This is a genomic window from Gordonia heveisoli (assembly GCF_030315745.1).
GTDB lineage: Bacteria > Actinomycetota > Actinomycetes > Mycobacteriales > Mycobacteriaceae > Gordonia.
Window position 1 is genome coordinate 1 of the sequence record NZ_JASXSH010000009.1, and the last position, 57,671, is coordinate 57,671.

The 57,671-nt window shown below is 67.0% G+C and carries 49 protein-coding genes and 1 tRNA gene (1 of these 50 running past the window's edge); 9 read left to right on the forward strand and 41 right to left on the reverse strand.

Features of this window, described 5'->3' with window-relative positions; translation table 11 throughout:
* The first annotated feature begins 445 nt into the window (after positions 1-445).
* Positions 446-1,288, forward strand: coding sequence for a mycofactocin oligosaccharide methyltransferase MftM (mftM, locus tag QSJ18_RS09675; protein ID WP_286326188.1), 843 nt, complete (start codon positions 446-448; stop codon positions 1,286-1,288).
* On the opposite strand, the gene QSJ18_RS09680 is transcribed toward mftM, so the two are convergent.
* From QSJ18_RS09680 to murA, 12 genes are all read right to left on the reverse strand, one after another.
* Complete coding sequence (locus tag QSJ18_RS09680; protein ID WP_286326189.1) at positions 1,258-1,914, reverse strand: MadR family response regulator transcription factor; 657 nt, start codon at positions 1,912-1,914, stop codon at positions 1,258-1,260. The genes mftM and QSJ18_RS09680 overlap by 31 nt on opposite strands.
* The gene (locus tag QSJ18_RS09685) at positions 1,911-3,353 is read right to left on the reverse strand and encodes a MadS family sensor histidine kinase (protein WP_286326190.1); all 1,443 of its coding nucleotides are present in this window, start codon (positions 3,351-3,353) and stop codon (positions 1,911-1,913) included. Before QSJ18_RS09685 ends, QSJ18_RS09680 begins: the two co-directional genes overlap by 4 nt.
* Positions 3,350-4,510, reverse strand: coding sequence for an iron-containing alcohol dehydrogenase (locus QSJ18_RS09690; RefSeq protein WP_286326357.1), 1,161 nt, complete (start codon positions 4,508-4,510; stop codon positions 3,350-3,352). The genes QSJ18_RS09685 and QSJ18_RS09690 overlap by 4 nt, the downstream gene beginning before the upstream one ends.
* A gap of 155 nt (positions 4,511-4,665) precedes the next feature.
* Positions 4,666-6,189 carry a VWA domain-containing protein gene (locus QSJ18_RS09695; protein ID WP_286326191.1) on the reverse strand — a complete coding sequence of 508 codons (1,524 nt, stop codon included), beginning with the start codon at positions 6,187-6,189 and terminating at the stop codon, positions 4,666-4,668.
* A gap of 21 nt (positions 6,190-6,210) precedes the next feature.
* Positions 6,211-7,374 (reverse strand): AAA family ATPase, encoded by a 1,164-nt coding sequence (locus QSJ18_RS09700; protein WP_286326358.1) that lies wholly within the window; start codon positions 7,372-7,374, stop codon positions 6,211-6,213.
* A 249-nt stretch (positions 7,375-7,623) separates the two neighbouring features.
* A complete protein-coding gene (mdo, locus tag QSJ18_RS09705) occupies positions 7,624-8,916 on the reverse strand; it encodes an NDMA-dependent methanol dehydrogenase (RefSeq protein ID WP_286326192.1) in 1,293 nt (430 codons plus the stop codon).
* Between the two features lie 194 nt (positions 8,917-9,110).
* Positions 9,111-9,887: an energy-coupling factor ABC transporter ATP-binding protein gene (locus QSJ18_RS09710; protein WP_286326359.1), complete on the reverse strand. Its 777-nt coding sequence runs from the start codon at positions 9,885-9,887 to the stop codon at positions 9,111-9,113.
* A gap of 85 nt (positions 9,888-9,972) precedes the next feature.
* Positions 9,973-10,749, reverse strand: coding sequence for a cobalt ECF transporter T component CbiQ (gene cbiQ, locus QSJ18_RS09715; protein WP_286326193.1), 777 nt, complete (start codon positions 10,747-10,749; stop codon positions 9,973-9,975).
* A 6-nt stretch (positions 10,750-10,755) separates the two neighbouring features.
* Entirely contained in the window at positions 10,756-11,136 is a 381-nt protein-coding gene (locus QSJ18_RS09720) for a PDGLE domain-containing protein (RefSeq protein ID WP_286326194.1), read from the reverse strand.
* A complete protein-coding gene (locus tag QSJ18_RS09725) occupies positions 11,133-11,864 on the reverse strand; it encodes an energy-coupling factor ABC transporter permease (protein WP_286326195.1) in 732 nt (243 codons plus the stop codon). The genes QSJ18_RS09720 and QSJ18_RS09725 overlap by 4 nt, the downstream gene beginning before the upstream one ends.
* A gap of 113 nt (positions 11,865-11,977) precedes the next feature.
* Complete coding sequence (locus tag QSJ18_RS09730) at positions 11,978-12,325, reverse strand: ArsR/SmtB family transcription factor (protein ID WP_286326196.1); 348 nt, start codon at positions 12,323-12,325, stop codon at positions 11,978-11,980.
* 4 nt (positions 12,326-12,329) lie between these two features.
* Positions 12,330-13,586, reverse strand: coding sequence for a UDP-N-acetylglucosamine 1-carboxyvinyltransferase (gene murA / locus QSJ18_RS09735; protein WP_286326197.1), 1,257 nt, complete (start codon positions 13,584-13,586; stop codon positions 12,330-12,332).
* A gap of 98 nt (positions 13,587-13,684) precedes the next feature.
* On the opposite strand from murA, the gene QSJ18_RS09740 reads away from it, so the two are divergent.
* A complete protein-coding gene (locus QSJ18_RS09740; protein ID WP_286326198.1) occupies positions 13,685-14,281 on the forward strand; it encodes a cob(I)yrinic acid a,c-diamide adenosyltransferase in 597 nt (198 codons plus the stop codon).
* Between the two features lie 16 nt (positions 14,282-14,297).
* Here QSJ18_RS09740 and QSJ18_RS09745 read toward each other — a convergent pair whose 3' ends face one another.
* From QSJ18_RS09745 to rpmE, 16 genes are all read right to left on the reverse strand, one after another.
* The gene (locus tag QSJ18_RS09745) at positions 14,298-14,798 is read right to left on the reverse strand and encodes a DUF2550 domain-containing protein (RefSeq protein WP_462476038.1); all 501 of its coding nucleotides are present in this window, start codon (positions 14,796-14,798) and stop codon (positions 14,298-14,300) included.
* A gap of 205 nt (positions 14,799-15,003) precedes the next feature.
* A complete protein-coding gene (locus tag QSJ18_RS09750; protein WP_286326200.1) occupies positions 15,004-15,378 on the reverse strand; it encodes a F0F1 ATP synthase subunit epsilon in 375 nt (124 codons plus the stop codon).
* A gap of 9 nt (positions 15,379-15,387) precedes the next feature.
* A complete protein-coding gene (atpD, locus tag QSJ18_RS09755) occupies positions 15,388-16,836 on the reverse strand; it encodes a F0F1 ATP synthase subunit beta (protein WP_286326201.1) in 1,449 nt (482 codons plus the stop codon).
* 63 nt (positions 16,837-16,899) lie between these two features.
* Entirely contained in the window at positions 16,900-17,832 is a 933-nt protein-coding gene (locus QSJ18_RS09760) for a F0F1 ATP synthase subunit gamma (protein ID WP_286326202.1), read from the reverse strand.
* A gap of 45 nt (positions 17,833-17,877) precedes the next feature.
* A complete protein-coding gene (atpA, locus tag QSJ18_RS09765) occupies positions 17,878-19,506 on the reverse strand; it encodes a F0F1 ATP synthase subunit alpha (protein ID WP_286326203.1) in 1,629 nt (542 codons plus the stop codon).
* A gap of 72 nt (positions 19,507-19,578) precedes the next feature.
* Complete coding sequence (locus QSJ18_RS09770) at positions 19,579-20,925, reverse strand: F0F1 ATP synthase subunit B/delta (RefSeq protein ID WP_286326204.1); 1,347 nt, start codon at positions 20,923-20,925, stop codon at positions 19,579-19,581.
* A complete protein-coding gene (locus QSJ18_RS09775; RefSeq protein ID WP_286326360.1) occupies positions 20,926-21,411 on the reverse strand; it encodes a F0F1 ATP synthase subunit B in 486 nt (161 codons plus the stop codon).
* A 60-nt stretch (positions 21,412-21,471) separates the two neighbouring features.
* A complete protein-coding gene (locus QSJ18_RS09780; protein ID WP_286326205.1) occupies positions 21,472-21,735 on the reverse strand; it encodes a F0F1 ATP synthase subunit C in 264 nt (87 codons plus the stop codon).
* An 87-nt stretch (positions 21,736-21,822) separates the two neighbouring features.
* Positions 21,823-22,581 (reverse strand): F0F1 ATP synthase subunit A, encoded by a 759-nt coding sequence (gene atpB / locus QSJ18_RS09785; RefSeq protein ID WP_286326207.1) that lies wholly within the window; start codon positions 22,579-22,581, stop codon positions 21,823-21,825.
* Positions 22,578-22,991 (reverse strand): hypothetical protein, encoded by a 414-nt coding sequence (locus tag QSJ18_RS09790; RefSeq protein ID WP_286326208.1) that lies wholly within the window; start codon positions 22,989-22,991, stop codon positions 22,578-22,580. The genes atpB and QSJ18_RS09790 overlap by 4 nt, the downstream gene beginning before the upstream one ends.
* A gap of 323 nt (positions 22,992-23,314) precedes the next feature.
* Positions 23,315-24,490, reverse strand: coding sequence for an MraY family glycosyltransferase (locus tag QSJ18_RS09795; RefSeq protein WP_286326361.1), 1,176 nt, complete (start codon positions 24,488-24,490; stop codon positions 23,315-23,317).
* A 55-nt stretch (positions 24,491-24,545) separates the two neighbouring features.
* The gene (locus tag QSJ18_RS09800; protein WP_286326209.1) at positions 24,546-25,760 is read right to left on the reverse strand and encodes a serine hydroxymethyltransferase; all 1,215 of its coding nucleotides are present in this window, start codon (positions 25,758-25,760) and stop codon (positions 24,546-24,548) included.
* A complete protein-coding gene (locus QSJ18_RS09805; protein WP_286326210.1) occupies positions 25,757-26,416 on the reverse strand; it encodes an L-threonylcarbamoyladenylate synthase in 660 nt (219 codons plus the stop codon). Before QSJ18_RS09805 ends, QSJ18_RS09800 begins: the two co-directional genes overlap by 4 nt.
* Complete coding sequence (prmC, locus tag QSJ18_RS09810) at positions 26,413-27,372, reverse strand: peptide chain release factor N(5)-glutamine methyltransferase (protein ID WP_286326211.1); 960 nt, start codon at positions 27,370-27,372, stop codon at positions 26,413-26,415. Before prmC ends, QSJ18_RS09805 begins: the two co-directional genes overlap by 4 nt.
* Positions 27,369-28,445, reverse strand: a complete 1,077-nt coding sequence (gene prfA, locus QSJ18_RS09815; RefSeq protein ID WP_286326212.1) for a peptide chain release factor 1 — start codon at positions 28,443-28,445, stop codon at positions 27,369-27,371. Before prfA ends, prmC begins: the two co-directional genes overlap by 4 nt.
* 120 nt (positions 28,446-28,565) lie before the next feature.
* Positions 28,566-28,793 carry a 50S ribosomal protein L31 gene (gene rpmE, locus QSJ18_RS09820; RefSeq protein WP_286326213.1) on the reverse strand — a complete coding sequence of 76 codons (228 nt, stop codon included), beginning with the start codon at positions 28,791-28,793 and terminating at the stop codon, positions 28,566-28,568.
* Positions 28,794-29,172: 379 nt separating this feature from the next.
* On the opposite strand from rpmE, the gene QSJ18_RS09825 reads away from it, so the two are divergent.
* Entirely contained in the window at positions 29,173-30,867 is a 1,695-nt protein-coding gene (locus tag QSJ18_RS09825; RefSeq protein ID WP_286326214.1) for a sulfite reductase subunit alpha, read from the forward strand.
* A gap of 88 nt (positions 30,868-30,955) precedes the next feature.
* Here the strand turns inward: QSJ18_RS09825 and rho are convergent, their stop codons facing one another.
* The 6 genes from rho to argS form a co-directional block, all read right to left on the reverse strand.
* Positions 30,956-32,923 carry a transcription termination factor Rho gene (gene rho, locus QSJ18_RS09830; protein ID WP_286326215.1) on the reverse strand — a complete coding sequence of 656 codons (1,968 nt, stop codon included), beginning with the start codon at positions 32,921-32,923 and terminating at the stop codon, positions 30,956-30,958.
* Between the two features lie 382 nt (positions 32,924-33,305).
* Entirely contained in the window at positions 33,306-34,265 is a 960-nt protein-coding gene (gene thrB / locus QSJ18_RS09835; protein WP_286326216.1) for a homoserine kinase, read from the reverse strand.
* Between the two features lie 7 nt (positions 34,266-34,272).
* Positions 34,273-35,364 (reverse strand): threonine synthase, encoded by a 1,092-nt coding sequence (gene thrC / locus QSJ18_RS09840; protein WP_286326217.1) that lies wholly within the window; start codon positions 35,362-35,364, stop codon positions 34,273-34,275.
* Positions 35,357-36,694: a homoserine dehydrogenase gene (locus QSJ18_RS09845; protein ID WP_286326218.1), complete on the reverse strand. Its 1,338-nt coding sequence runs from the start codon at positions 36,692-36,694 to the stop codon at positions 35,357-35,359. The genes thrC and QSJ18_RS09845 overlap by 8 nt, the downstream gene beginning before the upstream one ends.
* Positions 36,691-38,115: a diaminopimelate decarboxylase gene (lysA, locus tag QSJ18_RS09850; RefSeq protein ID WP_286326219.1), complete on the reverse strand. Its 1,425-nt coding sequence runs from the start codon at positions 38,113-38,115 to the stop codon at positions 36,691-36,693. The genes QSJ18_RS09845 and lysA overlap by 4 nt, the downstream gene beginning before the upstream one ends.
* Positions 38,112-39,764: an arginine--tRNA ligase gene (gene argS / locus QSJ18_RS09855; protein WP_286326220.1), complete on the reverse strand. Its 1,653-nt coding sequence runs from the start codon at positions 39,762-39,764 to the stop codon at positions 38,112-38,114. The genes lysA and argS overlap by 4 nt, the downstream gene beginning before the upstream one ends.
* Before the next feature lie 255 nt (positions 39,765-40,019).
* Between argS and QSJ18_RS09860 the strand changes: the two genes are divergently transcribed.
* Together QSJ18_RS09860 and QSJ18_RS09865 are read left to right on the forward strand one after the other, a co-directional pair.
* Entirely contained in the window at positions 40,020-40,880 is an 861-nt protein-coding gene (locus QSJ18_RS09860) for a DUF3105 domain-containing protein (protein ID WP_286326221.1), read from the forward strand.
* A 73-nt stretch (positions 40,881-40,953) separates the two neighbouring features.
* Positions 40,954-41,817 carry a DUF305 domain-containing protein gene (locus tag QSJ18_RS09865; protein ID WP_286326222.1) on the forward strand — a complete coding sequence of 288 codons (864 nt, stop codon included), beginning with the start codon at positions 40,954-40,956 and terminating at the stop codon, positions 41,815-41,817.
* Between the two features lie 43 nt (positions 41,818-41,860).
* Here the strand turns inward: QSJ18_RS09865 and QSJ18_RS09870 are convergent, their stop codons facing one another.
* From QSJ18_RS09870 to QSJ18_RS09900, 7 genes are all read right to left on the reverse strand, one after another.
* Positions 41,861-42,463, reverse strand: coding sequence for a TetR/AcrR family transcriptional regulator (locus QSJ18_RS09870; protein ID WP_286326223.1), 603 nt, complete (start codon positions 42,461-42,463; stop codon positions 41,861-41,863).
* Between the two features lie 5 nt (positions 42,464-42,468).
* On the reverse strand, positions 42,469-43,905 hold the full coding sequence (locus QSJ18_RS09875) for an MFS transporter (RefSeq protein ID WP_286326224.1): 1,437 nt from the start codon (positions 43,903-43,905) through the stop codon (positions 42,469-42,471).
* Between the two features lie 323 nt (positions 43,906-44,228).
* Positions 44,229-44,304: transfer RNA gene (locus QSJ18_RS09880), tRNA-Arg, on the reverse strand.
* 56 nt (positions 44,305-44,360) lie between these two features.
* On the reverse strand, positions 44,361-47,330 hold the full coding sequence (locus QSJ18_RS09885) for an AAA family ATPase (protein ID WP_286326225.1): 2,970 nt from the start codon (positions 47,328-47,330) through the stop codon (positions 44,361-44,363).
* Positions 47,327-48,520, reverse strand: a complete 1,194-nt coding sequence (locus QSJ18_RS09890) for an exonuclease SbcCD subunit D (protein ID WP_286326362.1) — start codon at positions 48,518-48,520, stop codon at positions 47,327-47,329. The genes QSJ18_RS09885 and QSJ18_RS09890 overlap by 4 nt, the downstream gene beginning before the upstream one ends.
* Positions 48,521-48,608: 88 nt before the next feature.
* Positions 48,609-50,129 (reverse strand): MFS transporter, encoded by a 1,521-nt coding sequence (locus tag QSJ18_RS09895; RefSeq protein WP_286326226.1) that lies wholly within the window; start codon positions 50,127-50,129, stop codon positions 48,609-48,611.
* The gene (locus QSJ18_RS09900; RefSeq protein WP_286326227.1) at positions 50,126-50,842 is read right to left on the reverse strand and encodes a PadR family transcriptional regulator; all 717 of its coding nucleotides are present in this window, start codon (positions 50,840-50,842) and stop codon (positions 50,126-50,128) included. Before QSJ18_RS09900 ends, QSJ18_RS09895 begins: the two co-directional genes overlap by 4 nt.
* Before the next feature lie 185 nt (positions 50,843-51,027).
* On the opposite strand from QSJ18_RS09900, the gene QSJ18_RS09905 reads away from it, so the two are divergent.
* From QSJ18_RS09905 to QSJ18_RS09920, 4 genes are all read left to right on the forward strand, one after another.
* The gene (locus QSJ18_RS09905; RefSeq protein ID WP_286326228.1) at positions 51,028-52,119 is read left to right on the forward strand and encodes a glutathione S-transferase family protein; all 1,092 of its coding nucleotides are present in this window, start codon (positions 51,028-51,030) and stop codon (positions 52,117-52,119) included.
* A complete protein-coding gene (locus QSJ18_RS09910) occupies positions 52,116-52,892 on the forward strand; it encodes a hypothetical protein (RefSeq protein WP_286326229.1) in 777 nt (258 codons plus the stop codon). The genes QSJ18_RS09905 and QSJ18_RS09910 overlap by 4 nt, the downstream gene beginning before the upstream one ends.
* Positions 52,889-56,782, forward strand: a complete 3,894-nt coding sequence (locus QSJ18_RS09915; RefSeq protein WP_462476039.1) for an ABC transporter ATP-binding protein — start codon at positions 52,889-52,891, stop codon at positions 56,780-56,782. Before QSJ18_RS09910 ends, QSJ18_RS09915 begins: the two co-directional genes overlap by 4 nt.
* 190 nt (positions 56,783-56,972) lie before the next feature.
* A protein-coding gene (locus QSJ18_RS09920; RefSeq protein WP_286326230.1) for a multifunctional oxoglutarate decarboxylase/oxoglutarate dehydrogenase thiamine pyrophosphate-binding subunit/dihydrolipoyllysine-residue succinyltransferase subunit crosses the window boundary here: on the forward strand, positions 56,973-57,671 show its start. It continues 3,075 nt past the right edge of the window; 699 of the gene's 3,774 nt are visible here — the first part of the coding sequence; its start codon is at positions 56,973-56,975; its stop codon lies beyond the right edge, outside the window.

Here is a 57,671-nt window from a genome sequence, read left to right on the forward strand (position 1 = left end):
GGGCAACCATTCCAGCCTACCAGACCCGATTTCCGTTCGCAACTCGCTGGTGCGAGGTTCGAGCGGGGATCTGGTCACTCCCGAAGGTCGTCCTGGGCGCACAGAGGCACCCTGGTCGATTTCTCGGGGGCGGTCAGAGCAGAACCCGGTTTCCCTTCCCCGGTTATTCTCCCTGCTGGGAGGCCCTCCGGGGCGGCGCCGTGGCGCTCTGACTTGAAGAAAGTTACGCGGGCAGCGGTGCAGGGTCAAATCGGCTGGTCGGCCGCTCCTTGTCGTGGCATCGGTGCAGGTCAGTGCCATCGGGTGAATTCTTCGCGCCGTCGAGAACCGCGCCCGAACCACGAATCGCCGCGATGTGATCTGCGCCGCACACCGTCCGGACGGACAGGTGGGCCGGCCTCTTTGGGCAGTTATGCGCAGGTCAGCGGATTTCTAAGCTCGGATCATGAGTTCCTCGACCGGTGCGATGCGTATCCGTGTTCGCCGCAGTGCCTGCCTGCCGTCCGGCTTTCAGTCGTGCGGAGCGCTGGGGTGGCGACGGGCCGGCAATACGCTCGAAGTTGTCCACCCCTTCGAGCACCGGACCATCTCCGACGCCCGGATGGTCGAGAGCCTCAGCCGGCTGGTGGATACCGGCGTACTAACCGGCCAACAGCAGTTCGAATCGGCGGCGGTCGCGATGATCGAGAGCTCGGCGAGCACCGTGGCCCGCTCCTGGCAGGCCTTCTATGAGAACTCCATCACTGAATTGCGCTCCGGCGCTGCCGATTTCAGTCCCGTGCATCGTCGCGCCCGGTCGTTGATCGCCGGCCACAGCGTGCTCGAGGTCGGATGTTGCTTCGGGTTCTTCGCACTCCAGTGCGCCGACGACGGGCATCGGGTGGCCGCCTGCGACATCTCCGCTGGTGCTGTGGCGCATCTGCGCACCGCCGCCCGGCATCGCGGCGTCGACGTCGACGCGGTCGTCGGGGATGCACTCGCACTCCCCTTCGAGACGAACTCGGTGGATACCGTGACCCTCATCCACCTGCTCGAACACCTCCCGGCCGACGGCGTCGCCATCGCATTGGACGAGGCGGTACGCGTCGCGCGGCAGCGGGTCGTCGTGGCGGTTCCCTTCGAGGAATATCCGACCGAGCACTTCGGGCATCTACAACGGCTGAGTACCGCCGACCTTCATCGCTGGTCGGGGCAGATCGGCATGCCGAGGGCCGAAGTGTTCACCGACCACGGTGGTTGGCTGGTGCTTCCCGCCGATCAGATGAGTCCCCGTTTGCTCGCGGTATAGACCGCGTCGGTGCGCTTGGAGACACCGAGTTTGCGGATGATGTTGCGAATGTGGAATTTGACCGTGGACTCGGAGATGAACAGCGTCTGACCGATCACCTTGTTCGACATCCCGTCGGCCAGCAACCGCAGTACCTCGCGTTCGCGATCGGTGAGGGTGCCTGACGAGTCGGTGTCCCCGGAGACGGTGCGCAACACGATTGCCGTACTACGCGGATCGAACGCGCTGCCACCGGAGGACACGGCCGCGATCGCGCGCACGAGTTCGGTGGTATCGACATCCTTGACCACGTACCCGCGTGCACCCGCCTTCACCGCGCGCACCACCAGATCGTCATCGAGGAAAGTGGTCAGAACGAGCGCCGCGACGCCGGGATGCCTACTGGTGATCTCGGTGATCAGACGAAGCCCCTCGTACTCGGTGCCCGCGGTGAGCTTGAGGTCGACGACCAGGACATCCGGGCGACACCGCTCGACCTCGGCCAATGCGGCGTCGAACGAACCGGCCTCGCCGACCACCGAGATACCCGGTTCCCGGTCCAGCAGGGATCGGATGCCCTCGCGCAGCAGCGCGTGGTCATCGACGAGCATCGTGCGGATTCCGGGATCAGATCCGGGGGCGGTCATCGCTCTGCTCTCCTGACGTCATGCGGTGTGCGGCTCTCCCGCGGCGCCGACGATCCCGCGTTCGGATGTTCGGGCAGGTCGACGACCACCCGGATGCCGCCCAGCCGAGACCGGCGGATGCGTAGATCTCCGCCGAGGTCGCCGGCTCGAGCCGAAATGTTGGCGAGTCCACGGTGGCGCCCGGCCAGATCACCGGCAGCCGCGGCCCGCAGCACTCGGCGCAGATGTGCCGGGTCACCTACCCCGTCGTCGTCGACCGACAGCACCACGCGGTCGGCCTGATAGTCGAGCCGGACCTGCGCGCGGCCGGCGTCGGCATGGACCGCCGTGTTGAACAGCGCTTCCCCAGCGATCCGCAGCACCGCGTGCTGCAGATCGTCGGACAGATCGCGGGGTGTCCCGGTCACCCGCACTTCGGTCGCCAGATCGTCCGGGAGATGCATCGAGCACAGCTCGTCGAGGACTTCCTCGAGGCTCAACCCCTCGACCGAGGGCGCCTGGTTCAGTGCATAGATCACCGACCGCAACTGTTCGACGGCGTTCCGCGTGAGCCGACCCGCCGTCTCCAGTCGCTCGGCGGTCGCAGGATCGGATTCGCGACGGCACACCTCGATGTGGACCCCGGCCGACAACACCGACTGAGTCACCGAATCGTGGAGTTCGCGGGCGATCCGTTCACGTTCCTCGGTCACCAGACGTTGCCGCATCACCGCCGACAACTCACGCTGGGTGCGTTCCAGTTCGACGTTGCGCGCGGCCAGGTCGGCGGCGTGTTCGGTCGCCTTGGCGAAGGCCTGTTCGGCCCTGGTGAGTTGGTGCCGGCTCTCCTCCAGCAACGCCGCGTTCAGCAACGCCACCGCCGCCTGTCGGGCGAGGATCCGCAGCACGACGGTGTCAGCGGAGTCGATGAACTTGTGCGCGGGCGTCCACGCCGACAGACCCCCGACCACACGTCCATCCAGCTGCACGGGCACATGGACGTGGTGATCGTCGACCATCGGGCGGTTGAGGCCGGTGGTCTGATTGCGCAGGATGTCGTTGAGCCGGTTGAGGACCTCGTCGGGGAGATGACTCGGGGTTCGCGCCGCCTGCACCCCTTCGAAGGCATAGATCGTGCCGTCCCCCGACATCATCAGATGCCGCGGCCCGGTGCGTTCGAGTTCGCCGTCGCACAGCGCGAAGACAACCCATTGCGCCTCAAGGTGTTCGGCGACGGCACGCACCACCGACAGCACCAGGGTCTCCGGCCCCTCGCCGGTCTGCACCAGCGCACGCGAGATCCGGTCGAGTGCCTCGATGACGCGGGTCAATCGCTGTTCGACGCCGCGGAACTGAGCGTAGTGCGTGCCTTTCACCGAATGCAGCCCGAGCAGCGAGTCGAGGTCGGCGGCCGCCCTATCCGAGGACAGTCCCTCCGGCGCGCGACGGGCGGTACTCACAGTGCCTCCCGGTAGATCCGCGCCACGTCGTCGGGAGTGGGCCGCCGCGGGTTGGTGCGCATACAGGCGTCGCGGAGTGCGAGTTCGGTCAGCAGCGGCAGGTCATCGGCCCGCACACCCAGACTGCCCAGACCGGTCGGCAAGCCGACCGCCGCCGCCAGTCTGCCGACCGCGGTGGCGAATCGATCGGCGATCGCATGCGGTGACCCCGCCGCCGATAGCCCCACGGCGGCAGCCAGATCCACATAGGGCGATGGGTCGGCGGCCGCGTTGTAGCGGATGACGTGCGGCAGCAGCACCGCGTTGATCGCGCCGTGCGGGGCATCGCAACGCCCGCCCACCGGATGGCTCATCGCATGTGTCGCACCGAGAATCGCGTTGGTGAAGGCCATTCCGGCCTCCAGCGCGGCGTAGGCCATATCCGTCCCGGCCCGCTCGTCGGCCGGATTCCCGACGAACCTCTCGATGCTGTGCCACCCGGTGGCGATAGCGGCCAGTGCGGCCGAGTCGGTCAGTCTGCTGTGCGCGATCGACGCATACGCCTCGATGCAGTGTGTGATGGCGTCCATCCCGGACTGCGCAGCCACCTCGGGCGACAGCGTGCGTAAGGCCTGCGGATCGACGATTGCGACGTCGGGTACCAACGCCCGCCCGATGATCGTCACCTTCGTCATCCGGTCGACGTCGTTGACGATGCAGAACTGGGAGACGTCCGAGCCACTGCCGGCCGTCGTCGGGGCGGCGACCAACGGCGGCAACGGCACCTGCGCCCGGTCGATCCCCTCGTATTCGAGAATATGTCCGCCGTTGGACGCCAGGATCGCCACGCCCTTGGCCGCATCGATCACCGAACCACCGCCGACTGCGACGATGCCGTCGCAGCGGCGCATCTCATAATGCTCGAAAGCGGCCGAGATCTCCGGCGCACGCGGATTCGGGGAGATGTCGCTGAACGACGACACCACCAGACCTGCGGCGCGCAGCCGATCGGCCACCTCGGGATACCAGGGTGTGGCGACGATGCCACGGTCGGCGACGATCATCAGACGCTTCATGCCCAGCCCCAGCGCCGCAGCCGGCACTTCGGCCAATGCACCGGACCCGACGATGATCTCGGGGGTGTGGAACTTCGCGACCCGCAGGTCACCGCGCGCCATGGTGTTCGGCACCGTCGACTGCACGCTCTCTCACCATTCCGTTCCGGCGGCCACGCGTCGCGGGTTCGTCGGATACCACGGCCGAACACCGCGGATCGACCGACGGCGGTCCACCGGCGATCCTACGCGCGCGGCGCCAGCGACGCGGGCAACTCTCACGACACCGAGACGTCGATCGACACCTGCTCCAGCTCGGCAAGGTCATGCACGACGTGTACCCGGTCGCAGTAGGTCGCATAGGCGGGCAGATCGCAGGCACCCAGCCCCCAGGAATAGGTGGGTTCCGGCGTGATCCAGATGGTCTCGCGTGCACGCCGGGTGATCTCGGCGAAGGCCGACAGGTTCGGTTCCCGGCCGTTGTTGCGGCCGTCGCTCAGCACGATCACCGTCGTCCGGCGAGTCACGGCGCCGCCGAAGTCCGCCAGGAACGTACCCAGCGCCGTTCCGATGTCGGAGTCCGCATCGGTATCGAGTACGCCACCCGCCGCCAACCCGGACACCACCAGCGACAGCGCGTCCTCGGCCGGATGTTCGGCGAAGAGGTCGGTGATCTCGATGAGGTCGGCGACGAAGGCGAACGACCGCACATGCGCGACCATGCTCTGCAATCCGTGGACCAGTGCGAGGGTGAACCGGGCTGCGGCACGCACCGAGAGGGATACGTCGGCGAGGATGAGCAGACTCGGCCGGTCCTCGACCTTTGCCACCGTGACCGGCCGGAACGGCACGCCGTCATACCGCAGATTCGCCCGCATCGTCCGGGCCGCGTCGACGGTGCCTCGGGCGGCGATCTTCCGGCGTGAGCGCGGCGCGCCGTGCAGGCTGCGAATGAGCCTGCGGATGGAATCCTCCAGGCTGGCCCGCTCGGTTTCGTGGATGACGTCCCGGACCGCGGCCTTGACCTCGCGTTCCTCGATCTGATGGTCGCTGGCCATGAGCTGTTCGAGATGATCGCGCAGCTTCTCCGGCAGCCCGTCGAGGAGTCCGGCGAGTGCACTGCGCAGCGCGGCGAGTTCGGCGGCGTCGGGCTGGCTACCGCCACCTGCCTCGTCGTCGAGCCAGTCCAGCAGCATCATTTCCTGCGCCACCGACAGATCGACGTCGAGTTCCGGACGGTTCTCGGTGACCAGTTCCCCCGGACGGCCCGGATTGGCCAGCCGGGAGACCGTCAGCTGGACCCGGGCAGCGGCCTCGGAGTTGGGAACCTCGTCGGCGGAGAGCACTATCTCGTCGGTCAGCGACGCCATGTCCAGCCGATTGGCCTCCTGGTGCAGGTTGTACTGCTCGGCGAGATCCTCCGGATCGAAGAATTCGCGGAGATTCGACGGCGGACCATGGCTGTGGCCTTGCTGCGGAGTTTCGCTGATCTCCTCCGACAAGCTGTACTCGGTGAGTTCACCGGTGTCTGAGAGGTCGTCGTGAGCATGCGAATGACCATGCGCATCAGCCGATTCCAGCACCGGTTTGAGTGCGAAGAAGCGGTCGAAGACCTCGTCGAAGGTCGCCTCGTCGCGCCGGTCCTTGATCAGACAGACCGCCAGCGCGGACCGAAGCAGCTCCCGGTCGCCGAGAATCTCGGCGGTTGCGGTGGCCGCCATCGCGTCCACCGCCTCGGACACGCCGATGCGGATGCCGTGCAACCGGAGCAGCCGGACGAAGCGATGAATCCCGGCTTCCATGCCGTAGTCCTCTCGCCGGTCTCAGAACGGGCGCTTACGGGCACCCGAGCGCGGTGCGAACGAACGACTGCCCTGCCCGGGACTGATCGATCGCGTCCCGGCGTCGCTCTTGGCCCCCGGTGAACCGTAGTAGTCCTGCCCGTGCCTGCCCGGCTCGTCCATCGCCGCCCGACGAGCCTTGCCGCGGTCGCCGGCAGGCTGGGCCGGGCCCGGGTCGTCATGGGTGTGGCTGTGATCCCCATGAGAGTGCGAATGTCCGTGGTCGTGCCCGTGCGAATGCAACGAGTCGGGCACCTCTGCGTTCGGGTCGACCAGTTTGGGCAGCGCGTCGATCGCGCGCGCCAGGTCGCGGTCGTATTTGACCACCACGTTGGCGGTCTGCGCGAGAATCTGCGCGTCGAGTTCATCGGCACCGAGCACGGCCAGGGTGCGAGCCCAGTCGATCGCCTCGGAGATGCTGGGTGCCTTGCGGAGGTCCAGTTCCCGCAGTCCGCGCACGATCTCCACCAGTTTCATGGCCAGCGTGTCGGCCAGACCGGTGTCCTTGGAACGGATGATCTCCAGTTCCCGGGCCGCGTCCGGATAGTCGAGTGACAGGTGCAGGCAGCGGCGCTTGAGGGCGGCCGACAGATCGCGAGTGTTGTTGGAGGTCAGCACGATCATCGGCGGATGATTGGCCACGAAGGTCCCGATCTCGGGAACCGAGACCTGGTATTCGGCGAGCAATTCCAGCAGCACCGCCTCCAGAGCCTCGTCGGCCCGGTCGACCTCGTCGATCAGCAGAACGACCGGCTTCGGGGACCGCACCGCCTCCAACAGCGGCCGGGGCGCCAGAAACCGCTCCGAGAAGAACACACTCTCCTCGGCACCGATCCGATCCACGGCCTCGGACAGGGTCGGCGCGTCGGCGACCACCTGCGCGATCTTCTCGCGCAGCACCTGGGTATAGAGCAATTGCTTGCCGTAATCCCATTCGTAGAGGGCCGTCGTCTCATCCTGGCCCTCGTAGCACTGCAGACGCAGGAGTTCCCGACCGGTGACCTCGGCCAGCGTCTTGGCCAGCTGGGTCTTACCCACGCCGGCCGGCCCCTCCAGCAGGATCGGCTTACCGAGTCGATGCTGCAGGAACACCGTGGTCGCCAGTCTCTCGTCCGCCAGATAGCCGGCGTCGGCGAACCGCGCCATCACATCGGCGACGTCGGCGAATTCTGCACCGTCGGCGAATTCCGCATCGTCGTCGAACTCGCGGGCGGCCGAACCGGTCGACGAGTCGGAAACTATCTGCACGGACATCGATATCTCCTGCGTCAGGGGGTTTTCGTCGGTTGATTGCTTTCGAGAAACTGCCACGAGCCGGCCGACACCCGCGGGGTCGGTGTCGGCCGACTCGTCACGCACCGCTCTCGGACGGCACCGTGAACGGCAGCCTGCCGATTACGTCAGCAGATCGTCGAGGTCGCCATTGAAGGCGTGGTCGACGACGGGGCGCACGGTCTCGAAGGTGCACTCCTTGGGATTACCCGGCGTGCACGCATCCCCGAGGACGTGGTTGGTGATCGCGTCGATCGTCTCCGGAGCGCCCGAGATCTCCTTGCGGTTCTCGTAGAACTTGGTCGGTCCGGTGCCGAGCCGGTTCTTCACATGCGAATCCTGGTGGACGTCGGTGAACTTCTCCGGGATACCGACGTCGCGAAGCAGCCGGATCGCAGCGTTGAGCGCCTGATCGGCGGCCTGCACCTTGGTCATGCCGTGGGTGTCGACACCCATCGCCTCGGCCAGATCGGCGAAACGCTCGTACATCACCGGCATGTTGAAGGCCCACACACGCGGCAGAGCGATCGCGTTGTTGAGTCCGTGGTGGGTGTCGTAGAAGGCCGACACCGCGTGGCTGATCGAGTGAATGATGCCCAGACCACCGGAGTTGAAGGCCTGCGCCGCAATATACTGCGCATACATCATGCCTTCGCGACCGGCGAGTTCGGTCGGGTTCCACGTCGCCTGGCGCAGGTGCTCCGCCGTCATCTTCACCGCGTAGAGCGCATTGCCCAGCGACGGCGCGAAGTTCAGCCGCGACACGTAGGGCTCCGAGGCGTGCGCGAGCACGTCGAAACCGCACTGCGCGGTGAACGCCACCGGGCAGTCGTAATAGAGCACCGGGTCGTCGATAGCCAGGCTGGTGACCGCCGCGTCGTCGAAGGCGACGTACTTGTGCGGCTTGTCGGGATCGGTGGTGGTGTCGGTGATGACGTATGCCCAGGAAGTCTCCGAACCCGTACCGGCCGTGGTGGATACGGCGATATGCGGCGGATTCTTGGGGTTCTCGCTCTTGTTGAACCCTTCGAATTCGTTGACGTTGCGGCCGTCATGGGCCACCGAGACCCGAGCACCCTTGCAGGCGTCGTGGGCCGAACCGCCGCCGATCGAGATGAACGAGTCGCACTTCTCCGCGTTGTACATCGCGACGGCGTCCATCACGTTGTAGTCCTTGGGATTCGACTCGACCTGATCGAACAGCACGACCTCGAGACCGTGGTATTTGCAGGACTCCACGATCTTGTGCACGGTGTCGCTGCCGCGCAGACCCGTCGTCATCACCAGGGTCTTCTTGAATCCGAGTTTGAGGGCCTCCGGGCCGATCATCTCGTGGGCGCCGGGCCCCATCATGGCCCGCGGGAACGGGTGGAACTCTTTGATGGGGAACGGCTTCAGTAGCTCGTCAACCTGCATGATCACTGTCCTCCTGCGCGCCGGCGGGGGCGGGGCGCTCGTCGCTGTCTTGACTGTCCAACACCCGCGACGTTACGCAGATCACACCCCGCGGCGACAGGTCTGCGCGGCCAAACCATCCGATACGGCGGGGGTGTCGACCACAAGGTAGGTACCGGCCTGTCCGATCGGACAGGCCCGCATCACCCGTCGGCTCAGCCGCCGACGCCCAGCCGGGTCGCCCGGGCCCGCTCGAGCGAGCCCGGATCGAAGCCCCACGGCAGTTCAAGCCGATGTGCGGCAAGCAGATCCGGGTCGGCGAGGATGTCGACGATATCCCCGTCGGCGACCACACGGCCGCGGTCGACTACCACCGCACGGTCGGCGAGCTGGGCGGCATAGGGCAGATCATGGGTGACCACCAGCATCGTGGTCGGCAGGCCGAGCAGCGTCTGCGCCAGTTCCCGCCGAGCTACCGGGTCGAGGTTGGCCGATGGCTCATCGAGTACGAGAACATCTGGGCGACAGGCCAACACGCCGGCGAGCGCCGCACGCCGGCGCTGTCCGCCCGACAGATGATGGGGGCTGCGCTGCGCCTGGTCGGCCAACCCGACCACGTCGAGAGCAGCCTGCGCGCAGTGCGTCAGCTCGTCGCCGCCGACCCCGAAGTTGGCCGGCCCGAAGGCCACATCCTCGATCACCGTCGGCATGAACAACTGATCGTCGGGGTCTTGGAAGACCAGCCCGACGCGGCGCCGGATCTCCCGCAACGTCGACCGCTCCACCACCACACCACCGACGGTGACGGTGCCCGCGGTGGGCGTGAGAACACCGTTGAGGTGCTGCATCAGGGTTGTCTTACCCGCGCCGTTGGGCCCCAACAACGCCACCCGCTCCCCCACCCCGACCGTCAGATCGATGCCATCGAGGGCGACGTGTCCGTCCGGGTAGGCGAAGTGCAGTCCGCAGATCTCGATGGCCTGGTGTGTCATCGACATATCGACCGCCTCCCGTTCAGGAGGTGCCTGCCGATCATCCCCACGCCCACGCCGCTGCCACCTCATCCGATCCTCCCTCTCACCGCAGGATCCACGCCGCCATTGTCACCAGCACCGCCACCGCCGCGGGCACGCACACCGCAGCCCACTGCCGCCGCGTCGCACGCGCCGGTGCGCCGACCGGGGTGAGCTCCGGAATCACTCCGCCGAACCCGCGTGAAGCCATCGCGACATGCACCCGCTCCCCACGTTCATAGGACCGCAGGAACAGCGCACCAACACCTTTCGCGACTGCGCCGGCCTGGTGTGCCAGTCGTGGCGAGTCACCCCGGGCCAGCCGGGCCACCTGCATACGACGGACCTGCGCCGACAACAGATCGACGTACCGGAGCATCATCACGATCACCGGCGTGATCGTCGCCGGTACCCCGAGTCGCGTCAGCGCGGTGGGCAATTCGGCCGCATCGGTGGTCGCCGCGAAGGTCAGCGATGCCGCGACGCCGAGGCTGCCCTTGATCACGATGCCCCACGCCGCGTACAGGCCCGGAACCGACAACGACAGCCCGGCGACGTACACCTGCTCGCCGCCCTCGGCGAAGGGCAGCAGGACCGCAAGGACGACGAAGGGTGCCTCGATCAGCATGCGGGGCGCGATCCAGCGCAGCGGTATCTCACCGATCGACCAGACCACCAGCAGGATCATCGCGAAAAGCGCATAGGGCCAGAACATTTCACGCGGGGTGGCGACCACCGCGAAGACGAAGACGATCAGGCAGACCAGTTTGACCTCGGCCGGTGCGCGATGAACCGGCGAGGTCCCCGCCCGGTGAAGCGGATGGGCATGCCCGGCGCCCACGTCGGATCAGCTCCCCGATCCGGAGCCGGACCGGCGGCCACGTGCCAGCAGCCAGAACAGGCCGCCGGCCACCGCCAGGGTCACCAGCACCCCGACGATCCCGGCGACGCCGTTGGTGCCGGCGATCCCGCGGACGGAGTAGTCGGCCAGCGGAGAAGTGTTCAGCCTGTGGTCGTCGGCGTGCTGCGCGATGCAGGTGCCGACGAGTTGCTCCGCACCATTGACCTCGACGGTTTGGCAACCACGCGTGGTCGCGGCATCGAGGCCGTCCGGAGATGCGCTGGCCGCATAGGAGACGATGCCTGCGATCAGCAGTGCGACGATGCCGAAGCCGACCAGAAACCACCGTCGGGACATCCGCGAGTGGCCGGCACGTGTGGCGCTCATGCCGGCACCCCGACCTGCGCGGACCGATCGACGGGCGCCCGGTGCCGCAGCAGATAGACCAGGTCGGGCCGGGCTCTGGCGACCGCGACGACGGTGGCGGCGGTGATCAGACCCTCGCCGACACCGATCAGTGTGTGGGTGCCCCACATGTAGGCGGCCACCGCCGACGCCGACGTGCCACCGGCCCCACCGATCTGGTACTCGATGATGAATCCTGTTGCCGCGCACAGCGTTCCCACCAGTCCGGCTAGGAACGCAACCACCCCGAGCCGACGCGTCGACGGCGCGGTCTCCCGCCGCGGGAGCAGCAGCCGCGCCATGACCACCGCGACCAGGTACCCGGCGGCAGTCGCGATCAGCGCCATATTGGTGATGTTGGTGCCGAGTGCACTCACCCCACCGTCGGCGAACAGCAGCGCCTGCACGACGAGCACGATGGCCACGCAGAGCGCTCCGACGAAGGGACCCACCAGAATTGCCGCGAGTGCACCACCGAGCAGATGCCCGCTGACTCCGGGCAGGATCGGGAAGTTGATCATCTGCGCCGCGAAGATGAAGGCCGCGACAAGTCCCGCCATCGGCACCGTCTTGTCGTCGAGTTCGGCGCGCGAGCGCCAGATACAGACCGCGAGCCCGCCGAGGGCGAGCAGACCGAACAGCAGCGACGTGGGGGCATCCACGATGCCGTCACTCATATGCATGGCGACATTGGCGGTTTCGGAGGACATAGTCGGAACCGTATGACCACCCACAACATCTGTCCACTCATTCAGATGAAGAGCTGGAGAGACTGTCCGATCAGTCAGGCCGCACCCTGCCCAGGCGCGCACCGGACCCCGACTCAGGGGTGAGCGCTCATCCAGTGCAGCAGGGCGTGGACGGTGTCGTCGTCGAGGCGATAGCTGACCGAGCGGCCCACCCGGGTGGACGTCACCCACCCCTGGTGACGCAACACCCGCAGCGCCTGAGAGACGGCCGTTTCGGTCCGGCCGACCGCGATCGCGATATCCCCGACGATGATGCCGGGCTCCCGGTGCAGCAGGATCAAGATCTCCAGGCGATGCGGGTCGGACAGCAGATCGAATCGGCGCGCCCAGGCTCCCACGTCCAGCTGAGCGTCATGATGGGCATGGTCATCGCCGTGGTGCGCGGCCGGGGGCGCACCATCTGCGGGCAGGTCACCGGCCATCGTCTCAGTCGCCGACCCGCTCGATCTGGCCGCCGAGGTCGCGCAGGATCTCCACGAAGTGCGGATACCCCCGATCGATGTGTTCGACGTCGTGGACCTCGGTCACCCCGTCGGCCACCAAACCGGCCAGCACGAGACCCGCCCCGGCCCGGATGTCGGAGGACCACACCGGCGCACTCGACAACTGCTCGACACCGCGGATCACCGCATGATGTCCGTCCGTGCGGGCATCGGCACCCAACCGCACCATCTCCTCGACGAAGCGGAACCGCGCCTCGAAGACATTCTCGGTGATCACCGACATCCCGTCGGCGATCGACGCGAGGCCGATGGCCATCGGTTGTAGGTCCGTCGGGAAACCGGGAAACGGCAGCGTCGACACATTCACCGCGATCGGCCGCGTGTCCGCACGTACCCGAAAACCGTCGGCGAAGGAATCGACCTGCGCCCCGGCGTCGACGAGTTTGTTCAACACCAGCTGGAGGTGTTCCGGTTTCACACCCCGGACGGTGACATCTCCCCTGGTCATCGCCGCCGCGATACCCCACGTCGCGCCGACGATCCGGTCCCCGACGACCCGATGGGTGGTCGGGTGCAGACGTTCGACGCCGTAGACGGTCAGCGTCGAGGTACCAGCCCCCTCGATGCGGGCACCCATCTGCACGAGCATCTCGCAGAGGTCCACGATCTCCGGTTCGCGTGCCGCATTGTCGATGGTGGTCTCGCCGTCCGCGAGCACCGCCGCCATCAGGATGTTCTCGGTAGCACCCACCGACGGGAACTCCAACGCGATCGGCGCGCCGATCAGCCGGTCGGCTTCGGCGACCACACAGCCGTGCTCGATCGAGCTGTGTGCGCCCAACGCCCGCAGACCGGCCTGATGCATGTCCAGTGGCCGCGAACCGATCGCGTCACCGCCAGGCAGAGCGACGACCGCGCGCAGACAGCGGGCCATCAGCGGTCCCAGCACGCAGACCGACGCCCGAAACTGTTTCACCGCGTCGAAGTCGGCGTGGAATTTGGGTTCGGCGGGCGCGGTGATGCTGACCGTGTCACCGGACATCTCGACGACAGCACCCAGGCCGCGCAGCACGTCGGCCATCAACGGGACGTCGGCGATCTCCGGCGAGTTGGTCAGCACCGTGGTGCCCTCGGCCAGAAGTGCGGCCGCCATCAGCTTGAGGACGCTGTTCTTCGCCCCACCCACCGAGACCTCTCCGGACAGGCGCACGCCCCCGGTGACCAGAAACCGATCGCTCACGTGTGACACCTTATCCGTCGGCGACGGCACCGACCGCATCGCCTGCAATCCATCGGCACCGCTGCCATTCCACTGCACCGGCCAACTACATTCGAGTCATGGCTGTTCACCTCACCCGGATCTACACACGTACCGGCGACGACGGATCGACCGGACTCAGCGACTTCTCCCGCGTGGCCAAAACCGACGCCCGCGTCGTGGCCTATGCCGACTGTGACGAAGCCAATGCCGCCATCGGCGCGGCGCTGGCTCTCGGCGGCGATGTACCGAGCGAGATCCGCTCCGTGCTCTCGACCATTCAGAACGATCTGTTCGACGCCGGCGCCGACCTCTCCACCCCGGTCGTCGCGGATCCGCCGTATCCCCCGCTCCGTATCGAACAGGGCTATATCGACGCCCTGGAACGCTGGTGTGACAGTTTCGGCGAGGATCTGCCCGCACTCGACTCGTTCATCCTGCCCGGCGGCAGTCCACTCAGTGCGTTGCTACATCAGGCACGCACCGTCACCCGTCGGGCGGAACGGTCAGCCTGGGCCGCGGTCGACGCCTTCCCCGACAGCACCAACGTGCTACCGGCGAAATACCTCAACCGCTTGTCGGATCTGCTGTTCATCCTGAGCCGGGTGGCCAATCGTGCCCCTCTGGGCGACGGCGATGTGAAATGGGTGCCCGGCGGCAACCGCAGCCGCGACTGACCAGACCCGAGTGAATCTAGGCGCTCCGCCTGCGCTGCGACCGATCCGACTGACGCGATTCCAGCCAGGACTGGAATGCGGTGACCCCACCAGCGGGCATCGCCAGCTCGTAGGTCACCATCGCCGGTCCACCGGCGGCCAGGCGCTGCTCCGGACGAGACACGACCATGCCGGATGGCAATTCCGCGAACTCGTTGAGTCGCAGGATCACCATGCCGTCCATGATGTCGGCCTCGGTGCCTTCGGCCACCCGTCGCCCGACGATCTCAACACGCTGACGACAGAAGCTACGCGTAGGTCCAGGGCGCAGCGAGCTGAGCCGGTAATACCGCAACGCGTCGTCGCCATAGTGAATGGTGCCGTGGCGCCATCCGCGGTCGACCTCAGCCGGAAGGGTGCGGAACAGAACCGGGGTGCCTGCCTTGCGCAACTGACCGAGTCGATACGCCAGCAGTCCCACGACCACCACCGCGAGAACCACCAGCACCGACAACACAACGGTCAGCTCCTTGGCCACCGGCACCTCCTTGCAAGAACGAATCCGCGTCGATCTCCGCGTCGCCAGGGCCAGACAGTGCGGGGGCTGTGATCGCGCAGGATTCAGGCTGTTACTCCCCAGCATGCCAGGCCGACAAAGACATCGGCCAGTCGCCCGGAGCAAACCGGGCGACTGGCCGATGTCAGATGCGACTCGCGGGTGGCCCCGCTATCGCCTCATATCTTTAAAGGTGTTGTGCCGCAGCCAAACGCGCATGCGCCTGGGTGTACTCGTCGGAACCGGGCTCAGCCTGCTCGAGAGCAGCCTTCTCCGCCGTGACGTCGACGTCGTCGGCCCATTCGGCCGACTCCGCGAGAATCGTCACGGACTCACCGGTCACGGACAGGAAACCACCCGTGATAGCGGCGGCACGACGGGCGCCGTTCTCCTCGACGATGACCAGGAAGCCACCCGAGACGAGCTCGCCCAGCAACGGTTCGTGACCCGCCAGCACACCGAGCTCACCGACGGTGGTCTGGGCGATGACGAAGGTCGCCTCGCCGGAGTACAGCGAGCGGTCGGCAGAGACCACCTCCACGTGGAAGGACTTGTCAGCCATGTCGATTCGCTACTTTCCGGCGATCTTGGCGGCAGCGGCCTCCACGTCGTCGAGGCCACCACAGCTGTTGAACGCCTGCTCGGGCAGGTGATCGTATTCACCCTTGCACACACGGTCGAAGGCCTCGACGGTATCGGCGAGCGGCACGACCGAGCCCTTCTGGCCGGTGAACTTCTCGGCGACGAGGAAGTTCTGACCCAGGAACTTCTGGATACGACGCGCACGCTGCACGGTGACCTTGTCCTCTTCGGACAGCTCGTCCATACCGAGGATGGCGATGATGTCCTGCAGTTCCTTGTACTTCTGCAGGATGCGCTTGACCTCGTTGGCGACACGGAAGTGCTCGTCACCGACGATCGAGGCCTCCAGGATGCGCGAGGTCGAGGTCAGCGGGTCCACGGCCGGGTAGATACCCAGCTGCGAGATCGGACGCGAGAGCTCGGTGGTCGCATCGAGGTGGGCGAAGGTGGTCGCGGGCGCCGGGTCGGTGTAGTCGTCGGCGGGGACGTAGATCGCCTGCAGCGAGGTGATCGAACGACCCTTGGTCGAGGTGATGCGCTCCTGCAGCTCGCCCATCTCGTCGGCCAGGGTGGGCTGGTAGCCCACCGCGGACGGCATACGGCCGAGCAGCGTGGAGACCTCGGAACCGGCCTGCGTGAAGCGGAAGATGTTGTCGATGAACAGCAGCACGTCCTGGTGCTTCACATCGCGGAAGTACTCCGCCATGGTCAGCGCGGACAGAGCCACGCGCATACGCGTGCCCGGCGGCTCATCCATCTGACCGAACACCAAGGCGGTGTCCTGGAGAACGCCCATCTCCTCCATCTCGAGGTGGAGGTCGGTTCCCTCACGGGTGCGCTCACCGACGCCGGCGAAGACCGACGTACCGGAGAACTCACGCGCGATACGGGTGATCATCTCCTGGATCAGAACGGTCTTGCCCACACCGGCGCCACCGAACAGACCGATCTTGCCGCCCTTGACGTACGGGGTCAGCAGGTCGATGACCTTAATGCCGGTCTCGAGGATCTCGGTCTTGCCCTCAAGCTCGTCGAAGGCCGGGGGCTTGCGGTGGATGCCCCACTGCTCGCCGTCACGGCCCAGGCCGGGCGAATCAAGGCAGTCGCCCAGCGCGTTGAACACGTGGCCCTTGACGACGTCACCGACCGGCACGCGGATCGGGTAGCCGGTGTCGGAGACGGCCGCACCGCGCACCAGACCATCGGTCGGCTGCATCGAGATGGTGCGGACCAGGTTGTCACCGAGGTGCTGAGCCACCTCCAGCGTCAGGGTCTTGGCGACGGACGGGAGGGTGACCTCCGCGTGCAGCGCATTGAAGAGGTCTGGGATCGAGCCCCGCGGGAACTCGACATCGACGACGGGGCCGATGATCCGGACGATGCGTCCGGCAGTGGCGGAGGTCTGACCCTCTGCCGGGGTGGTTACTGCTGCAGTCATTGTGGTGTGATCGCTTCCTCTTCGTAGAAGTCGTAGTCGGCGTTCTCGTAGATCGAGCTGCGCCTAGTTCGCGAGGGCGCTCGAACCGCCGACGATCTCGCTGATTTCCTGGGTGATCTGGGCCTGGCGAAGCTGGTTGGCCTCGCGCGACAGTGACGTCGCCAACTCGTTGGCATTGTCGGTTGCCGCCTTCATCGCGGTACGGCGAGCCGCCGACTCCGATGCGGAGGAGTCGAGCAGTGCCGCGTAGACGCGCGTCGCCAGATACTTCGGCAACAGTGCTTCGAGGAGTGCCTCGGCACCCGGCTCGAAGGAGTAGTTGCGCGAGGGCTTCTGGATCTCCGCATCGAGGTCGACCTCGGCGTCCGAGACGACCAGCGGTGCGATCCGCCGAACCTCGGGTGCCTGGGTCAGCATCGACACGAACCGCGTGTAGACCAGGTGCAACTCGTCTACGCCTTCCAGCGATCCCTCGCCGGACGGGTAGGCGACCTGCTCGCCGGAACCGGCGACGAACAGATCCACCAGGAAGTTCGTCGCGGTCGAGGCATCGGTGTACTCCGGCGCCTGCGAGAAACCGGTCCACGAATCGGCGATCGCGGTGTCGCGGAAGGTGAAGTAGCCGACACCCTTCTGCCCCATCACGAACAGCACCGGCTCCTTGCCCTCTTCTTGAAGCAGGGCGATGAGCTCACGGGTCGCCCGCAGCACGTTGGAGTTGTAGCCACCGCACATACCGCGATCGCTGGTCACGACCAGGATGCCGGCCCGCTTGGGCTGCTCACGCTCGACGAGGAGCGGGTGATCGAGCGAGCCTGCGTTGCTGGCCAGCTCCGAGAGCACCTCGGTCATCTCGTGCGCGAACGGCTTGGCGGCGGCGACGCGCGCCTGTGCCTTGGTGATCCGCGAGGTGGCAATCAGCTCCTGCGCCTTGGTGATCTTCTTGGTCGACTGAACCGACCGGATGCGTGAGCGCAGCTCACGAATGCTCGCCACGAGTCCTCACCCCTTCCTTATCGATGCGTCCGAGAGAGTCGTTGATCACTTGCGGATCTTGATCTCTTCGTGCTCGACGTCCTCGGAGTCCATCGCAGCGGCAGCGGCCTCGTTCACGACGCGCTTGCCATCGTGGGTCAGGTAGCTGTTCTTGAACTTGTTGGTCTCGGCGACCAGCGACTCGGCCTGATCGTCGGACAGCGCCTTGCCACCCTCGATCGAGTCGTAGACACCCTTGGCGCTGTGACGCAGGTGGCTCAGCAGCTGGGTCTCGAAGTTACGGATGTCGTCGACCGGCACCGAGTCGTAGTGGCCTTCACCACAGAGGTAGATCGAGACGATCTGATCCTCGACCGCGAACGGGCTGTACTGGTCCTGCTTGAGCATCTCGACCCAGCGGGCACCGCGCTCGAGCTGGGCCTTCGAGGCGTCGTCCAGATCGGAGGCGAATGCCGAGAAGGCTTCCAGCTCACGGAACTGGGCGAGCTCCAGACGCAGCGAACCGGAGACCTTCTTGAGGCCCTTGGTCTGTGCAGCACCACCGACGCGCGACACCGAGGTACCGACGTTGATGGCGGGACGGACACCCTTGTTGAACAGGTCCGACTCCAGGAAGACCTGGCCGTCGGTGATCGAGATGACGTTGGTCGGGATGAACGCCGACACGTCGTTCGCCTTGGTCTCGATGATCGGCAGTGCGGTCATCGAGCCGCCGCCGAGTTCGTCGGACAGCTTCGCCGAGCGCTCCAGCAGACGGGAGTGCAAGTAGAAGACGTCGCCGGGGTATGCCTCGCGGCCCGGCGGGCGACGCAGCAGCAGCGAGATGGCGCGGTAGGCCTCGGCCTGCTTGGTCAGGTCGTCGAACACGATCAGGACGTGCTTGCCCTGATACATCCAGTGCTGACCGATGGCCGAGCCGGTGTAGGGCGCGAGCCACTTGAAGCCTGCGGAGTCCGACGCGGGAGCCGCGACGATGGTGGTGTACTCCATCGCGCCGGCCTCTTCGAGGGCGGTCTTGACGCCCGCGATGGTCGAACCCTTCTGACCGATGGCGACGTAGATGCAGCGAACCTGCTTGGTGGGGTCGCCCGAATCCCAGTTGGCCTTCTGGTTGAGGATGGCGTCGATGCAGACCGCGGTCTTGCCGGTCTTGCGGTCACCGATGACCAGCTGACGCTGTCCGCGGCCGATGGCGGTCATGGCGTCGATGGCCTTGATGCCGGTGGCCAGCGACTCCTCGACCGGCTGACGCTCGAGCACCGAGGCGGCCTGCAGCTCGAGAACGCGCTGCTCCTCTGCCTCGATGTCGCCGAGTCCGTCGATCGGGGCGCCCAGCGGATCGACGACGCGACCCAGGAACTTGTCACCGACCGGGACCGAGAGCACGTCGCCGGTGCGACTGACCTGCTGGCCCTCTTCCAGCGATGCGTACTCACCCAGGATGACGGCACCGATCTCGTCCTCATCGAGGTTCAGGGCGACGCCGAGCACACCTCCCGGGAACTCCAGGAGCTCGTTGGCCATTGCGCTGGGCAGGCCACTGACGTGGGCGATACCGTCCGCGGTATCGGTGATCGTGCCGACCTCGTCGCGCGACGCTTCGGCCTCGAACGACGAGACGTACTGCTCGATCGCTCCCTTAATCTCGTCTGGTGAGATCGTCAACTCCGCCATGGGTTCTCGTCTTTCCTTGAATCAGTCGGCTCTGGGGCTCGGGGTGATGCTTGCTTGGATGTGGTGTGTCGGTCAGCGCGGCAGCGACTCGGCCGCCTTGGCCAGCCGGGTCGCGATGTCGGCGTCGATGACTTCCTCACCGACGGCGATCCGCAGGCCGCCCAGCAGTTCGGTGCGCACCTCGGTCTGCACCGAGATGGTTCGGCCGTAGATCGTGCCCAGCACACCGGACAGTCGCTGGATCTGCGCCTCGGTCAACGGTGCCGCGGAGACCACATGGGCCACCGACTCACCACGACGTGCGGCGGCCAGCTCCGCGAGATGGCCCACGGCCAGCTCGGACGGCTGCCCGTGCAGCAGACGAACGGTGTTCGAGAGCAGGGACCACGTGTACTTACCAACCTGCTCGCCGACCAGCTTCTGCAGCAGGGCGACACGCTTATCGGCGTTGTGGGTGTGGTCCGACAGCAATGACGCCAGCTCCGGATAGCCGTCGAGAAGACGACTCACGCGGAACAGCTCGTCCTCGGTCTGCTCGATGACGCCCGCACGCTCGGCGGCGGTGAGCACGATGAGCGAGTTCTGACGACGCAGACCGACCAGGAAGTCGGCGCTGGTCGACCAGCGCTGCTTGGCCCCCGCAGCGACGACGTCGACCACGATCGGTGCGACCTTGCCGCCGAACAGGTTGCGGACCAGGGTTTCCTTGGCCGTCGGGTTGTCCTCATCCTCGGTGAGCCGCTTGCGCAGCACCGCGTTCTCGTTGAGGAACTCGATGACCTGGGTCAGTTCGTCGGCTGCGCTGGTGAGCGCGGCCTCGTCCAGACCGGTTGCGGCATTGTCGAATTCGCGGGCCACGGCGACCGCGGCATCGCGGCTACCGGCGCGCAGCGAATGCAGCCCCACCAGTTCGGAACTGCTGACACTGTCTGAACCGGTACTCGATGCCATCGACTGGAGTTCGTCGATGACTCGGTCGACACTGGCCGACTGTGCGGCGGGGTCGGCGAGGTGCTCGCGCACCAGCTTGCCCGCGCCGTCGACGGCGCTGAGACCGAGATCGGTACGCAGCGCACGAACAAGGCTGGTCCGGGTCAGGTCGACCTGATTCTTGCCGTGCTCGCTGATGCGCTTCACCTCGGCGTCGGCCGCGACCTTGAGATCGGACCGGATCGCCTCGGCGTCCGAGAGAGCCGACTCGTGCAGTTCGGCGGCCTCGGCCTTCGCGTTCGCGATGGCCTTCTCGTGTGCCGCCTTGGCGTCGATGAGGCGCGCGCCGGCCTCTTCACTCTCCACGACCTGACGATCGATGGTGTCCTGGGTGTTCTTTACTGCCTTGCTCAGCGGCGGCAGCAGGAACTTCCAGAACAGGAAGGCGATGACGGCGAAGCCGACCAGGTTTCCGATGAGGATATCCACCTAGTTCACCTTTTCCTTGTCGCTGATGTCGGTACCGAGCACGCGGCCGGCCAGGGTGGCGGCGAGACGTTCGACGTCGCCGCGTGCCGACTCGGCAGCGCGATCTCCTTCGGACTTCAGCGATTCGGTGGTGGCAGCGAGAGCGGCGTCGGCCTCTTCGGTCGCCCGCCGCTTCGCTGCCGCCAACTCCTCGTTGCCCTCGGCACGTGCCTGATCTCGGATACCCGTGGCATCGCCACGCGCATCCTTCATCGCCGCCCGATACTGGGTGTCCGCATCCTCGTAGCTCGCAGCAGCCGACTTGGTGTCCTCGGTGGTCTTGGCGACACGTGCGTCACGCTCATCGAGCACCTTGAGGATCGGTGGGACCACCAGGGTACGGATGACAACGAGCACGATCACGAAGATCAACAAGCACACGAAGAACGTGGCGTTGGGGATGAGGAAGTTGGGTGGCTTCTCCCCGTCCTCTGCGGCGAGATACATCATCATGGTGCGTTTCCCCTATCGGAACGACGTTAGCTAGCAGCTAGTGGAACTTGCTGATCACTCAGCGCCGTAGAGAGTGGTCGGGGTGGCGAAGACGAACAGCGCCATGAAGGCGAGGTTGATGAAGTACGCAGCCTCGACCAGACCCACGGTGATGAAGAACGGGGTGAACAGGCGGCCCTGAGCCTCGGGCTGACGTGCGATACCAGCGATCAGCTGAGCACCGGCCAGACCGTCACCGATACCGGCACCGATCGCGCCGCCACCCATGATGAGGCCGCCACCGATCAACGCACCCAGACCAACGAGATTGGGATCCATTGAGAACTTTCCTTTCGGGTGAAACTGGCAATCGTATTGCCAGGTCTTTGGGGTCCCGGCCGGATTCCCGGCCGGGGTCGAGCATGGTCAGTGATGGTCGTCTGCGGTTTCCATCGCCTGGCTGAAGTACAGAATGGTCAGCAGGGCGAAGATGAACGCCTGGATCAGGCCGACGAACAGGTCGAAGGACTTCCAGATAGCGTTCGGGAACCACAGGATGTAGGCCGGGAACAATGCGATCAGCGCGATCATGATGCCGCCGGCGAAGATGTTGCCGAAAAGACGGAGGGAGAGCGAGACCGGCTTGGCGATCTCCTCGATGATGTTGATCGGCGCGAGGAAGGCGACGTGACCCTTGACCAACTGCTTCGGGTGCCCCAGCGGGCCACGACGCTTGACGCCCGCGGCGTGGTACCAGACGAAGACGAACAGTGCGAGCGCGTAGACGAAGTTGACGTCGGAAGCGGCGGGCTTCAGCAGTTCGTGCACCGCGCCGTCGGACTTGGCGTACTGCACCGGGATAATCGACAGCCAGTTGGCCACCAGGATGTAGGTGAACAGTGTGACCGCGAGCGGCAGCACGAAACCGGCGATCCGCATACCGATCGCACTCTCGATCTGGCTGCGCATCTGGACGGTGATCAGCTCGAAGTAGATCTGCACCACGTTCGGCTTCTTCGAGGTCATCTTGGCGCGCACGAAGAAGGCCAGGGCCAGCACGATCACGGCGGCCAAGGCCGACGAGATGATGGTGTCGACGTTGAAGGTCAGGCCGAAGACCTCAACCGTGTCATGCACACCGACATGGATCTTCGCATCCGAGGCGAGGTAGGTCGTATCCGTCATAGCTGCTTGCGCAGTCCTTTCATCACCGGGATCACCACGTTGAGCACCAGAATGACCTGGCCGGCCGCGAGCCCGAACATGACGCCCAGCCCATCGGGCCGGACCAAGATAGCCGCCAGCAGCGCGATCGCCGTGATGGCGCCGAGCCGGGCGGCTGTATTGAGTGCCAAAGGCTTCTTGTGCGGTTTGACTTCTGCGGCAACGACTTCGACAACACCACGCAGCATCGCCGCGTTGATGAAGGCGAGGACGACGCCCAGCAGGAAGAACGCCCCGAGCCAGTAATGCTCGAGATAGATCGAGACGCCCACGACGATCGCGACGACGACGGCGGCCATGATGCCGGGCCGCACGAGTCCCGTCGGGGCTTGCGGATATACAGGTGCCGAGTCAGGTGCAGATGTCGTCATGCGCCTCTCCTCAGCTCGTTTGCCCTGCATCGTCAGACACAGAACATCGCGCGTGCGTCACGGCAGCAGGCAGCCGCCGGGCGTAAGCTCGCGTTTGATGTGACCCTACCAACACGCTTTCACCATCTCACCGGGGGGTATGCCCTGGCAGCAGGTCGGCGCGTGACCGGGTTGGTCGTTCGTATCGGATGGTTGCCTCGGGGACCACGATCCGTTTACTACTACGGTCGATAGTACACGACGGTTTACCCTGCCCTTACCATCGGTCCCGGCTGATCTTACGTCGCTCCTCAGCCCGCGCCAAGGCCTCGCTCAGCCGGAGCTCAGAAAGCCTTGGTCGCCGTTCGGAACTCGGCGTAGCGCCGATGCAGTCGGGGTGCCATGGTGACGAGCATGGCCAGCACCAATCCCCCACCGAAGACCGGTGCCACCACAGACAGGGGAAAGATCGTGCTCGCCGCGACGGAGAACGCGAGGACACCGACCCATAGATAGATGATGAGCGCTACGCGTCGCTGGGAATGGCCGAGTTCGAGCAGGCGGTGATGCAGGTGCATCTTGTCCGGTGTGTAGAAGCCGACACCGGCCCGCGTCCGACGGATCACCGCCATCAGCATGTCGAGCATCGGGATGAAGACCACGGCGGCGACCAGCAGGAGCGGTGACAGCAACGTGAAGACGTCGGCCGGTCCGTAGGCGTTGACCGCGATACGACCGGACGCACTGGTGGACGCTGCGGCCAGCATCAGGCCGATCAACATGGCACCCGAATCCCCCATGAAGATGCGGGCAGGCGAGAAATTGTGCGGCAAGAAGCCCAGGCAGGCGCCGGCCAGCACGACCGAGATCAGCGCGGGCGGGTAGTAGCTGACGTCGCCGCCCTGATCGCGCAAGAGACCGAGCGAGAACATGCAGATCGCCGACGCCGCGATCAGTCCCATACCCGCGGCCAGTCCGTCGAGACCGTCGATGAAATTCACCGCATTGATCGTCGCGACGGTGATGATGACCGTGAGCAGACCCGACTGCACCGGGTCGAGCACCAGTGTGCCGATATCCCCGAACGGCACCGGGATCTGGATCCAGCTGACATGCATCAACACCAAGACACCGGCCGCGGTGACCTGCCCGACGAATTTGGTCAACGCGTCCAGCCCCCACCGGTCGTCGACGACCCCGACCAGCACGATCACCGTGCCCGCCGCAATCACCGCACTCATGTCGGTGGTGTAGAGGAAGCCGCGGTTCAATGCGGGCAGGTTGGTGGCCAGTGCGATGGCTGCCACCACGCCGGCGAACATGCCGAGCCCGCCGAGTCGGGGTGTGGGGATCACGTGCACGTCGCGGACCCTGGGCACCGCCACGGCGCCCGCCTTGATCGCGAACACACGTACCGCCGAGGTGATCAGATAGGTGATCGCCGCCGCCGTCAGACCGACGAGCAGCAACTCACGAATAGGCACACCGGCCCCGCCGTCACCATCGGCCGCCCAGACCATGGCGGTCTGGGCGTCGGCGACAGTGGGCGTCGGGATGGTGAACACGGGCACAACGCTACCCGGCGAGCAGGTCGGCGACCTGCTCCCGGATCGCCCGATGGCGCGGCCCGATCGGCGTGCGCAGTGCCTCGTCGATCCAACCCGCCAGCGTCTCCATGTCCCCGGTATCCAGACCGGCGACCGTCGCCGACGGCGTGCCGATCCGGAAGCCGGAGCCCTGTGCCACCGGCCGGGTGTCGAACGGGATGACCGCCTTGTCGACGACCATCCCGGCGGCCTCGAGCCGATCCCGGGCATCTAGGCCGGTCAGATCCCGGGCACTCACATCGACGACGGCGAGGTGGGTGTCGGTGCCGCCCGAGACGATCCGCAGCCCGTGCGCGGTGAGCGCACCGGCTAGCGCAGCGGCGTTGGCGACCACCGCTCGCACGTGGTCGGCGAAGGCCGGGGTCGCCGATTCGGCGAAGGCGACGGCCTTGGCGGCAATGGTGTTGACCGCCGGTCCACCCTGCACGAACGGGTAGACCGCCTTGGACAGGGCCGCGGCATGACGTTGTTGCGCGAGCAGCAGCCCGCCGCGCGGACCGCGAATGATCTTGTTCGTCGACACCGTCACCACATCCGCGTACGGCACCGGTGAAGGTGCGACACCAGCGGCGACCAGTCCAGCCAGGTGCGCCGCATCCACCCAGAGCACACAGCCGGCCTCGTCGGCGATCTGCCGTAACAACGCGAAGTCGTAGTGCCGGGAGTAAGACGCGGCGCCGGCGACGAGAATGCGTGGCCGATGCAGCAGTGCCATATCCCGGACCTGGTCGTAGTCGATCCGCTCGTCGGACGCGCGCACACCGTAATGCAGTGGGTTGAACCACCGGCCGGAGAAGTTGGCACGCGAACCGTGACTCTGATGACCACCGTGATCGAGTCGCAGGGCGAGGACCGGATCATCGATCACGCCGAACGCGGCATACACGGCCATGGCGGCCGCACTGCCCGAATACGGCTGCACATTCACATATTCGGTGCCGAAGAGCGCACCGGCCCGCGTCACCGCCAGTTCCTCGAGTTCGTCGGCCACCGCGCACCCGCCGTGATGGCGCGCACCCGGATATCCCTCGGCGTATTTGGCGTCGAAGACGGTGGCCAGCGCCGCCCGGACACCCGCGGTCGGTTCGGTCTCGCTCGCGATCAGCTGCAGTGTCGTCGAACGCCGCATCCGCTCGCGGGCTACCAGCCCGTCGACCGTCACATCACCGGTGGGTGTGGTCATTCGCGCCCCAGCAGCACATCCGGGGCGAGATCGAGCACCTCGGACACCGCGGCCACGGAGACCGCGCCCTGTCGCAGGATGCGGGGGGTTGCGCCACTGACGTCGACGATGGTCGACGGCTCGCCGACGGTGGCCTCTCCCCCATCCAGGTAGACCGCGACCTCTTCACCGAGCTGGTCACGTGCCTGGGCCATCGTGACGGCGGGCGGGCGGCCGGATTTGTTGGCGCTGGACACGGCCATCGGCCCGACCTCGCGCAACAGCTCGATCGCGACCGGGTGCAGCGGCATCCGCAACATCACGGTGCCCGCGGTGTCCCCGAGGTCCCACGCCAGCGACGGCGCCTGCTCGACGACGAGACTCAGTCCGCCCGGCCAGAACGCCTCGACCAGGTCGCGGGCCGCCTGCGACACCGACAGCACGAGTCCGTCGATGGTGTGCCAGGAACCAACCAGCACCGGCACCGGCATGTCGCGACCCCGCCCCTTAGCGGCGAGCAGCGCGGCGACACCGTCGGAATCGAAAGCGTCGCAACCGAGTCCGTAGACCGTGTCGGTAGGTGTGACGACCAGGCGCCCCGCCTTGACCGCCCCGACCGCCGCGCGGATCCCCGCACTGCGGCTGTCTGGATCGTTGCAGTCGAAAACAATGCTCACGGCCCCATCCTTTCACGTCGGGTCGGCGACCACGGACGGCGGCGCGCGGTGACGAATCGGTCGCGCCCGGCCAGATCCCGATGGGCGGCGACGTCGATGAATGCGCCGTGCGCCGACAGGGCGGCGACCACCTCCGCCGACGTCGTGTCGTCATGTTCGATGCCGACCACCCCGCTGGGCACCAAGGCGGCCGCGACGACCGTCAACATCGGCACGATCACCGACATCCCGTCGTCGCCGCCGAAGATCGCCCGGTCGGGATCATGGCCGACCTCCGCGGAGACCATCGCCGTCCGCGGCACATACGGCGGATTTGTCACGATGACGTCGACCCCGGCTGCGGGCAGCACCGCATTCATGGCGGTGGCGTCGGTGACGTCGGCAGCGACCACCGAGACCCGGTCGGCGGCCGGCGATTCCTCGACGTTGTGCCGTAACCAGGTCAGCGCATCGGTGTCGAGTTCGACGGCCACCACCTGCGCGTCCGGTACCAGCGTGGCGACCCCGACCGCCAGCGCACCGCTGCCGCTACACAGATCGACCACCTGCGGCGCGGCGCCAGTGGGCACGGAATTCGCTTGGGCGACAGCCCATTCCAGTAGCCACTCGGTCTCCGGCCGTGGGATGAACACCCCGGGTCCGACAGCCAGCTCGAGCGGACCGAACGCCGCTCGACCGGTGATGTGCTGCAACGGGATTCGCTGTGCACGGCACGTGAGTGCCTGCACCAGGGCACTGCGCTGCGCTGCGGTGAGTTCGTCGATGAGCAACAGGCGCCCCGGCGATACCCCCAGCACATGGGCGATCAGCCAGTCGGCGTCCGCTCGCGGCGATTCGATGCCGTGCGCGGCGAGGAAGGCCGACGCCACCCGCGCGGCGGCCACCGGCGTCGGGGTCCGCGTGGCGTCGAGCAACACGACGAGGTCATCCTCGCCGGCCGGGCGCCCCGTGTTCATTGCGCTTCGAGTCGAGCCTGACGGTCCGCGGCCACCAGCGCGTCGAGCAGCCCGTCCATGTCTCCGTTGAGCACCGCGTCGAGGTTGTTCGCCTTGTAACCGATGCGATGATCGGCGATCCGGTTCTCCGGGAAGTTGTAGGTACGGATGCGCTCGGATCGGTCCACGGTGCGGATCTGCGCTGCGCGCCCCTCCGCGGCAACCGCATCGGCCGCCTCCTCGGCCGCCGACTGCAGACGAGCCGCGAGCACCTGCATGGCACGTGCCTTATTCTGCAGCTGGGAACGCTCGTTCTGGCAGGTCACCACGATGCCGGTGGGCAGGTGGGTGATCCGCACCGCGGAGTCGGTGGTGTTGACACCCTGGCCGCCCTTGCCCGACGACCGGTACACGTCGATCCGCAGATCGGATTCGTCGATGACAACTTCTTCGAGTTCCTCGGGTTCGGGATAGATCAGGACACCGGCCGCCGACGTGTGGATACGTCCCTGTGACTCGGTGACCGGCACCCGCTGGACCCGGTGCACGCCACCTTCGAACTTCAGCCGCGACCACACCCCGTCCCGGACGGCCTCTTTGGACTTGATGGACAGCGTGGCCTCTTTGTACCCGCCGAGATCTGATTCGGTCACGCCGAGGATCTGGGCCTTCCAGCCGTGCCGCTCGCAGTATTTGAGGTACATCCGGGCCAGGTCCGCGGCGAACAATGCCGATTCCTCACCACCTGCGCCGGACTTGATCTCGAGGACGACGTCGTCGCCGTCGTGTGCATCGCGCGGGGCGAGCAGGTCGGTCAGGACGGCGTCGTGTTCGGCGACCGCCGCTTCCAGCGCGGGGATCTCCTCGGCGAAGGCCGGGTCGTCGGCGGCCAGTTCGCGGGCCGCGGCGAGATCCTCGCGAGCCGCCGTCAGCTTGGTGTAGGTGGCCATCACCGGCGCGAGTTCGGCGAATCGTTTGCCGACTCGACGAGCGGCGGCCGGATCGTCGTGCAGCGACGGGTCGGAGAGCTGCTGCTCGAGTCCCGCGTGCTCGGCAAGGACGTCATCGATTGCCGACGGGCTCTGCGTACTCACTGCTGACCTGACCTCTCCTACCCCGGTGGTGCCAGGGCCGATCCCCAGAATAAGAACCTGCCCCCTGAAACGACAACGACGCCCAACCCGGTGGGTACCGGGCGGGCGTCGTCGGAAAAGCTACTTGGCTTCGGCGTTCTTGGTCCGCTTGCCGTAGCGCTTCTCGAAGCGCGCGACGCGGCCACCGGTGTCGAGGATCTTCTGCTTACCGGTGTAGAACGGGTGGCACTGCGAGCAGACTTCCACGGTGATCCGGCCTGCGCTGGCGGTGCTACGGGTCTCGAAGGTGTTCCCGCAGCCACACAGGACGGTGGTCGCCTGGTACTCGGGGTGAATGCCCTGCTTCATGTTGGTTGTCCCTTTCTGTGGTCGCCGGGTCACCGTCGCTTGTCGGCGGTGTGAACCGGAACCGGACTCGACCGATCAGTATGCCATGCGTGTGGTCATCCACCGAAATCGCGCAGCTACCGCGGCCACTGCTCTCAACAGGCACGACGATCGGTTCATTCCCGCCCGGCTCGGACCGCCCGGTCCGGCGCCCTTGCTAAAGTTCGGCCCGAGCGGGCGGCCACCCGCGGCCACCCGACGACGGTGACTGCGCGCCGGCCTCCCCACCCAGTGGGCCAGGGCCTACCCGGCCGATTCCGGCGGGCGTAACGTGCAGCGGCATGGACGCGCCCACCACCCCACATCACCAGGGCAATCGCAGAGATGAAGGTGTGATGACATGCAGCAGCCGGCGTCGCCGAGCACAGCGGGGTCCGCAGTGACCCTGCAGATCGTCTACGGCACCCAGAGTGGCAATTGCGAGTGGGTGTCGGGCAAGGCCCAGAGCACGGCGTTGGCGCAGGGATTCGACGTCAAGGTCATCGATATGAGCGAGATCGAACCGGCTGCCCTCGCCGCCACCGGCGAATTGCTGGTGATCTGCTCCACCTACAACGAGGGCGATATGCCCGACGACGCCGAGGACTTCTGGCAGGCCCTCGCCGCGCCCACCGCACCCCGGCTCGAGGGTGTGCGGTACGGCGTTCTGGCCCTCGGCGATTCGTCCTATGACGGGTACTGCCAGGCGGGTAAGAACATCGACAACCGGCTGCACGAACTGGGTGCGCAGCGGATCGTCGATCGCGGCGACTGTGACGCCGAGTTCCAGGATCCGGCACTGGCCTGGCTCGAACAGGCAATTCCGATGTTCCGGGCGCCTGTCCCGGCCCCGGCGACCGCCACCGAAACGCCGACGGCCAAAACCCCGGCTGCGGAGGCTCCCGCCGCGGCGAAGCCGGCCCGTCCGGTCCGCTCGCCGTGGAACCGCAAGAACCCCTATCCGGCGCGGATCCTGACCAACCGGGTGCTGTCGGCGCCGGGATCGGCCAAAGAGGTCCGCCATGTCGTGGTCGACCTCGGCGACAGCGGCATCACCTACGAACCCGGCGACGGGATCGGCGTGTTCGCCCCCAACGATCCCGAACTCGTCGAGAAATTGTTGGCGCGACTAGGTGCCGAAGGCAACGAGGTCATCACCGACCGCAAGGGTGACTACACCCTGCGCGAAGCACTGCGTGACCGCTTCGAGATCACCACTGCCTCAAAGTATCTCGTCGACTACATCGCGGCGCGAAGCGATGATCCCGAACTCACGCACCTGACCGCCACCGGTGACCACGAGGCCCTCGATGCCTGGTTGTGGGGGCGTGACGTCCTCGATCTGCTCGACGTCGACCCGTCCCTGACCATCACCCCCGAGGAACTCATCGCCGAACTGCGTCCCCTCGCCCACCGCGTCTACTCGATCTCATCGAGCCCACAGTCGCACGACGGCACCGTGCACATGACGATCGCGACGGTACGCCACCGTTCGGCCAATCGGGTGCGTGGCGGTGCGGCCTCCACCCATATCGCCGACCGTCGCGTCGTCGGCGACACCCTGCCGGTGTTCATCTCCCCCAACAAATCTTTCCGCCTGCCTGCCGACGATGCCAAGGTCATCATGGTCGGCCCCGGTACCGGCGTCGCTCCCTTCCGGTCTTTCCTGCACGAACGACGAGCACGTGGCGCCGTTGGGGAGAACTGGCTGTTCTTCGGCGATCAGCACCGTGCGTTGGACCACATCTACGCCGACGACCTGGACGATTTCGTCGGGGACGGCACGCTGAACCGGCTCGATCTCGCCTTCTCCCGCGATCAGGACCACAAGGTCTACGTCCAGGACCGGATGCGCGAGAACGCCGGCGAGGTGTTCGCCTGGCTGGAATCGGGCGCCTACCTCTACGTCTGCGGCGACGCCACCCGCATGGCCCGCGACGTCGACGACGCCCTGCACGAGATCATCGCAGGCGCCGGTGGACTCGGCGCGGACGCAACCCAGGACTACGTCGATCGACTGCGCAAGGACAAGCGCTACCTCCGCGACGTGTACTGACCCCGACCGCCCGGCGTGGCTCCAGCGACGCGTAACGGCCGGCACGCGGATGGCGTGCCGGCCGTTGCCGGTCTGGTCGGGGAACCGATCAGTCGTCTTTGAGGGTTCCGGGTGCGTTCTTCTGTACCTGCATCAGGAACTCGACGTTGTTCTTCGTCTTCTTGAGCTGGCTGATCAACAGGTCGATGGCCTGCTGCGAGTCGAGGCCGCTGAGCACACGACGCAGCTTGTGCACGATGCTGAACTCCTCCGGAGCCAGCAACAGCTCATCCTTACGGGTGCTCGACAGGTTGACGTCGACAGCCGGGAACACCCGGCGCTCGGAGATCTTGCGATCGAGTTTGAGCTCGGCGTTACCGGTGCCCTTGAACTCCTCGAAGATGACCGTGTCACCGGTCGACCCGGTCTCGACCAGCGCGGAGGCGATGATCGTGAGCGATCCACCGTTCTCGATGTTGCGCGCGGCACCCAGGAATCGCTTGGGCGGGTAGAGCGCCGTGGAATCGACACCACCGGAGAGGATGCGGCCCGACGCCGGCGACGCGTTGTTGTAGGCACGGCCGAGACGGGTGATCGAGTCGAGGAGCACGACCACGTCCTTGCCGGCCTCGACGAGGCGCTTGGCCCGCTCGATGGCCAGTTCGGCGACCGAGGTGTGATCTGACGGCGGACGGTCGAAGGTCGAGGCGATGACCTCGCCCTTCACCGAACGGGTCATGTCGGTGACCTCTTCGGGACGCTCGTCGACGAGCACCACGATGAGGTGGCATTCCGGATTATTCGTGGTGATCGCGTTCGCAATGTCCTGCAGGATCGTCGTCTTACCCGCCTTCGGGGGCGAGACGATCAGCGCGCGCTGCCCCTTGCCGATCGGCATGATCAGGTCGATCACGCGGGTCGACAAGCGATCCGGGGTGGTCTCCAGGCGCAGTCGCTGATTCGGGTAGAGCGGCGTCAGCTTGCCGAACTCGGGACGCTTACGCGCCGCCTCGACGTCGCCGCCGTTGACGGTGTCCAGCCGCACCAGCGGATTGAACTTCTGCCGCTGGTTCTGCTGATCGCCCTCTCGCGAGACCTTGACGGCACCGGTGATGGCATCGCCCCGGCGCAAGCCGTTGCGGCGGACCAGGTTCATCGACACATAGACGTCGTTCGGCCCGGCGAGATAACCCGACGTGCGGACGAACGCATAGTTGTCCAGCACGTCGAGGATGCCCGCAACCGGCTGCAACACATCGTCTTCCGAGACCTGTGGCTCACCGACGTTGTCGCGGTCACGTCCACGGCGACGCTCGCGGAACCGGCGACCACGGCGGCCACGGCCCTCACCGTCGTCGTCGCGATTGCCATCGCGGTTCTGATTGCCGTCGCGGTTCTGATTGCCATCGCGGTTGCGATTCCGGTTGCGGCCCCGGTTCTCGTTACCGTCGCTGGAGTTCTCGCTCCCGCCCTGGCCTGCGGACTTCTGCTCGGTACCGTTCTGGCGCGACTCGTTCTGGCGCGATTCGTTCTGTCCCGAATCGCCCTGTCCCGAGTCGCCCTGCACCGACGGTGCCTTGCCCTCGTCCGCCGTGACGGCGCCCGCATTGCGGCGGCGCGGTTCGCGGCGACGTGGCGCCCCCGCCTCGTCGGCTTGATCGTCGGCACCGCGCCCTGCCGGGGCGGCACCCGCGGCGGCGGTGTCGGCACCGGCGATTGTCATCTGTTCAGCGGGGGTGGCCGAGGTGGTTCCGGCCTCCTTTGCCGACGACTCTTTGGCCGGCGCACTCTTCGGCGCGGCCTTCGCTGCACCGGCGTCGTTGCTGGTAGCGGCGGCGGTCGGCGCGCCCTGGCGCTCCTTGATGGCGGCGATCAGGTCGCCCTTACGCATTCCCGAGGTGCCCTTGATGCCCAGTTCACCGGCCACGGCGCGCAACTCGCTGAGCACCATGCCGGTCAAACCGGAACGCGGTGCACGGGCACGGCTCTTGGGCGCGGTCTGCCCCTCCGCGGTGTCGGCACCGGATTCACTCGGTTTTGCGTCGACAGGTGCGGTGATCAGGTCCGTATCGGTCACGGATGTCCTTTCGTTCCTCGCGCAGGTCAGAGCTGTGCAAGGTCGTGATGGCCCTGTTCGTCTGTCAGGGCACCCGTCCGTGTGGACGGGGAAAAACTTCGATGGGTCCTGCTGCGAGATGCTCTGGGGTCTGCTCGTGCTTCGCCACACCGCTGAATAGGGATCAAGACCCCGACCAGGATTGGTCGGATCACTCCGATCAGGAATCGGTAGGAAACACCGCAAAGCGAATCTGCGCGGCCAGACCAGAATATGGTAACCCCGTTCGCATGATACGGGCAACACGCCGATCGGAACAACTCGAACGACGTCATCCTCCGCCGCCCGGACCACACACCCGATGATCGGCCCCTGACCGGCGACCGTGGGCAACCCGCGGCCGTCAGGAGGTCGTGATCTCCACACCACCGGCGACGGCGACCGTCCGCGGGACGAAGCCCGCAGCCACGGCCAGGTCGCGGATCTCGGCCGGTACCGGCCGCACGCTCAGCACCAGGACAGTCGGCCCGGCACCGGAGACGGTCGCGGCGAAGCCGCGTGCCCGCAACGCCGACACCAGCTCGGCGGTCTGCGGCATCGCGGGTGCCCGATACGACTGATGGAGCCGGTCCTCGGTAGCCGCGAGCAGGCTACTCGGATCCGACGTCAGCGCGACGACGGCCAGCGCCGACCGGCTCACATTGAAGATCGCGTCGGTCCGCGGAACGTCGGCGGGCAACAGGCCCCGGGTATAGGCGGTCGACGACTCGGTGTCGGGAATGAACACCGTGGCGGTGATATCGGGGTGGACACTCAGCCGGCGAGCGCGGAAGAAATCCTGCCCCGACTCATGATCGGTCCAGGTCACCACGGCCGAACCGAGGACGCTCGCGGCCGCATTGTCCGGATGTCCTTCGACCTCACTCGACAGTTGCACCAGCTCGTCCTGACTCAGACCGGTGCCGACCCCAGCCGCGGCCAGCAGACCCGACGCCGCGGCGAAGCCCGACACCGCCGCGGCAGCCGACGATCCCAGGCCACGCGAATGGGGAATCACGTTGACGCACCGCAACTTCAGGCCCGCCGCGTAATAGCCTGCGTGTGCGAGTCCACGCGCGAGGCACCGCGCCACCAGATGCGTGCCGTCACGCGGGACGTCCGCGGCTCCCTCCCCCTGGACGTCGACGACCACATCACTCTCGGCGGTCTCCACGACGACCTCGTCGTAGATGCCGAGAGCGATTCCCAGACAGTCGAATCCGGGGCCGAGGTTGGCACTCGACGCCGGCACCCGGACGCGCACCGACAGACCGGAGGGCAACGGGATGCCCGCGGTCGCGGTTTCGTCGACGCCTACGGTCATGACCTGATCAGCCGACACCGAGGGCACTGGCCACCGCCACCGGATCGACCGGAATCGCTTCCACCACAGGCATTCCCGCAAGTGCGGTATCCGGGTCCTTGAGTCCGTTACCGGTGACGGTACAGACCACCGTCTCTCCCGGCTTGACCCAGCCATCGGCGTGCGCGGCCAGCAGACCGGCGACACTCGCAGCCGATGCCGGCTCGACGAACACACCTTCCTTGCCCGCGATGAGGCGGTATGCCTCCAGCAGCTTCTCGTCGGTGGCCGCACGGAACTGGCCGCCCGACTCCTCCTTGGCCGCCACCGCAGAATTCCAGCTCGCAGGCGAACCGATGCGGATCGCGGTCGCGATGGTCTCCGGGTTCGGTACCGGCGCACCGTTCACCAGGGGGGCGGCACCGGCTGCCTGTACACCCAGCATCCGCGGCAGACGATCGGAGATGCCGTCCGCGTGGTACTCCCGGTAGCCCTTCCAATAGGCGGTGATGTTGCCCGCGTTGCCTACCGGCAGCGCGTGCACATCCGGGGCCCGGCCCAGCACGTCGACGATCTCGAAGGCGGCGGTCTTCTGCCCCTCGATACGGGCCGGGTTCACCGAGTTGACGAGTTCGATCTCGCTGAACTCCGCGGTCACCTTGCGCGCCAGTTCGAGACAGTCGTCGAAGTTACCCTGGACCTGAATGATCTTGGCGCCGTGCATAACCGCCTGCGCCAGCTTGCCCATCGCGATCTTGCCCTCTGGGATGAGCACCGCGCAGGTGATACCGGCGCGGGTCGCATACGCCGCGGCCGACGCCGAGGTGTTCCCGGTCGACGCGCAGAGCACCGCCTTCTTACCGTTGTTGACGGCGTTACTCACGGCCATGGTCATCCCGCGGTCCTTGAAGGAACCAGTCGGGTTGAGTCCCTCGACCTTCAGATAGACCTCGCACCCGGTCAGTTCCGACAGATGGGGCGCGGAGATCAGCGGCGTCCCACCCTCGAGAAGGGTGACCACCTTCCAGTCGTCGCCGACCGGCAACCGGGAGCGGTAGGCCTCGATCAGACCGGGCCAGGCACGCATCACCGGGGTGTGCGCGGAAGTCGATTCAGTCATTGGTTCCTTCCAATCGCAGAACGCTCGACACCTTGATCACGGCGTCCATGTCTTCAAGTGCCGCAACACATGCGGACTGCGCGCGGTCGGACGCACGATGGGTCACGACGATCAGCCGCGCGTCTTCCTGCGCACCCTCCTGCCGGACCGCGGCGATGCTGACCTCCCGCTTGGCGAACTCGCCTGCCACCTGGGCGAGCACGCCCGGCCGGTCGGCGACCTGCATCGAGATGTAGTACCGCGTCTGCACGTCGTCGATGCTCGCGATGGGGAGCGCGGCGTAGGTCGACTCCAGCGGCCCGCGCCCACCGTGCACCTTGTTGCGCGCGGCCATCACCATGTCACCGAGCACCGCCGACGCGGTCGGTGCACCACCTGCACCCTGCCCGTAGAACATCAGCCGGCCGGCGTTCTCCGCCTCCACCACGACCGCGTTGAACGCACCGTTGACGGTGGCCAGCGGATGGGTCAACGGGATCAGCGCGGGATAGACACGTGCCGAGACACTTTCGGTCCCGTCCGCCGCGTGGACGCGTTCACAGATGGACAACAGTTTGATGGTGCAGTCGAACTTCTTCGCCGCTGCCAGATCCTCGGAGGTCACCGACGAGATCCCCTCGCGGTGCACATCTGCCGCATGGACCCGCGTGTGGAAGGCGATGGAGGCGAGGATGGCAGCCTTGGCCGCGGCGTCGAAACCCTCGACATCCGCGGTGGGGTCGGCCTCGGCGTATCCCAGCCGCCCGGCCTCGGCCAGCGTGTCGGCGTAGTCTGCCCCGGTCTCGTCCATCGCGGACAGGATGAAGTTGGTGGTGCCGTTGACGATTCCGGCGACACGTTCGACGGTGTCACCGGCCAGGGACTGCATCAGCGGCCGAATGACCGGGATCGCACCGGCCACCGCCGCCTCGAAGTACAGGTCGACCTTCGCGTCGGCGGCCGCCGACGCCAGTTCACCGGTGTACTCGGCGAGCAGCGCCTTATTGGCGGTGACGACCGACTTGCCGTTCTCCAGCGCGGCGCGGATGAGCGCGCGCGCCGGGTCGATGCCGCCCATGAGCTCGACGACGATGTCGACGTCGTCGCGTGCGACCAGCGCCACTGGATCATCGGTGAGCAGCGCCTGATCGATCTTGCGCGGGCGACTGAGGTCACGGACCGCGACACCGCGCAGCCGGACCGGTGCACCCACGCGCGCCCGCAGATCGGCAGCAGCGTCCTCGATGATGCGCACGACCTCGGTGCCGACGTTGCCCATGCCGAGCACCGCCACACCGATCTCCCGGTCACCGTCCCCCGGGGTGGTCGCCGTCGAATTCTGGTCACTCATGACTGCTCTACCTCCAGGCTGAAGAAGTCCTCGATGCGCTCACGGCGCAGGATCAGCCGATGCCCACCGTCGGCCACCGCGACCACCGGGGGTCGCATCGCCATGTTGTACCGCGACGACATCGAGTAGCAGTATGCGCCGGTCGCGGCGACCGCGATCAGGTCGCCGGGCTCCAGGTCCTCGGGCAGCCAACAATCCTTGATCACGATGTCACCGCTTTCGCAGTGCTTCCCGACGACCCGGCTGACGACCGCACGTGCGGTCGAGACCCGCGACACCAGACGCACGTCGTATTCGGCCTGATACAAGACGGTGCGGATGTTGTCGCTCATGCCGCCGTCCACCGAGACGTACCGTCGAGTGGATCCGCCGCCGAGTTCGACGTCCTTGATCGTGCCGACCCGATACAGCGTGATGGTGCCAGGACCGGCGATGGCGCGACCAGGTTCGACGGCCAGGGTGGGCATCGGCAGCCCGACCGCCGACGACTCGCGTCGCAGAATCTCGGCCAGCTTGTCGGCGACCTCGCCGATAGGCAGCGGACGATCCTCGGGAAGATACGAGATGCCAAGGCCGCCACCGAGATCCACGATCGACATCTGCGAGGTCTTGGCGACTCCGAACTCCGCGACCACATCGTGCAGCAGGCCGACCACCCGATGCGCGGCCAACTCGAAGCCGTCCATGTCGAAGATCTGCGAACCGATGTGGCTGTGCAGGCCGACCAGGCGCAGGTTGTCGGTCGCGAACACCCGGCGCACCGCCTCCATCGCCACCCCACCGGCGAGCGCGAACCCGAACTTCTGGTCCTCATGCGCGGTGGAGATGAACTCGTGGGTGTGCGCCTCGACGCCGACCGTCACCCGGACCAGCACGTCGGCGACCACGTCGCGTTCGGCGGCCAGCGCGTCGAGCCGGTCGATCTCGACCATCGAGTCGAGCACGATATGGCCGACACCGGCGTCCAGCGCCATGGCCAGCTCGTCGACAGATTTGTTGTTGCCGTGCAACGCGATTCGCTCAGGCGGAAAGCCCGCGCGTAGCGCGATGCCCAGTTCGCCCGCCGAGCAGACGTCCAACGACAGCCCCTCTTCCTCGACCCAGCGCGCCACCTGAGTGCACAGGAATGCCTTCGAGGCGTAGTGCACCCGGCCATATGCCCCGAAGGCCGCGACCATGTCGGCACACCGGGACCGGAAGTCGGCCTCGTCGAGGATGAACGCGGGGGTGCCGTACGTCTGCGCGAGTTCGCTGACGGTGACACCCGCGATCTGTAGCTCACCGGACTCGTTCCGCACGGCGTTGCGCGGATAGACCGCGGCCGGGATGTCGGCGAGCACCTCGGGATCATTCGGGCGCTGCGCGAGATGCGGCGCGGCCAGCAGTTCGGCGTGCCGGGGCCCGGCCGGATGCGCGTTCACATCCGCTCCGGAGCGCTGACGCCGACAAGGTCGAGGCCGTTGGCCAGAACCTGCCGGGTGGCGGCACACAGCGCGAGCCGCGCACGGTGGATGTCGGCGGGTTCCTCGTCCCCTTGTGGGAGCACCCGACAGTGGGCGTAGAAGCGGTGATAGGCACCGGCCAGCGTTTCCAGGTAGCGGCAGACGCGGTGCGGTTCGCGCAGCGCGGCGGCGGTGGCCACGACCTCGTCGAAATCGCCGATGGTCCGGATCAGGTCGCCCTCGGCCGGATCGTCGAGCAGGTCGACGTGTGCCAGGTCCGCGGTCAGGCCCAGCTCCACGGCATTACGGCCGAGCGCGCTGAGCCGCGCGTGGGCGTACTGCACGTAGTAGACCGGATTGTCGTTGGACTGCTTCACCAGGAGATCGAGATCGATGTCGATGTTGACGTCGACCGACGACCGGATCAGCGAGTAGCGCGAGCCATCGACGCCGACCGCCTCGACGAGGTCGTCGAGGGTGATCACTGTGCCTGCCCGCTTGCTCATCCGCACCGGCTTGCCGTCCCGCACCAGGTTCACCATCTGGCCGATCAGGACCTCGACGGTCGCCGGATCGTCGCCGAGGGCGGCCGCGGCGGCCTTGAGCCTGCTGATGTAGCCGTGGTGATCGGCGCCGAGCATGTAGATGCACAGATTGAATCCGCGATTGCGCTTGTCGCGGTAGTAGGCGATGTCGCCGGCGATGTAGGCCGCGTTGCCGTCACTCTTGATGACGACCCGATCCTTGTCGTCACCGAACGACGTGGACCGCAGCCACCAGGCGCCGTCCTTCTCGTACAGGTTTCCGTTGCCCTTGAGCTCGTCGATGCACGCCTCGACGAGTCCCGAGGTGAACATGCTGTCCTCGTGGGTGAAGACGTCGAAGTCGGTGCCGAACTCGTGCAAACTCGTCTTGATGTGGTCGAACATCAGCTCCACACCGCGTGAGCGAAAGGTCTCCAGCCGCTGGTCCTCGGGCTGGTCAAGCACGTCGGGCACCGCGGCCACCACAGTGCCGGCGATCTCGCCGATGTAGTCACCCGCGTAACCGTCCTCAGGGGTCGCCTCGCCGAGGGCCGCGGCCTGCAAGGAGCGTGCGAACCGGTCGATCTGGGTGCCGTGATCGTTGAAGTAGTACTCGCGGGTCACCTGCGCGCCACGGGCGGCGAGAACGCGGCCGAGAGCATCGCCGACCGCGGCCCAGCGGGTACCGCCGAGATGGATCGGGCCAGTCGGATTCGCGGAGACGAACTCCAGGTTGATGACCGCGGTACCCAGCTCGTCACCGCGACCGTAGGCCTCACCCTGATCGATGACGGCGGCGATGACGGTGTTCTGTGCGGCCGCGGCGAGCCAGATGTTGACGAAGCCGGGACCGGCGATCTCAGCCTTGTCGATCCCGTCGGCAGCACCGAAGGCGTCGGCCAGCCAGCCGGCCAGCTCGCGCGGCGCCACACCCAGTCGCTTGCCCAGTTGCAGCGCGATATTCGTCGAATAGTCACCGTGATCGGCATGACGTGGACGCTCGACGCCGACGGCGTCGGGCACCAGGGTCTCGTCCAATCCGTGGTCGCGCACCACGGTCAGGGTCACGGCGCTCAGCAGCGCGGCGAGGTCGGCAGGAGTCACAGGACACCATCCTATTGGCCGACGGGCGAACACCGACAATCGGCCCAGGGCAGGTGACCTGCGCGCCCCGGCACGCTGCACATGCGCGCCCCGGCACGGTGCACATGCGCGCCCGGGTCGTACACGATCAGTAGAATGGCCACGCCGCACGGACACCCCGGGTGGCAAGCCGCGTATCCCGGGCCGGACCCGACGATCGGGCTGGCCGTCCAACGGTCGCCGCGGCACACCCAGTGGAGGACCAGAAAGAGATTCATGGCGCGCAAACCCGGGGCTCAGGTGCCCAAGACCAACAAGCGTGGCAAGGCCCCTACCGGCGTCAAGGGCGGCATCGACTGGCTGGTCGTCGGCTCGGTCGCGGTGGTCATCGCACTGATCGCCGGACTGGCCGTCTACCTGGTCCCCAAGTTCACCGAGAAACGTGACGCCGACCAGGCCGCCGCCGCCCAGGCCGAACGCGCCGAACAGGTCAAGCCGAATGTCGTCGAGGCGTTCGTGCCCACCGTGACCAATCCGGACCCAGCCACCAAGATCCCCGGCGTGACGAAGATCTACTACCCGGCCGGACAGCATGTGAGCCCGACGCAGCGCGTCGCCTACGACCAGTCACCACCGTTCGGCGGCCCGCACGACGCCATCTGGGCGTCGTGCACCGGCATCGTGTACCCCAAGCCGCTGCGCTCGGAGAATGCAGTGCACGCCCTCGAACACGGCGCGGTGTGGGTCACGTACAACCCGGACACCATCAGCCCCGACGATCTGGAGTTCCTGAAGCTGATGGTTGGCGGCGAACAGTATTTGTTCCTGTCCCCGTATCCCGGGCTGAGTTCACCGATCTCGCTGCAGAGCTGGGGCCATCAGCTGAAGGTCGACAAGGCCGAGGATCCCCGTGTCGACCAGTTCATCACCGCACTGCGACGTAACACGATGACCAAGATCTACGCCGAGGACCCGAACGCGTCCGCCTACCCGGAGACCCAGGCAACCTGCGGTCCGATCCCCGGTTTCGACCCGTCGGATCCGCCCGCCGCCGACCTCGGTCCGGCCGGCCCCGGTGCCGTCCCGATGAGCGGTGTGGGCACCGACTCGCCGTCCTCCCCCATGCCCACCAACTGACCCCGCTCGGCGGGCACCACCGTGTGCCCGCCGATCCGGGGCGGCAGCGACCTCATCTGTGAAAGGCGACATGATGGCCGACGAGACAGGCGCGACCGGCGCCGGAGACTCAGGACCCACCGATGCGGAAACCACCGGCGACACCCGCGCCGAGTCCTCCGCCGCCCATGCCGATTCCCGACGACGAAACGCTCTGCTCGCACTCGCCGGCGTCGCCATCCTGCTATTCGGCGTTGGCCTCGGATTGCTGATCCATGCCAGCCTCGCCACCGATTCGGACGAGGACGCCCCGCCGGCTGCCGGTTCGGCGGCAGTCGGTTTCGCACAGGACATGATCGCCCACCACACTCAGGGCATCGACATGGCCGCGCTGGAGCTGTATAACGGCTCCGACCAGCAGGTTCGCGCGCTGGCGTTCGACATCCTCACCGCCCAGAGCAATGAGATCGGCCAGATGCAGTCGTGGCTGACCCGCTGGGGCTACCCGCTGATCAATCCCGGCGACCCGATGGCCTGGATGGGTATGGGCCACGGTGCGTCGAGCAGCATGCCCGCCGAGCACACCGGTCACGAGGGCAGCGGCCACGGCGGCGAGACGCATGATCACGGCGACATGCCGATGCCCATGCCGACGACTCCGGCGCCATCGGGGGCCACCGCAGAGGTTCCGCTCATGCCCGGTATGGCGACACCGTCGGAAATGACACAGTTGCGCCAGGCCAGGGGCACTGCAGCCGACGTCCTGTTCCTCCAGTTGATGCTGCGCCATCACGAGGGCGGCACCCACATGATGCAGTACGCCGCGAATCCGGCGAATGTCGACGAGGCCTACGTCCGCGATCTGGCGTCGGGCATGCTCCGCACGCAGAGCAGCGAGATCGATCGCATCAAGGCGATGCTCGCCGAGCGCAACGCGCAGCCGTTACCGATGAACTGAGGGTCCGGCGCATCGAATCCACCCAACGCCGCAACTGCTTGACTCACACCCGGTTTCGAAGTGCATCGACGGTCAGGTTTGCGTAGTGCCGCCAGACCTCGGGGTCGGTGACCTGAGCGTCGAGCAGGGCTCGGGCACAGCCGCCGACGAGGATCTGGATATCGGCGACGGTGGCGTCGGCGCGCAGGGCACCCTGCTGTTTTCCGCGCTCGACCAGTCCAATCAGTTCGTCCAGAAAGGCGGGCCGACGGCCCTTGCCGCGGTGGGTATCGCCGAGGACACGCAGCAACAGCGCGTCGTCGGCCAGCCGACCGAAGGTATCGACGACGAAGTCTCGCAGCCCGGCGAAGGCGTCGGGATCCGCGATCGCCTCCTCGACTCGGACGTCAACCCAGGCCGCATGGTCGGCGGCCACCGCTTCGAGTAGAGCTTCTTTGGTCGGATAGCTGCGATACACCGTCGCCTTGCCCACCCCGGCCCGGGCCGCGATCTCCGGGATGGTTCCGTCGACGCCGCGCTCGGCGAAGACCGCCCGCGCCGCAGCCAGGATCAGTTCGTGATTGCGGCGGGCATCGGCTCGCCGAGCCGTCCAGTCCACATCCTCACTGGAGGGCATGGAGTCCGGACGGCTCGACGGCGTCGACATGGTGACTACTTTGCCATGGCGACCGGTGCGGCCGGCTCGCCATCCCGGTCGTCCGCGAGGTCGTCGACGGGTTCTTCGGTCACCGGCGCCCGCTTCGACCGCAGGAGGAGCCCGATCGCGACGACACCGGCGAACAGGGTCGCGACCGCCCCCATCCAGAACACCTGGTCGTAGGCGCTGTCGGTGGACACCTTCGTCCCGGCGATCAGGCTGCTGGCGAGAACGGTTGCGGCCACCTGGGATCCGATCGAGGAGCCGACCGAGCGGACCAGCGCGTTGACGCCGGTACTCTCACTGATCTTGTCGGTGGGCACGGCCCCCATGATCAGGTTCGGCATCGTTGACATTCCCAGTCCGATACCGATGAAGACGATGACGCTGAACGCCATCACGGTCCATTGCGAACCGTGATCGATGGCGAGCAGACCCAGTCCGAGCGCGGCGACGAGTCCACCGGCGACGAGCGGGATGGCCGGGTGGATACGGGTGACGACGCGACCGGCGATGACGGCTGCGATCAGCATGGCGAGCGAGCCGGGCAGCAGTAGCAGGCCCGAGCCGGTGGCGTCGAGACCGAATCCGTGTCCGTACTTCTCGGCGGTCTGGGCGAGCTGCGGAATGAGCGAGAAGACCGCGAACATGCCCGCGCCGAACAGCAGGGCCGCGATGTTGGTGATGAGCACCGCCGAGCGTCCCAGCGTCCGCACGTCGATCAACGGCTCGGCGACGCGCAGTTCGTAGGCGCCGAAACCGGCGAGGACGACGAATCCACCGACGATCAGGCCGATGGTCAGCGGGTCACCCCACCCCCAGGTCGCCCCCTTACTCAGCGCGAACAGCGGCATCGTCAGACCGACGGCCAGCAGCACGACGCCCAGCACGTCGATCCGTCCCGGCGTCGGGATATGCGCCTCGGGGATGCGCCACACACCGGCCAGCGCGACACCCGACATCAGCGCACCGGCCCAGAAGATCCAGTGCCAGGAGGTGTGATCGATCAGCAGACCACCCATGACCAGACCTCCGCCGGCGCCGATACCCGCCAGCGCGGAAATGAGACCTAGTGCGGTGGAACGTTTCTCGGCCGGGAAGGTGTGCCCGATGATGCCGAAGCACAGCGGGAAGATGCCGCCGCCTGCACCCTGGATGACACGCGCGGCGACCAGCACCCACACGTTTGGCGCGAGCGCCGCGACGATGCTGCCCGCGCCGAAAAGCCCGACGGCGATGACGAGCATCCGCTTGTTGCCGAACATGTCGCCGAGACGGCCGAAGACGGGCGTCAGGATCGCCGCGGAGATCAGATAGGCGGTCAGCACCCAGCCGATGTCGGCGGGTGAGGCGTTGAGCTTGACGGTCAGCTCCCCCAAACCGGGGACGACAGCCGTCTGCGCCAGCGCGAACGCGCCGGCGGCAAGGGCGAGAAACAAGAGATTGAGCATCGGCGACGACTGGCTGCCTGACGGCGCCTGCGTCTTCACGGTTGGTCGGCCACGACCTGGCCTCCTCGTTCGAGAGATAAGTGGACCATTGGGTTCACTTAATAGTGGACCCATGGGTCCGGTTAATGCAAAGGGGTGTGACGAGGTAGACAATCAACGCGTGTGGAGGTTGCCGACGATCGGCGCATATCAGGCGACGACGGAAACCCCGTCACCGACATCTCGGTAACGGGGTTGCTGGCCGATCTAATTCTGGTGCGCCTACATGAATCTCTTGCAAACGCAGGAGGCGCACACCGGCCGGAGGCCGGCAAGGATTTTACTGGTGCCCCCGGCAGGATTCGAACCTGCGGCCTTCTGCTCCGGAGGCAGACGCTCTATCCCCTGAGCTACGGGGGCTCATTGGGCGAGTCAAAGAGTAGCGCACCTGCGCGCGCTATCCCCAATCGCCCTGTTCACGACACGCCGACGACTCCCGACAGCTGCACCGACGACCCACTTTCGCCACGCAGCACGTGCAGTTGAGCGGGAATCCGGGCGCGCAGTTCGTCGACGTGACTGACGACGCCGACGACGCGCCCACCCGATCGAAGATCGTCCAACACACCCATCACGAGATCCAGGGCCTCGGGATCGAGGGTGCCGAAACCCTCGTCGATGAAGATGGTGTCGAGCATCCGCCCGCCCGCTTCGGCGGCGACGACGTCGGCCAACCCCAAGGCCAGCGCGAGCGAGGCGAAGAATGTCTCGCCGCCGGACAGCGTCGTTGTGGCGCGTACGGCGCCCGTGTACTCGTCGCGGACGTCGATACCCAGGCCACCGCGCCGACCGCGCGGACCGGCGGCGTCGCTGTGTACGAACTCGTAACGGCCCGAAGACATCTGACTCAGCCGCACACTCGCCGACACCAGGACCTCCTCCAGTCGTGCGGCCAGCACGTAGGAGCGCAATGACATCTTTCGCGCGTTCTGCCCACGCCCGCTGACGAGTTCGGCGAGTCCGGCCAGCTCGGTGTGACGGGCCCGCATCGGCGCCAGCGCATCCGCCGCGTTCCAGAAGTCGGCGACATAACGGCGCACATCGGCCACGCGTGCGGTCGCGACCCCGTTGATCCGGACCGCGTCGTCGTGGCGGCGGCGCGCGGCCGCCAGCGCAGTCGACGTCGCTTCTACATCGGATGCGTCGGCTGCCATCGCGACACTCACCTCGGGTTCGGCGAGCGTCTCCATCGCGGCCGTGCGCAGGTTCTCCGCGCCGCGCAGCATCGCATCCCACTGCTCGATCTGACGGTCGTCGGCGACCGCGGCACGCGCTGCGGCCACGTCATCGAATCCCGCCTCGACGCACTGCCGGGTCAGTCGATCGGTGATGTCGGTGCGATGCGCCCGTGCCCGGGCAGCGGCCGAGCGCGCCGACCGCAGCGCCGTTCCCCGCCGCCCGAGCTCGGCCAGTTCGTCGCGGCGTTCGGCGACACCGACACGGCCACCGGTCGCCTCCGCGATCTCGGTGTCGAGGGCGTGCAGCGACTCGTTCAGCGTGGCCAACCGCTCCCGCCTGCCTGCCTGTGCCGAGTCGATCGTGGCCAGCTCCGACCGTCCGGCCTCGATCTCGGTATCGATGGCGGCACAGCGCTGTTCGAGGTCGCCGACGGTCTCGGCGAGATTCCGGGCCGCGGTCAGCTCGTCCTCGGTCCGGTGACGGTCGGCATCTGCCTGCTCGGGAGTGGCCTGGCCGATTCGTGTATCGAGATGGTCCCGGCGCTCGATCAGCGCCGCCAGCCCGGACTGGGCTTCACTGCTCGCGACCGCCGCGACCTGCTCGGCGCGCGCCGCGGCCGCTTCTTCGGCGTCGCCGACGCGGGCGTCGGCCGCGCCTGCAGCCGGTGCCGGGTGCTCAGGGGAACCGCAGACAACGCATGGCTGTCCGTCCGCGAGTTGGGCGGCCAGCTCCCCCGCCATCCCGGTGAGCCGGCGCTCGCGGAGATCGAGCAGCCGCTCCCGCGCCACCGCGTGGGATTCACGAGCGGCCAGGGCGGACGCCGATGCCCGATCGAGCTGCGGGCCGAGCGCGGCGCGCTGCCTGATCGTCTCCCGCAGTTCGACGAGCCGATCACGTTCGGCGGTCAGCGTGGGGACCTGCGCCCGCGCAGCCGTCGCGGCGGCCAGGCGTTGTGCCGCTTGCTCCTTGCTCGCCGGGGCATCGGCCAGCGCAGCGGTCAGTTCGGTGGTCCGCCGCTGCGCCGCCGCGATCTCCCCGCCCAGGCGGTCGATATCGGTGACCAGTGCGGGCCGGGCGAGGGCGCGCCGGACAAGCGGTTCCCACCGCCCCGACTCGGCGGCCCAGCCTCCGATCGCCGCCTCCAGCTCCGCGTCGGTCGCGTCGGCAAGCACGGCGGTATCGGGCAGCACGGCCAACTCCGCTGCCGCGCGGTCACAGTCATCGGCCGCGCGATCATCGGCGGTGCCGGCACGATCGGCTTCGAGCGCCAACGATGCGATCGGCGCGGCGCGACGCGCGGCCGCAAGTTGCGCCGCGACGGCGGCCAGCGTGGCGGCCTCGTCATCGAGCCGGGCCAGCCGCTGCGCCGCCTGGGTGCCGCGCCGCCGAAGTTCGGTGCGCCGCGCGGCCTCGTCGTGATCCTGCTGTGTATCGGCGAGCCCGCGCGCGGCGGCTTCCGCGGCACTGGTCGCCTCCGCGGCCGCCGCCTCCGCCGTGTCCAGACATCCTTGGGCCCAATCGAAATCGGGTTCGGCGGGTGCCGGGACACCACTGAGCGCGACGATCTGTTGGGCGACGCGGTCCAGCGTCGCCGCCCGATCGTCGAGGGTGCGGGCGCTCTCCCGCGCCCGGTCCCGCAGCCACTCCTCCAGATCGCCGAATCGCGCGGTGTCGAAGAGCTTCTCCAGCAACACTTCCCGATCATCGGAGGTGGCTCGCAGGAAGCGTGCGAAGTCACCCTGGGGCAGTAGCACCACCTGGAAGAACTGTTCGGCGCTCATCCCCAGCAGCCGGGTGACGGCCTCACCGATGTCCGGTAGTCGGGTCAGATCGGCCCCTGAAGCGTCGACCCAGACCAAGGTGCCCCGGGCATTGACCTTGGTGACTCCCGTACCCCGCTTCTTGGGGCGGGAGTGATCGGGTGATCGGGTGATGCGCAGGCGCCGCCCACCGATCGTCGCCTCGAGTTCCACCTCGGGAGCCTGGTCGGGGTCGGCGTGATCGGAATGCAGACGCTTGTTGATGTCGCGTGCACCGGGCACGCGCCCGAACAGGGCAAAGGCCACCGCATCGAGCACGGTGGTCTTACCCGCCCCGGTCTGTCCATGCAGCAGAAACAGCCCGTCACCGGACAGTTCATCGAAGTCGATGGTCGTCTCGTCGGCGAATGGACCGAAGGCGACGACGCGCAACCGATGCAGTCTCATGCCGATTCCGCCACCGGCGGTTCGAGATCGAACAAGGTCAGCTCACCGGAGCCGTCGGCCTCCGGTTCACCGACGACGGCGCGCAACGCCCGGTCGATCAGCACGAACTCGCCCGCGCGGGGAGCGTCGCGCACATCGGTGATGAACGCCTCCACGATCTGCGCATCGCTGCGTCCGCGCACCCGCGACCGGTAGTCCGGCGACGAGAGTTCCTCGGGCCGTTGCCAGTGCACATGCACGGCGAATCCGAACCGCTCCCGCAACCGGCGCATCGCATCCAGTGGTCGGATGGGATCGGTCAGCGTCGCCTCCACATAGTGGTCCTCCGCCACCGCGAGCGCGGGATCGGACAGCAGATCGGTGAGAGTTCCGGTGACACTGGTCAACTCACGCACGACGGGCAGTTCGCGCCCATAGATCCGGGCCACTCCCCCGGCATCGAGGTCGACGATCCAGACCGCCTTGCGGTGGGTGCGCTCGCCGAAGGAGTACGGCAGCAATGAGCCGCTGTAGCGCACCGTCTCGGTGAGCACCTGTGGCGAGTGCAGATGCCCCAGGGCGACGTAGTCGACACCGTCGAAGGTGTCGGCGGCGACCGTCTCCACGCCGCCCACACTGATCGACCGCTCCGATCCGGTCGCAAGGCCGCCGACCACGAAGGCGTGCGCGGCGACGACCGAACGAATACCACGGCCGGCGCGATCGGTCCGCACCCGATCCATCGCGGCCGACAGGACGGCGGCATGACTGCGCGCGTCCGGAACTCCGAGTTCGGTACGGGCGGTATCTGGTTCGAGATACGGCAGCCCGTAGAAGGCGACCTCGCCGTACTCGTCGGCGAGGATCACCGGATCGGTGATCGAGGTGACCGACGTACGCAGGTGCAGGCCGCCCGCCGCGGCAAACACCGACCCCACACCGAGCCGGGTGGGTGAATCATGGTTGCCCGAGGTGACGATGATGCGCGCGCCGGTCGCGGCGATCTCCTGCAGACCGGCGTCGTAGATGCGCACCGCGTCGGCGGGCGGCACCGAACGGTCGTAGATGTCACCGGCCACCACCACGACGTCGACCTGCTCCTCGGCGACCACAGTCGCGAGATGCGACAGTGCACGCCGTTGATCGTCGAGTAACTCGACGCCGTGGAAGGTCCGCCCGAGGTGCCAGTCGGAGGTGTGCAGGATGCGCATGGTGATGACCTTACGAGTGCGCACCGACAGTCCCGGGGAGGCGGGCCCGGGGCTGTCGGTGCGCAGCGTACTTCGGTGCTACCGGCCGCTACCCGCCGGTGGGGGCCACGTCGGGAGCCAGCGCGGCAGGCTCCGCCGGAGCCGACGCCACGGGTGGGGCCTGATGCGGTGGGCGGATCAGGAACAGCGCGGCGACGAAACCGACCAGCAGTACCGCCGAGGCGAGATAGAGCGACTGACCCATCGCCTGGGCGAACCCGTCGCGATACGGCAGCGGCAGCTGGCCAACAACCCCGCCATGCCCCTCGGTGTCGACGCCGGGCAGCTTGTGGGCGAGCAGTACCTGCATCAGCACACCGATAGCCGCCGTGCCGAGAACCGAGCCGATCATGCGGGTGGTGTTGTACACGCCCGCACCGGCACCCGCCTGATGCCAGGGCAACCCGCGGGTGGCCGTGGCAGCCAGCGGCGCCCAGATACCGGCCGAGGCAACACCCATCAGCGCCATCGGGATCAGCAACTGCCATACGGGCGTCGCGGCGCGGGTGATCATGCCGATCCATCCCACGGCGATCGCCTGCAGCAGCAAGGCGGAGGCGATGATGACCCGCGGATGCACCCGGTCGAGAATGCGTCCGACGATGGGTGCGAGGATGCCGGTCAGCACGGCCATCGGCACCATCATCAGCGCCGATCGGGTCGGCGACATCCCGCCGACGAGCTGCAGGAAGAACATCGTGGGGATCATCAGACCCGAGATCGCGAAGCCCATCGAGGCGATGCCGATATTCGACAGCGAGAAGTTGCGGTCGCGGAACAGCGACAGCGGGACCAGCGGTTCGGTGCGGATTCGCGACTGCCAGTAGACGAACAGGCCCATCACCGCGACGCCACCGAGGATGAGGGTCCAGATCCACCCGGACCAGTTGTACTTCTCCCCCTCCTGAATACCGAAGACGATGGCGAACAGCCCGATCGCGGACAGTAAAACGCCGACGACGTCGAACTTGTGATCGTGGGTTTCGACGTCGGGGACGAGCACCGCCGCCAGCCCGAGACCGATGATGCCGACCGGCAGGTTGACGAAGAAGATCCACTCCCAGCCCAGGCTGTCGGTCAGGACTCCGCCGAGCAGCGGGCCGACCAGGGTCGCGACGCCGGCCACGGTGCCCCACACACCCATCGCGGCACCCCGCTTCTCCGGCGGGAAGATGCGGGTGATCAGCGCCATCGTCTGCGGCGTGATCAACGCCGCACCCACACCCTGCAGGGCACGCGCGGCGATCAACATCCCGATCGATCCGGCGAAACCGCACCAGACACTCGCCGCGGTGAACAGCACGAGACCGATCTGATAGATCAGCTTGGGGCCGTACTTGTCGCCGAGCCGACCGGTGATCAGCAGCGGGACGGCATAGGTGAGTAGATAAGCACTCGACACCCAGACGATGCCGTTGACATCGGTGTGCAGAGCCGCCTGGATCTGCGGCTGCGCCACCGCGACGATGGTCATGTCGACCAGGATCATGAAGAAGCCGACGCACAGCGCCAGCAGTGCCGCCCAGGGCCGGGTGGTCACCTGGCCGGGCGTTTCAGTGGTGGTACTCATTGCGGATTCGCTTTCCGCTCCACGTCCGACGTCGGGTCGGGCCGCGGAACTGTTGTCAGCACGGTGGTGTCCGCACGCGCGTCCTTCGGCGCGGCGGAAGAACATAGAAAGCCGGGGTCGTCGAGCCAGACCAGTTCGGATGTGGTCAGCCGGACGACGAGGTCGTCGAGCCAGTCGATCTGGGTCCGCAGGGTGATGATCCGACAGCCGGCGTCGAGGTAGAACATCTCCGGCTTGCCCTGTGCCCGGACCGCATCGACAGCCGTCTCGTATTCGAGAAGATCGGCCCGCATCAGGGCGATCCGCTCACCGAGCAGTTCGATGACCCGCGTCCGAGGTAGGCCATGTGCCTCGGACAGGGCCAGATACAGCTCGGGGTACTCCTGCGGGTGGCGCCGCAGGATCAGTTCGAGGCTCGCGTTGAGTGCGGCCCGTCCCTGTGCGGTGATGGCGTAGATGGTCCGTTCGGGGCGATTACCCTCGCGGCGTACCTCGGCCACCTCGACGTGTCCCTTCTCCGCCAAGCGGTCCACCTGGTGGTAGAGCGTGCCCGCGCGCAGCTTCGCGAGGCGATCCTCCCGTCTACACATCGCCGTCTGGAACATCTCGTAGCAGTGCATGGGACGTTCGGCGAGAAGGCCGAGGACGAGGACCGCAATCGGCGGCAACGCGCGCGAGGACTCGCGACCGCTCGGCGCCGCCCCTGTATCCATTGCATCCTCCAGATGGTCCACATCTAGAAATGGTCCACAACAATTATTCCAGTTGGAATATACAACGCCGACCATCTCCGGCCAACCCCTTTGTCGCCCGGGCAACGCCCCGGTCAAACCACACATAGGGGCTCCCATCAACGAGCTAAGCATCGATGTCCGACAGGATCATTACTGTGGGAACCATGACTCCCTCGGCATCGCAGCCCGCTCCGGCATCGCAGCCATCCGGCCCGGCCACCGAACCCGGTGTCTATGTGATGGGCGGACAGGAGTTCGTCCGCGACACCAAATACATCGAGACCCGCATCACCGCCGACGGCCGCGACGGCTACCCGGTGGAGGCAGGCCGCTATCGGCTGGTGGCCGCCCGAGCCTGCCCGTGGGCCAACCGCACCCTGATCGTGCGTCGGCTCCTAGGTCTGGAAGACGCGATCTCGCTGGGACTGTGCGGACCGACACATGATCAGGACTCGTGGACCTTCGACCTCGATCCCGGCGGACTCGACCCGGTCCTCGGCATTCCCCGACTGAAGGACGCCTACGAGAAGCGATTCCCCGGCTACCCCAAAGGCATCACCGTGCCCGCGATCGTCGACATCCCGACCGGTCAGGTGGTGACCAACGACTTCCCCCAGATCACCATCGACTTCTCGCTGGAATGGACCGCCTTCCACCGCGACGGCGCGCCGGAACTCTATCCCGAACGGCTGCGCGAGGAGATCGACACCGTCAACCGCGGTATCTACACCGAGGTCAACAATGGCGTGTACCGGTGCGGATTCGCCGGTAGCCAGGAGGCATACGACGCCGCCTACGATCGGCTGTTCACCAAACTCGACGAACTCTCCGAGCGATTGTCGTCGCAGCGATACCTGGTGGGAGACACCATCACCGAGGCCGACGTCCGGCTGTTCACCACCCTCGCCCGCTTCGACGCCGTCTACCACGGACACTTCAAATGCAACCGCAGCAAACTCGCGGAGATGCCGGTCCTGTGGGCGTATGCGCGCGACCTGTTCCAGACCCCCGGTTTCGGCGACACCACCGACTTCGGGCAGATTAAGCAGCACTATTACATCGTGCACGCCGACATCAACCCCACTCGGATCGTGCCGAAAGGACCGGACCTGACCACGTGGCTGAGCCCCCACCACCGCGAGCAGCTGGGCGGTCGACCATTCGGCGACGGCACCCCACCGCCGCCGCCACAACCGTCCGAAACCGTTCCGCCGCAGTTCGACTCGACCGCACAACCGGGGGGATCCACCGCATGACCGACAGCACCAAGCACAACGACGTCGATTCGTCGGCCCCGTCACCGAAGACCGTCGAGGTCACCGGCGGAATCCTCGACCGAGCACAGCGACTCCAGGCGCCGGCCGTCAAGAAGTACGTCGACGGTTTGCGCAAGAAGTACCCCGACGACTCGCCCGCGCAGATCATCGAGCGACTGGAGAAGCGCTACCTGAGCGCGGTCACCGGGTCCGGTGGTGCGGTCGGCGCCGCCGCCGCGGTCCCCGGTGTCGGGACGGTCACCGCCTTCGGCGCGATCAGCGCCGACACCGTCTTCTTCTTGGAGGCGTCCGCACTGCTCGCCCTGTCGGTGGCCGAAGTGCACGGAATTCCCTTGCACGACAACGAACGTCGCAAAACCCTGGTGCTCACAGTGGCACTCGGCGAAGAAGGTGTCGTCGCCCTCGGACGGGTCGTCGGCAGCCGTGGGGTGGGCGCGCTGCGACGACTCGGCGGACCGTCGATACCCGGCGGCGCGCTGACCAAACTGAACAAGGCCCTGATCACCAAACTGACCCGGAAGTACGCCTTCCGCCGCGCGCCCCTCGTCTTCGGCAAACTCATGCCTGCCGGGATCGGCGCCGTGATCGGCGGGGTCGGCAGCCGGGCACTCGGCAAAAAGGTCGTCCACAACGCACGCGACGCCTTCGGACCGCCCCCGACGGTCTGGTATGTCGACGGCTCGGTGGTCGGCGAACCCGCGCTGCCCGCCGGGAGACGGACCGGCGCCAAGCTCTCGCTCCGGCGTCGGTGACCAGTACCGCCCCGACCGCGCCACCGACGTCGGCCCCGCCACCCCGATCCGCCGATCGGCCCACCCAGCGCGGCTGGATCCGGCGGTTGTTCGCCGAATGTCTCCGGTTCCGCACCACGATGGTCACCACCATCGTGGTCACGCTGATCGCGGTGGGCGTCGACGTCATCGCCCCGTTGCTGGCGAAAGCGGCCATCGACCACGCCACCGGAGTCGTGCACGACGGTGTCGGCATCCCGGTCATCGTCGTCGGGCTCGTGATGCTCGCCGTCGTGCGCTACGCCTGCTTCTTCGGTCGACGAATCACCGCAGGCCGCCTGTCGATCAGCGTGCAGAACACGCTGCGGCTTCGCCTGCTCGACACCCTCCTCCACCTCGACGGCCGAGCCCAGCAGGAGATTCGCACAGGCCAGATCGTGTCCCGCTCGATCACCGACCTGCAGATCGTGCAGGGCCTGCTCGCGATGGCACCACTCTCCATGGGTGCCGCCGCCCAGTTCGTCATCGCACTCGGCATCATGGCCGCGCTGTCACCACTGCTGACCGCAGTCTCCCTCGCCATCATCCCGCTTGTCGCACTGGTGATCTGGCATACCCGGCGGAAGCTGTTCGCCGCCACCTGGTCGGCTCAGCAGGCCGCCGCCGACGTCGCCGGGCACGTCGAGGAGACCGTCACCGGCGTGCGCGTCGTGAAGGGTTTCGGCCAGGAGGAACGGGCCGTCGACGAACTCACCGAACTCGGCCGCGGACTGTTCGCACGCCGGCTGCGGGCGGCGCGCATCAACTCGCGCTTCGCCCCGACGATGGCCGCGATCCCCCAGTTGGGGATGATCGCGGTGATCGGCGTCGGCGGCTACCTGACCATGCACGGGCACATCACCGCCGGGACCTTCCTCGCCTTCTCGACCTACGTCGCGTCGATGATGGCCATCGCACGGCTACTCACCAATCTCGTCGTCAACGCCCAACTGGCCCGCGCCGCCGCCGAACGCGTCTTCGAGGTGACCGACCATCCGCACGACCCCGACGATCAGGCGTCGGGCACCCTGCCCGACGGCCCGCTCGGTGTCCACCTCGACAACCTCACCTTCGGATATGGCGACGACGACACCACCACGCCGGTTCTCACCGGTATCGATCTCGACATCGCGCCCGGTGAATGTCTCGCGATCGTCGGGCCACCCGGATCGGGTAAGTCGACACTCGCCGATCTGCTCAGCCGCCACCTCCGACCCGATACCGGCTCCATCTCGATCACCGCCGCGGACGGGCACCATGCGCTGGCCGGCCTGGGCGCCGACGCCCTGCACAGCGCGGTCTCGGTGGTCTTCGACGAGCCTTTCCTGTACTCCGACTCGATCGCCGCGAATATCGCGCTGGGCACCGCGGTCACCGACCCGAGCGGCCGGGTCATCGTCGACGACCCGCGCGACGACGCCGAAACCGCACTCGCCGAACGTATCCGGGTCGCCGCCCGCCACGCCGACGCCGCCGAGTTCATCGAATCGCTGCCGGACGGCTACGCCACCGTCGTCGGCGAACGCGGGCTCACCCTCTCGGGTGGTCAACGCCAGCGCGTAGCACTGGCCCGCGCGCTGTTCGCCGATCCGCGGATCCTGATCCTCGACGACGCGACATCGGCCGTCGACGCCGCCACCGAGGGCCGCATCCTGCGCCATCTGCGCGCCCAGCACCGCACCATGCTCGTCCTCGCCCATCGCCGGTCCACCCTGATGCTCGCCGATCGGGTCGCGGTCATCGTGGACGGGGCGATCACCGACATCGGCACCGTCGACGAACTCGACGCGCAGTCACCACACTTCGCGGCCCTGATGGCGGCGGTACCGACCGACAGCCAACCGGTCTCACCCGTTCCGCCCGCCGCCGTCACCACCGCCGCCGTCAACACCGCCGCGCTGTGGCCCGAGGTATCGCAGGCGCCCGCCAACTCAGACTCCCGACGCCCCGCATCGTCGGCCGCACCCGGCCCGGCGCGTGGCGGGCGCGGCCCCGGCATCAACTCGGCGCTGGGTGCGATGTCCGCGACCCCCGAACTCCTGGCGGAGGTCGCCGCGCTCCCACCCGCCGACGAGGAACCTCGCGTAAACACCGTCGGTGCGCGCCGCGAGGATCGGAACTTCTCGCTGGGCGGCCTGCTGCGGCCGGTGCGTTGGCTCCTGCTCGCCGCGATCGTCGGCATCACCGTCGACACCCTGGTCGGGCTGGCCTTCCCGACGCTGGCGCGCACCGTGATCGACGCCGCCACCGACGCCGACCCGACCATGCTCGGGTGGGCGGTGATCGTCGGCGTCGCACTGGTCGGGGTCGGCTGGCTGGCGACCGCGCTGACGACCATCACCTCGACGCGCGCCGGTGAACGTGTGCTGTACGCGCTGCGGGTTCGTTCCTACGCCCACTTGCAACGGCTCGGACTCGACTACTACGAACGTGAGCTGTCCGGCCGGATCATGACCCGGATGACCACCGACATCGATGCCCTGTCGACCTTCCTGCAGACCGGGTTGTCGTCGGCGATCGTGGCGGTGCTGACGATCGTCGGCGTCAGCGTCGCACTGGTGGTCACCGCGCCGACGCTGGGACTGATCCTGGTGCCACTGCTGCCGGTTCTGGTGGTGGCCACCGTCGTGTTCCGACGGATCGCCGCGCGTGCCTACACCCGGTCACGTGAGCTAGTCAGCATCGTCAACGCCGATTTCCAGGAGAACATCGCCGGGATCCGGACGACGCAGACCTACCGCCACACCGACCTCGCCTACCGTCGGTTCACCGCTCGCACCCTCGACTGGGTGGATGCGCGGATGACATCGCAGCGCGCGATCTCCGTCTACTTCCCCACCATCGGATTGATGTCGGACCTGGCCACCGCGGCCGCCATCGCGATCGGCGCCCACCAGGTGTCGACCGGCCAGATGTCGGCGGGCACCCTGATCGCCTTCATCCTGTATCTCGGCATGCTGTTCGGGCCGGTCCAGCAGCTCACACAGGTCTTCGACGGATATCAGCAGGCATCGGTCGGGCTGGTGCGGATCGCCGACCTGCTACGCACACCGAGTTCGGTGGCAGTCGCCGACCACGCCCGCGACCCCGGACCGCTCCCATTCGTCGGCGATGTCGCCCTCGACGGTGTCGGCTTCCGCTACCGGGACGCACCGGACGATGCCCTGCACGGGATCGATCTGCACATCCCACCCGGGACCTCCCTGGCGCTCGTCGGGCGCACCGGCGCGGGCAAGTCGACCATCGTCAAGTTGCTCGCCCGGTTCTACGACCCGACGTCGGGAACGGTCTCGATGGACGGCACCGACATCCGCGACTTCACCCTGCACGGCTACCGGCATCGCCTCGGGCTGGTGCCGCAGGAGCCCCATCTGTTCACCGGCACCGTCGCCGACAACATCGCCTACGGCCGCCCGGACGCCGACCGCGAGGCCATCCGGGCCGCAGCCGACGCGGTCGGTGCGACGCAGATGATCGCCGGGCTGCCCGGCCGGATGAATCATCCGATCGGCGAACGCGGCAAGGGACTGTCCGCCGGTCAACGACAACTCGTCGCACTTGCGCGCGCCGAACTCGTCGATCCCGACCTGCTACTTCTCGACGAGGCCACCGCCACCCTGGATCAGGCGACCGAGGCGCTCGTGCTGGCGGCCGGCGCCGCCGTCACGCACTCGCGCACGTCGGTGATCGTCGCCCATCGGCTGGCCACCGCGGCCCGCGCAGACCGTATTGCGGTCGTCGAGGGCGGCACGATCGTCGAGTCCGGGACGCATACGGAACTCCTCACACGCGATGGTCCTTATCGTGAGTTCTGGGACGCCGGTATCGACCCGGGAGCCGAGGGGGTCGAACACCCGGACCACGCCTTCTGACCTGGACTTCTGTCCACAATGCCGGCGCAGCGCACATCTGAGCGAAACCGTGATCTTCGGCACGAGGGCGGTCCAGCGTGGTATGGCGACAACGCGTACCATCGCTAGGTGGTTCACCGATAATCTTCACAAGAGAGTTGTCGGCGTGCAGAGACCCACCACCTTCAGGGAATTGAGGCGAGAGAGCGCTGTGAGCAGTTCGACTTCGGACTTTGGTCAGAACACGTGGCTGGTCGAGGAAATGTATCAGCAGTTCAAGGACGACCCGAGCTCGGTCGATCCGAGTTGGCATGACCTCCTCAAGAACTACCAACCCGGTGAGAACGGTTCGAGCGCGGCGACTGCGCCCGCATCGAACGGCACCTCGGCGCCCGCTCCCGCGCCGACTCCCGCCCCGAAGCAAAGCAACGCCGTGACCCTGGATCAGACCCCCGAACGTCCCACCGCGCCGCGCAAGAGTGCACCGGCCAAGGAGTCCAGCGCGACCAAGGCCGCCTCCGGCCAGAGCGTCGCCAGCCGCGATGGTTCGGCCCGTTCGCAGAGTCGGCCCGCCAAGCCCGCGGCCCCGGCCGCCGGGGCTGCCACCACCGCCGAGAACAAGGTGCTGCGCGGACCGGCCGCGGCGATCGCCAAGAACATGTCGGCGTCGCTGCAGATCCCGACCGCGACCAGCGTGCGCGCCGTCCCGGCCAAGCTGATGATCGACAACCGCATCGTCGTCAACAACCATCTGGCCCGCACGCGTGGCGGCAAGATCAGCTTCACCCACATTCTCGGGTACGCACTGGTCCAGGCGATCAAGTCGTTCCCGAACATGAACCGGCACTTCGCCGAGATCGACGGCAAGCCGCATGTCGTCACCCCGCCGCACACCAACCTTGGCCTGGCG

Coding starts and splice junctions, on each gene's coding strand:
- mftM (WP_286326188.1), top strand. CDS start 446: ATGAGTTCCTCGACCGGTGCGATGCGTATCCGTGTTCGCCGCAGTGCC.
- QSJ18_RS09680 (WP_286326189.1), bottom strand. CDS start 1,914: ATGACCGCCCCCGGATCTGATCCCGGAATCCGCACGATGCTCGTCGAT.
- QSJ18_RS09690 (WP_286326357.1), bottom strand. CDS start 4,510: ATGGCGCGCGGTGACCTGCGGGTCGCGAAGTTCCACACCCCCGAGATC.
- QSJ18_RS09695 (WP_286326191.1), bottom strand. CDS start 6,189: ATGGAAGCCGGGATTCATCGCTTCGTCCGGCTGCTCCGGTTGCACGGC.
- QSJ18_RS09700 (WP_286326358.1), bottom strand. CDS start 7,374: ATGGCGCGGTTCGCCGACGCCGGCTATCTGGCGGACGAGAGACTGGCG.
- mdo (WP_286326192.1), bottom strand. CDS start 8,916: ATGCAGGTTGACGAGCTACTGAAGCCGTTCCCCATCAAAGAGTTCCAC.
- QSJ18_RS09710 (WP_286326359.1), bottom strand. CDS start 9,887: ATGACACACCAGGCCATCGAGATCTGCGGACTGCACTTCGCCTACCCG.
- QSJ18_RS09720 (WP_286326194.1), bottom strand. CDS start 11,136: ATGAGCGCCACACGTGCCGGCCACTCGCGGATGTCCCGACGGTGGTTT.
- QSJ18_RS09725 (WP_286326195.1), bottom strand. CDS start 11,864: ATGTCCTCCGAAACCGCCAATGTCGCCATGCATATGAGTGACGGCATC.
- QSJ18_RS09730 (WP_286326196.1), bottom strand. CDS start 12,325: ATGGCCGGTGACCTGCCCGCAGATGGTGCGCCCCCGGCCGCGCACCAC.
- QSJ18_RS09740 (WP_286326198.1), top strand. CDS start 13,685: ATGGCTGTTCACCTCACCCGGATCTACACACGTACCGGCGACGACGGA.
- QSJ18_RS09750 (WP_286326200.1), bottom strand. CDS start 15,378: ATGGCTGACAAGTCCTTCCACGTGGAGGTGGTCTCTGCCGACCGCTCG.
- atpD (WP_286326201.1), bottom strand. CDS start 16,836: ATGACTGCAGCAGTAACCACCCCGGCAGAGGGTCAGACCTCCGCCACT.
- atpA (WP_286326203.1), bottom strand. CDS start 19,506: ATGGCGGAGTTGACGATCTCACCAGACGAGATTAAGGGAGCGATCGAG.
- QSJ18_RS09775 (WP_286326360.1), bottom strand. CDS start 21,411: ATGTATCTCGCCGCAGAGGACGGGGAGAAGCCACCCAACTTCCTCATC.
- QSJ18_RS09780 (WP_286326205.1), bottom strand. CDS start 21,735: ATGGATCCCAATCTCGTTGGTCTGGGTGCGTTGATCGGTGGCGGCCTC.
- atpB (WP_286326207.1), bottom strand. CDS start 22,581: ATGACGGATACGACCTACCTCGCCTCGGATGCGAAGATCCATGTCGGT.
- QSJ18_RS09790 (WP_286326208.1), bottom strand. CDS start 22,991: ATGACGACATCTGCACCTGACTCGGCACCTGTATATCCGCAAGCCCCG.
- QSJ18_RS09795 (WP_286326361.1), bottom strand. CDS start 24,490: ATGGTCTGGGCGGCCGATGGTGACGGCGGGGCCGGTGTGCCTATTCGT.
- QSJ18_RS09800 (WP_286326209.1), bottom strand. CDS start 25,760: ATGACCACACCCACCGGTGATGTGACGGTCGACGGGCTGGTAGCCCGC.
- prmC (WP_286326211.1), bottom strand. CDS start 27,372: ATGAACACGGGGCGCCCGGCCGGCGAGGATGACCTCGTCGTGTTGCTC.
- rpmE (WP_286326213.1), bottom strand. CDS start 28,793: ATGAAGCAGGGCATTCACCCCGAGTACCAGGCGACCACCGTCCTGTGT.
- QSJ18_RS09825 (WP_286326214.1), top strand. CDS start 29,173: ATGCAGCAGCCGGCGTCGCCGAGCACAGCGGGGTCCGCAGTGACCCTG.
- thrB (WP_286326216.1), bottom strand. CDS start 34,265: ATGACCGTAGGCGTCGACGAAACCGCGACCGCGGGCATCCCGTTGCCC.
- thrC (WP_286326217.1), bottom strand. CDS start 35,364: ATGACTGAATCGACTTCCGCGCACACCCCGGTGATGCGTGCCTGGCCC.
- QSJ18_RS09845 (WP_286326218.1), bottom strand. CDS start 36,694: ATGAGTGACCAGAATTCGACGGCGACCACCCCGGGGGACGGTGACCGG.
- QSJ18_RS09860 (WP_286326221.1), top strand. CDS start 40,020: ATGGCGCGCAAACCCGGGGCTCAGGTGCCCAAGACCAACAAGCGTGGC.
- QSJ18_RS09865 (WP_286326222.1), top strand. CDS start 40,954: ATGGCCGACGAGACAGGCGCGACCGGCGCCGGAGACTCAGGACCCACC.
- QSJ18_RS09870 (WP_286326223.1), bottom strand. CDS start 42,463: ATGTCGACGCCGTCGAGCCGTCCGGACTCCATGCCCTCCAGTGAGGAT.
- QSJ18_RS09875 (WP_286326224.1), bottom strand. CDS start 43,905: ATGCTCAATCTCTTGTTTCTCGCCCTTGCCGCCGGCGCGTTCGCGCTG.
- QSJ18_RS09885 (WP_286326225.1), bottom strand. CDS start 47,330: ATGAGACTGCATCGGTTGCGCGTCGTCGCCTTCGGTCCATTCGCCGAC.
- QSJ18_RS09890 (WP_286326362.1), bottom strand. CDS start 48,520: ATGCGCATCCTGCACACCTCCGACTGGCACCTCGGGCGGACCTTCCAC.
- QSJ18_RS09895 (WP_286326226.1), bottom strand. CDS start 50,129: ATGAGTACCACCACTGAAACGCCCGGCCAGGTGACCACCCGGCCCTGG.
- QSJ18_RS09900 (WP_286326227.1), bottom strand. CDS start 50,842: ATGGATACAGGGGCGGCGCCGAGCGGTCGCGAGTCCTCGCGCGCGTTG.
- QSJ18_RS09905 (WP_286326228.1), top strand. CDS start 51,028: ATGACTCCCTCGGCATCGCAGCCCGCTCCGGCATCGCAGCCATCCGGC.
- QSJ18_RS09910 (WP_286326229.1), top strand. CDS start 52,116: ATGACCGACAGCACCAAGCACAACGACGTCGATTCGTCGGCCCCGTCA.